The organism is Nissabacter archeti, from assembly GCF_018257325.1.
GTDB classification, from domain to species: Bacteria; Pseudomonadota; Gammaproteobacteria; order Enterobacterales; family Enterobacteriaceae; genus Chimaeribacter; species Chimaeribacter arupi.
In genome coordinates, this window is the sequence record NZ_JAERKB010000010.1 from 1 (window position 1) to 57,671 (window position 57,671).

Below are 57,671 nucleotides of genomic sequence, written 5' to 3' on the forward strand. Positions count from 1 at the left end.
GGGTCGAGGGCCTTATCGGTGCAGGTAAACGTGAGGGTGTAGCAGAAGGGCCGGCTCAGGGCCTCCTCCGCGGTCAGACCCAGCATATCCAGCTCCGCGGTGCAGCCGCGCACGCGCAGCAGATGGTGGCGGTGGTCGAAGAATATCGGGGGGTTCTTTTTCATTATTCATCTTCCTTATCGATAACTTCCCCATCAAACGCCAGCACAATGCCCTCTGTTTCCTCCCAGCCCAGGGTCAGGTGGGTGGTGGGCTGCTGCGCGGCGCGGCGTTGCAGCAACTGCTGGCTCAGTACCGGTAAAATCTGCTGGTTGAGCAGGCTGTCGATATTGCGCGCCCCGGTGTCCGGCAGCAGGCAGGCGGCAACCAGCGTGTCATACAGGCTCTCCTCAATATGGCAGTGCAGACCGTAGTGCCGGGTCAGGCGGCCGGCCACCTGCGCGAGCTTCATCGCCACGATAGTGCGCAGGGCAGCGGCGTTCAGTGGGCGGTAAATCAGCGTCTGGAAGCGCGCCAGCAGCGCAGGCTGGAAGTGGTCACGCAGCAGCGGGCGCAGCAATTCATGCAGCTCGCCGTCGCCGGCGTCCGGCTGTTCGTCAAGCAACTGCATCAGCAGGTCGCTGCCGAGGTTGGCGGTCATCAGGATCACTGTGTGGCGAAAATCGATTTCCCGACCTTCGCCGTCGCGCATAAAGCCGCGGTCAAACACCTGGTAGAACAGGTTCAGCACGTCGCGGTGCGCCTTCTCTACCTCATCCAGCAGCACCACGCTGTAGGGGCGTTTGCGGACCGCCTCGGTCAGCACGCCGCCCTGGCCGTAGCCGACATACCCCGGCGGGGAGCCCTTGAGCTGGGAGACGGTGTGGGCTTCCTGATATTCGCTGAGGTTAATGGTAATCAGGGATTTCTCGCCGCCGAACAGGCTGTCCGCCAGTGCCAGCGCGGTCTCGGTTTTCCCGGTGCCGCTCGGGCCGACCAGCAGGAACACCCCCAGCGGGCCATTCTCCGGCGTCAGGCCGGTCTTCGCCGCCCGCAGGCGCTGGGCCAGGCCGCTGAGTGCGGTATCCTGCCCCACTACCCGGTTACCCAGGTGCTGTTCGAGGTAAAGCAGGTCGGTCTGTTCATCTTTCAGCAGGCTTGAGAGCGGCACGCCGGTCCAGTCGGCAATCACGCCGGCCACGGTGCGCACATCCACATCCAGCGACAGCAGCGGCGCACTGCCCTGCACCTGCAGCAGCTCTGCCTGCAGCGCCGCCAGGTGGGCCGCGTCGGCTATCTCCTGCCGCGCCGCCATAATGCGCCGGGCCAGGCTTTTCTCTTCATCATACTGCTGTTGCAACCGCTGTTGCTCCGTCGTCAGCAGCGTGCGGCGCTGCTCAATCTCCTGCAGGCGGGTTGAGCCGCTGTCCGGCATCAGCCGCAGGTCCTGTTCAATCGCCTGCTGCTCCAGCAGCAGAGCCGCCAGCTCCGCATGAAGGGCCGTCAACGCGTCCGGCAGGGTGTCAAGGCTCATGCGCACCCGCGCGCCTGCGGTGTCGAGCAGATCTACGGCTTTGTCAGGCAACTGGCGCCCGGTCAGGAAACGGCGGGAGAGCGTCACGGCGGCGGTGATGGCCGCATCCCGGATATGCACGCCGTGGTGCTGCGCATAACGCGATTTCAGCCCGCGCAACATTAAACAGGCCGCGGCATCATCCGGCTCCTCAACACTGACCCGCTGGAAACGTCGCTCAAGCGCCGCGTCGCGCTCAAAATACTGCTTGTACTCGCTCCAGGTGGTGGCCGCGATGGTGCGCAGCTCGCCCCGCGCCAGCGCCGGTTTCAGCAGGTTGGCCGCATCCGCGCCGCCCGCCTGATTGCCTGCACCGATAAGGGTGTGCGCCTCATCAATAAACAGCAGCACCGGCACCGGCGACTGCTGCACTGCATCAATCACGTTTTTCAGCCGCTGCTCAAATTCGCCTTTCACCCCTGCGCCCGCCTGTAACAGGCCGAGATCCAGCGTGCGCAGGCTTACGGGTTTCAGGCTCTCCGGCACCTCACCTTCGGCAATGCGCAGCGCCAGCCCTTCAACCAACGCGGTTTTGCCCACGCCCGGCTCGCCCACCAGAATTGGGTTGTTTTTGCGCCGCCTTGAGAGGATGTCAATCATCTGGCGGATTTCGCTGTCGCGGCCGAACACCGGGTCGATCTCCCCGGCTTTCGCTTTTGCCGTGATATCCAGGGTGAATTTATCCAGCGCCGCCTGCAGCGCCTCGCTCAGACCGTGGCCGGTGCTGCCCGCCGCGTTTTGCCTCTCATCCTCCAGCACAGGGGCGGTCTGGTTCAGGGCCGCCTGCTGTTGCCGTTCGGGCCGCTCGTCAGACTGCGCATCCAGCAGCGGTTTCAGGCGGGTAATCTGGGCCGCACTCAGGCTGAACAGCGGCCACGCCCCCTCACAGCGCAGCAGCATGGGTTGCGCCAGCAGCGCCTCCAGCAGGTGCACGCTGCGGATAGTGTCTGCAGCGTCCTGCAGCGAAGCATTCAGCCAGGCGGCCTGCATCAGCGTCTGTACTTCGTCCGAAAGCTGCGGACGGGACTGCACCGCGCGCGGCAGCGCATCCAGGTGCGCCAGCAGGCTTTGCCACAGCGCGTCCATGTCCCACTCATAACGGCGCGCCAGCACCGTGATATCGCCCTCGCCCAGCTCCAGCAGTTTGAGCAACCAGTGCTCGACAGTCACGGCAGCGTGCGCACGGGTGCGGCACAGCATGGCCGCCGCCTCCAGCGCACGGGCGCAATAGGGGTTTAAACGACGAAGTAATACGGCTTGCTGATGTTCCATTATTTTCTCTCCTTTTCAGACACGCTACCGCCCTTCGCTGTGAACCAAAGCGCATAAGGCTGATGCCCGGGACTGTTGTGCTGTTTTGGTTTTGCGGTGTCGTGTTTCGATTTCGCAAACAAAAACAGCAAAAAAACAGCAGACGGCGAACCGTCTGCTGTGCGGGGTGTTACGCGGTGGTGCGTTCATTCCAGGAGTCGGAATGAATGATGTTGCCGTCTTTGTAGGTCCAGGTGATTTTTTCGTAGCGCAGCTCAACCCTTTCCAGGTGGTTGTGCTTCTCATAGGCCGGGTCTTTGATGTCATGCATTACCGGCGCGACTTTCACCAGCTTGACGTTCTCCAGCTTGGTGTTGAAGTACTCCACTTCCTGACCGGCATCATTGATGCGGTACCATTTGAACTCAGCCGATTTCAGGGTCTGGCCGGTGGTCACCGCTTTATAGAGGTACGGCGTGGAGGCGTCGATTTCCTTGGTAAACAGGAACGGGGTGTGGATACGGGTGCCGGTCAGCTTGCCGGTGTTGTTGTCAGTCGGGATATACAGGTCATGCTCCTGCGCCACGATCTCAATGCTGCCTTCACGGTCTTTGACATCCACACAGCCTTTGATGTCTGCACCGCCGTCGTCTTTGAGCCACAAATAGACTGGAATTGCCATGAGTTACTTCTCCATTTTTTGAGTTAACGCATCACCCAGAGCCGGTGATACGGTGGTTGCGCCGGTGACCTGACAGGCATCCGCCTGCGGTACCAGGCTGATTTCGACCCGGCGGTTGGCCGCCCGGCCCGCCTCCGTGTCATTGGTGTCATGCGGGCGGCTTTCGCCGTAGCCCTGCACTGCAAAGCAGCTCTCCGGTATCGCGCCGGTGTCGCGCATCCAGTTGCGCACCGACTCCGCGCGTTTCAGGGAGAGCAGTTGGTTGGACGCCGCGTCCCCGGTGTCATCGGTGTGGCCGGCGACCACAATCAGCCAGCCCGGTTTGGCCTTAATCCCCACCAGGGCATTCACCAGCACCTTTGTAGAGGCGGGTTTCAGCTGAGCGCTGCCCACGTCGAACAGAGAGAGGCTGTTGAGGCGGATGATGTTGGGTGCAGGCTTGGGAGCGGGTGTAGAGGAGGGAAGCGGCGGAACATAGCTTCTTATTGCATTCAGCAGAGGCAGGCGCAGGCGGCCGCCCTGGTACAGGCCCAGCCCAAGACGCAGCGGCTCACCATTACGTGCCCAGTTATCCAGTTGCGACGCATGCGCCCGCAATACTGCGACAGCCCGTGCTTTAGGCTCGTCATCCTGCATGGCTATGGCGTAGTAATGCCGGATATCAAATGCGGTCCGCTGTAATAGTTGCCGGTTATGCCAGCCGCTGCTGCATAGGGCGGCTATAGCCGCCAGCGTCAACAATATGAACGCGTGGCTGCCCGCCCGCTGAGGCGCAGTGAGTGCATAGCCTTTCGGCAGCAACGGCAATACAAAATCCGGCAATGGGAGGGCCGAATGTTCATCTGCTGGCATCCAACCTGCTACCTGAACAAGGCCGGTCTGTTGCTGCAGCCAGTGCGCCCAGCAGGTATGTTTTGCAGTATCGGCCATCGACCGGCCCTGATGGAACAACACCGCACAAGGCAGTATTGTTGGAATATCAGGAGATTCCGCGGTGAAAACAGAAGAAACATGCTGGCTGAACCAGCTTGCCAGGCTGTTCAGCATCACCTGTTGCTGCAAGCGCGCGCCGCTTTCATCCTGAGCAGTCCAGACAGGAACGCTGTAGGGGGCATAATCTTCTTGCCAGACACGTATCAGCCCTCCGGGAAGGACAGCCTGCCATACAGGCTCAGTAACGGTTTGACCGGCGATACGACTGCTCAGCAACAAAGGAACCGTCTGCCGGGTTTCGCGCCGCAGCCGGTTTATCTGCCAGCGCAGTTCATATAACCGGGGTGCCAGCGCCGTAGTATGCTCATATTGTTGAGGATTAACGCAGACCATAACTGCCAGCTGGCCGGCCCAGGACGGGCGCAGACACAGTAACTCGTGCACAATATGGCGCAGCTCAACGCCCTCATCCACCCGCAGCCAGCAACCCTGCGAGGTCTGATATGTCGTACTGTTCCCCGGCCAATCTGCCTTTTCTCCACATACCAAAACGATCGGTAAGCGGTAAGACGCCCCCGGCAACCCGGAAAAGCGCAGTGAGCCAGCATCCACAGGTTGTCGGCCGACACGGATAAGACCGATGATGACTATCACGATAACGATACCCACACCGGCCCCACGGGCAGCAGGCGGGAGCGGTAAAAACAGCAGGCATAGCATGACGGCCAGCAACCCTGCCCATAACCATAATCCCCGTTGCAGCGCGGGCTTCATCGCATCCCTCCCGGCAACAGCGTGATGATCAGGTTGTCGAGCCAGTGATTAAGCCCCCACCACAGCGCTGCCAGGCTAATTACCGACAGGCCAATACGTACCGGCCAGTGACGCAGCCACGCTCCCATTCCCATCCCTGCCGAAGCCGGGGTCAGTACCGGATGATTCAGGGAGAAGCTGTAAGCCGGCACCCTTTCGGCCAGCTCCCGAACCAATCGCTCTCTTTCCGGTACATGCGTTCCGGTAAAACCGCCCAGAAAACCGAGCATCAGTACCCGGTGAAAACAGGTCAGCACAGCGATATCGGGTGCGGTTTCACGCAACACCTGACGTATACGTTCATACAAATGGTCACCGGCATTCAGGTTGCCGAAAAACTGCCCCTGAAGCGGCCTGTTGTACCACTGGATACACGCATCATCGTGTACACCGCGGCTTTTTGCCGCTTCATCAAGGAGTGCGCATTGCGCGTACAAAATATGCTGACGGCTCTCTGCGCTGTAATTCGCCGCCGTCAGTTGCTGCTGAATTTGTTCAATATTATCTACACAATGCTGCCAAAGCCGTTGTCCATCCCCCTCCTTAAATTCCGGCCCGTGACGCAAGCTGATCACCACAAGCCACGTTTCCTGCAACAGGGCATCAATGTCACACGTTTGGTTGTCACTCATGTTCTCAGCACCGCAAAGAGTTCAAGCTCAGGCTCACCCAGTGTTCCGGGGACATAAAACACGCAGCTTCCTGCCGCTTGCATGCCCTGCGCTGCGGGATGGGTCATATCCAGTGCGAAATACTGGTTTTCCAGCCGCAACGGAATAGCCGCCGGTACATGGCTCAACGCACGCAGCGGGATGCCCTGCCGGGAAGCATTAATGACCTCTCCTACTTCATCGGGACTGCCTACCTTGCATTGTTGCGGGAACTGTTCCAGCAGTTGCGCCACCGGCAGCGACGACCGAACTGAAAGATAAAAGTCCACCTGCTCACGCAGTCTCGGGTCGTGCAGGCGTGCCTGCCATTGACGCAGCCGTTTTTCATGAGTCAGTTCCACTGCCACCACGCGTGAAGGCAGGCTGGCTTCGAGCAGCTCACCGAGCAGCTCAAACAAAGGTGGAAAAACGTCCGTCAGCTGTTCATGCCGGTAGAAAGGGATGGCTGTCACGGTATGCGCCAGCGAAAACGTCAGCAGGCTGCCCGCCAGGCGGGCCAGCTCCTGATACAAGCACTCAGGATGCACCTGCCCATGACGCTGAAAATTACCCAGCACCGGCTCCGCACCGTTAAGTGCATTCAGCAGCCAGAACAGCGACACATCAGCCACAGCAAAATCGGCCATGCGTTCATTGCTTTCACGGCGCATGGCCATCAAACGTGCCAGCCGGGTCCGCAACTGGGTCATCAGCAGTTCGAGCTGATTGATAAGCCACGGACTGGCTTTCAGGCTTAACAATGGAGGAATAAAGGTGGTGTCCTGCGCCCACCCTCCTTGCTCATCCCGGTGCAACCGCGCCACCGGGCAGACCAGATAATTGCTGTTATCCTGTGAATCCAGGCGCAGTGTCAGTTCGTGCTGCAGTGTGGCAATCTGGCGCGTATCGTCACCAAAACAATTACGTACCTCATGCCACCGCTGGCGATAACGCACCGGACGCTCAGCCACTTCCTCTGGTTTCAGGCAGTTGCCACCATTTGGGTACAGTTGCGGCAGCGCCAGCATCACCGTAATGTCGCGGTGATTTATCTCAGGGAGTGTCAGGGTCGGCGGTAACGCATCAGCATTTTCACTGTCCGTCAGGGTGCCGTCAGGAAAACGCACCACCAGACGGCCGGCTTTAAGCCGGCCTTGTTTCAACGCATTACGGTCAAACTCAGCCTCCAGCACGCCCCAGGGATGCATCACGCCCATCAGCGCGATGCACTCGGTATGCCAGGCCGTAAAGGCGGCCTGCTGCTGGAAATGCTGTGGCGATACCATGACGCCCTGCATCCATAACGGTCGCTCTATCTTCATTGATCCTCCGGGCTTCAGGCTTTCGCCTTCGGCATCTGCGAGACCAGCGACAGGTTCACATCCAGCCCTTCAACCTGGAAGTGCGGCACGGCGTAGAGTTTCACGCGGAAGAAGCCGGGGTTGTCCTCGATATCCTCGACCGTGACTTTCGCGTCGCGCAGTGGGTGAGAAGCCTGCAGTTCATCGCCCGGATCGGTCATTTCGGTGACCAGCGTGCGCACCCAGGTGTTCAGCTCCAGCTCCAGCAGGCGGCGGTCTTTGGTGGTGCCGATGTTTTCACGCTGGATAAGCTTCAGATAGTGCGCAATGCGTGACAGCAGGAAGATGTACGGCAGGCGCGCATTGATGCGGCTGTTGGCCGTGGCATCCGCTGTGTCATACAGCGTGGGCTTCTGGGCGGAGTTCGCCGAGAAGAAGCAGGAGTAGTCGCGGTTTTTGTAGTAGGAGAGCGGGATAAAGCCCAGGTTGGCGAATTCAAATTCGCGGGTTTCCGGGATCATCACCTCTGACGGGATTTTCACCTGGTTGCCGGTGCCCAGATCGTAGAGGTGGATCGGCAGGTCAGTGACCGCCCCACCCGCCTGCGGGCCGCGGATCTGCACGCACCAGCCGTTTTTGATAAAGCTTTTCACCATATTGGCGGCGAAGGCAAAGGAGGCGTTGGTCCAGAGGTATTTCTCATGGTCCGGGCCTTTGACCTCTTCCACATAGTTGAAGCTGCGCACCGGCACGGTGTCCGGGCCATAGGGCAGGCGGCCCAACACGCGCGGCATAGTCAGGCCGATATAGCGCGCATCATCGGAGTCGCGGAATGCTTTCCATTTGATGTACTCGGCGCGGTCAAAGTAGTTGCCGATGTCTTTGATGGCCGCCACGTCTTCCATCGATGACTTCAGGAAGAAGGCCGGGCCGACGGAGCCGATAAACGGCATATGTGCCGACGCCGAGACTTTGGAGATATTGCGCAGCAGCGCCACATCCTGCGAGGAGGCATCAAACTCGTAGTTGGAAATAATCGCCCCAATCGGCTCACCGCCGGGGGTGTCATACTCCTGGATATAGGTGTGGTAGTAGAGGCCGGTCTGAACGATTTCCGGGCTGTCTTCAAAATCCTGACGCAGGTCATCTTTAGCGACATCCAGCACGTCGATTTTCACGTTCTGGCGGAAATCGGTGCGATCCACCAGCGACTTCAGGCCGCGCCAGGCAGACTCTACCTGCTGGAACGCGTTATGGTGCATCACGGCGTCCAGCTGGCGGCTGATTTGGTGGTCAAGCTCAGCGATATGGTGGTCGAGCAGGGTTTTATCCAGGCGCTCCACGGTCTGGCCGGACTGCTTCAGGCGCGCCAGGAAGACCTGGACGGCGGCAGTCACGCGCTGGTCAGCGGTCACATCTGCCAGGGCAGCGCCGTCCTGAAAATCGTTCAGGTCACTGAGCGCTGACACCGGCGTCAGGTTGATTTTTTCAAACAGGGAAGCGTAGACACCTGCGGCCTCTGGGCGTTCCAGCACCGTGGTCTGACCGGCAGCGGCGGCTTTTTCAGTGTTGACAGACATAAGCATTATCTCGCATTAATCCATTAATCGGGGAGTTACGCCTTCGGCGCCAGGGCATTGAGTTCGTCACGCAGCGCATCGCTGAGGGACGGGTCTTTCAGAATGTTTTCGAACTCTTTGCGGAAGGTGACGTTGTCGAGCAGGTTGGATTTCAGGTCACGCAGCAGGTTGCGCATCGCCAGCATGGCGCGCAGCTGCGGGATTTGGCGGGCCACCTGCTCGGGTTCAAAGTCTTTCATCTCGCGAAACGCGAGGCGGACACGCTCCTCGGCACCGTCACCGGCCAGGGTGTTTTTCACCGTGAGGTTGACCGTGGGGGCGAACTCCGCCAGGACGCTGTTGAAGTTGTTTTTATTGATGCTGACTTTTTCACGTTCAGAAACCGGGCGATGCTCCTGCCCGTTGCTGTAATCGCCCATCACCACCAGTTTCAGGGGTAATTCCATTTTTTTCTGGGCGCCGCCGGTGTGCAGATCAAGCTTTATATTAACGCGGGCCTTAGGGATCTCATTTTGAAACGAACTGGACACGATAACTCCTTTTATATAAGGAAAGAGAAGGCGCAATTAAGAAATAATTCGCCTTGGGAAAAGCATAAAAGGCCGACCGCCTACCCGCTTAAAATACCACTTAAATTTATATGCACAAATAATATCAACTTAAAAGAACCACTTTACACACTTTTGCTATAATTATTTTTTATACAATAGTAAACCCTGGTTACTATAAATTTAACCACCCTCTTACTGCTTCATTTGATTCCATAAAAACCCTTTAAAATCAAAGATATTTACAGAAATCGATTTAATAATATCATGACTTTAACAATATTTAAGATTAACAATTAAACATTAGCCAGCCTACAATCATAGAATTAAAGTATAAAAATTATGATTTAATCACTCAAATAAATAGTTGCTTTTTCGATCAGGCCAAAATTCAACTTGTTTCACTATTCCATAATAGGAAATACCTAAGATTCTTATTTAAACAAGATAAGACCCTACGCCTGAGTTTATCTCTATTTCTTCGGGAGCAATGTATAAGAAGGTATTAAACTATGCCGAGGCTATGATTCAGCATTTATAGGGTAATATGCAGAGCGCAGGCTACCGGTATACTTTTTCAGCTTCACATAATGTATCCGTTGAAAAACGATTCACCGGGCATGTGCTGTTACAGGCCTGATGACAGTCCGCGATTTCACTGCACTTTGCCTACAAGCTTGCTGATCTGGCTGCCATAAAAAATTTTTTTGCCTCACCCGGCAAACCCATAGCGAAATGACAGCAACCACTGTATATTCGTCCACCTTGAATTTGCCACCTTATAAGGACGCGCCATGCGTGTAGAGCTGATTTACGATAAACGCAATGTGGCCGGGCTGCCGAACGCCCATGCCATGATTACCGCTGAGCTGACCAAACGTGTACACCGTGTGTTCCCGGATGCCGAAATCAAAGTGAAAGCGATGCAGGCGAATGGCCTGAACAGTGACGCCAACAAACAAGACAAATCGGTGTTGAACCGATTAGTGGAAGAGATGTTTGATGATGCGGATGAATGGCTGACACACAGCGACTATTAAACGCGGAAAATGGCTTAAAATGGAAAAAAGTGTGTTTTTTCAGTCGCAACTGTTAAGAATCCGTATGACTGCGTAAATGGGATAAAATCCTATAGGCGCTGGTTTTTTTCAGGATTACTTTAGCGGCACCTGACTATCAGGCGCTGGAGTTTATTATGATGAAAAAAGCCGTCACACTGTTTGCCCTGTTATTGTCCTGCCCGCTGGTTTCCCATGCGGGCGTTGAACTGGGCGTGAATGTCCCTGGGCTGTCACTGCATATTGGTGACCAGGATCGGCGTGGTTATTACTGGGACGGTGATGACTGGCGTGATCCGCAGTGGTGGCACCACCATCACCGCCATCACGAAGATGGCCGCTGGGTCTGGGTGGAAGAGCCGCACGATGACGGCCCGCCGCCCCCGCCGCCGCACTGGCATGATGACTGGCACGACGGCCCCCCGCCGCACTGGCATCATCATGGTCATGATGACTGGTAATACTCACCGGCTGCCCTGAGGGCTGCCGGTTAATTTTCGACATCATTAACCCGGTTTTCGCCGTTCCCCCTTCCCTTTCCCCCTGATTCCCGTACGGTTTTCACTGTCCTCTTTGCGGCAAAGGCATATCAATAAGAAATTCAGTTTGTTTTTTAATGGGTTTCTGAAAAAATATTGCCCGGTAAATTTCCCAACCTCATTAAGGGAGTCGTGACTGATGATTCGGTTATTGATCGTTTTTGTCTGTTTTATTGCCGTGTGCGCCGGCATTATTTCGCTGATGCAAGGGACTAATCCGTGGGGCTGAACGCGGTAGCGGTACCCCGGTCAAGGGCACGCATTTTTACTGGCTGATGGCCGGTATTCCGGCGGCAATGGCGGTGCTGAATGATGCCATTGCCTGGTTTATCCGTGGGCGACGGTTTAAGTAAATGTTTACCGCCTAAATTAACAGCAAAACCCCTCTCTGCTCCTCCTATTGCCGCCAGGCGGGTGATCAATAATGGCACCTCTCTTCCCTGATGCCTGAGGCTGCTATGACCCTGATCCCAACACTGTCTTCTGTCTGGACCTTGCTGCTGAGCGGCTGCGCCCTGTTCTGGTTTTCGATGGTCATGCTGGCCGTACAACTTTTTTAACCGGGCAGCCCATCGTCCCGATGACCAAAACAGAGGTAATCTGCTGAAAAGTAGTAACTTACCTTTTTCATCCTCTCACTTTTTGTGACAACTCGCAGATTTGAGACGTTATGCTTCACAGCCACCGGCAGCAGGCTGATACTAGAGTGCCGGCTTGAGGTATTCCTGAATACCGCAGCCAGGTAGCAATAATGCCGCCGGTTGTATTCAGGCCATCAATGTTCAAGGATGAGAAATGATTAAAACGGTCTATCTGGATAACGTCGTCTATCAGCTTGAGGCTGATGAGCTGCTGACGGCCTGTGAACAGGGAAGTTACGCCATCTTTGGCGAGGCAGAGGGTTGGTGGGCAGTCAGGATTGATGCGCAGGGTGCCTATGCATTATCGCCCGATCCTGCTGACGACCGCGCCGCTGCGCTGGGCATCATTACCCGTCATCTCCATCACTGATTCTTTGTGGCGGTCCGGAAGCCGGGCCGCTGCATCCACCCTGCCTCTCCCGCTCCGCTATTTCATCGTTTTTGTGTATACTGCCCTATATCAAATTCAGAAACAGACAAACCCATGGCACACGATATTCATATCACAGTTGTCTGCGCCCTGAGCAAGTGGATTGAAAACCACCTTGGCCGCGTCATCCATCTGGAAGAGCTGGCCGACTACTCCGGTTACTCCCTGTGGCACATGCAGAAACTGTTCAAAGAATCCACAGGCATTTCGCTGGGTAAGTACATCCGCGAACGCCGTCTGGCGGGCGCGGTATACCAGCTCAGTGCCAGCGATACGCCGATTTTCGATATTGCGATGGATTTTGGCTTCGGCTCCCAGTCGCACTTTACCTACATGTTCCGCAAGCGCTTTAACATTACCCCGCACGAGTTCCGGCAAAACCCGGACATCACGCTGGACATTGCCCCGCCGCTGCACCTTATCCACCAGAAAACAGCCTGACACCGGCCTGCCCGGCGCTATGTAATGGCGATAAAAAACGCCCCGGCCATGGAAGCCGGGGCGTTTGAACAACGTATTACTGAATAGTGCCGGAATTATTTCAGCATATCTTCAGTGATCATCATTTCCATCAGCACGCCTGGATTCGGTGCGCGACGCTCAACGATGATTTTATGGTTAGCTTTAAAGCCACCACCGGTAGTGTAAACGGTGGAGATGTTATTGCCTTTATCTTCGATTTTGCCATATTGGCATTTGCCGTTATCGCAATGGAAAGTATAACGGCCTTTTCTGTCCGGGCCGTCAAGTTTCACAATATAACCGTTCTGGCCTTTTAATTTATCGGTTTTGAAATCGATAGCAACATTTGGCTTACCGTTACGTTTTTCAATCCGGATTGCGGTGACATCGTCATTCGCAATGACCGGGTTGGTGTTATTCAACATATTTTCAGTGACGGTCAACGTTTTCAGTACTTTATGGTCAGGATAGGTGCGCTCAACGGTAATGACCTTACCCGGTGTTACCTGGTTAGAAACATTAGCAGTGTAGACGTTGGTAATATCACCGTAAGTCTTTTGAGCACTGTAGTAAACACTGCCCTTCGAGCCGGAAAATACATAGGCACCATCCAGTTCCACCCGGTAGTTATTAGTGGACTTCAGCTGGTCTTTATCAAAGTTAACGTTAATGCGGCGCTTATTATCAAGAACATCAACAAAAATAGATTCGACATCATTTTCGCCGGCGACATACTCTTTGACATCTTTCACGATTTTGCCCAGTTCATGATCCGGCGTATCGCCACTCAGATCCCAGACAATCGCACCGCCGTAGCCTTCTTTGTTAATGAAGTTGACTTTTTTACGGACAGATTCCGCATCGTCATAGGTCAGGAACTCTTTGGTGGCGGCGTTATACATATACGGCACCTGAGATTCGCTGTCCCAGTAACGGGTAAAGCCACCGTTGGCCAGTTTTTCTTTCAGCACATACCACGGGTTAGTGCCGGTGAACTGACCAGCGTCATCCCAGGCCCCCTGAGAGGTCGCAGAACCTGCCGCAAGCAAGCCAGGCAGACCTTTGACGATTTCGGTCGGCTCGACATTGCCCCAGCCGCGGCCATAGTAAGGAATGCCGACCATCAGCTTGTTTTTCGGTACGTGATAGGTTTCCGCGTACTCTTTCAGCGTGGACGCGACGTTGAGTTTCTGGTCAGCATCATGGCTGTTGGCATACAGCGGGGCGTTGTGGCCGGTAATAGAATCAAACGCGCCGTGAATGTCATACGCCATCACGTTCACGCTGTCCATTAACGGGGTGGTCACAGCCGGGTTGATAAATTCAATGTTTTTGTGGTTGGTGGTCACTGCCGCAGAGAGCTGATAGTACTTGTCATCTTTCTTGCCCTGCGCATCCAGCTTGCTGCGCAGGCTCTGCATCAGTTTGGTGAATTGCGCTTTTTCTGCTGCGGTATCCGGGTATTCCCAGTCCACGTCAACCCCGTCGAAGCCCCACTCCAGCATAAAGGCCAGCATACTGTCTGCCAGCTTATCCACGCCCGCATCGGTGGCCGTCGCCGCTTCGAAGACGCCTTCGAAGGAGTTATTCCAGCCGCCCACCGAAATCATATTGGTGACGCCTGCGTCTTCGGTCATCTTATCGAGTTGACGGAGTAATTCAGGCCCTTTATAGGTGTCATGAATGCCGACTTCACCATTTTTAACCACGGCAAAGCCATAATTCAGATGGGTAATTTGAGAGAAATCGATTTTTTCCGGGGTAAAGTTTTTATGCGCGTCATACACACCCCACTCAGGGAAGTAACCGATCACTTTACGTTGTTCAGCGACTTTCGCTTTTTGTTGCTTTTGGAAATCAGTGGCTTGTTTGCCGGTAAAAGGCGTGAATTTGAACGTAGCGAGCTTATTCACCGCAATTTTCGTGCCTTTTGCCCAGACTTCATTGCTGCCCGGCAGTTCGCCTGGGTTAGACCACCACTTGTTGCTCCAGTAGTAGCCGTTGTAACGCACCAGTGTATTCGCCTGGGAATAGGTAGCCGTGGGATCATAATCAACCGCTTTAATCGCCTGATCATCTTTCTTCGCGACAACAACGCTCAGAGTGCCGGTAAAATTATTCTGTTTTTCAGAGACATAAGCTGACCAGGTTTTCCCATTATCACGGGAAATCATCTGGCTCTTATCAAGACCGGAAATTTTATTGGTGTTGTCATTGGCTGACAGTGCAGCCGCTGACACAGCCAAAGGTGCAGACACAGCCGCCAAAAGAATGGCAGTCGTGATCTTGCTTAGTTTCATAATTATATCCTTTAAAATAATTTATGTGTTGATCATAACGGTATTTAATTAAAACGAGCGTGGATGATAGATAAATCGGCCAAGACTAAAAGTAATTATTGCTACACTCTAAATTAAGCATTATTTAAATTAATAATATGTTGTGGGCGCGTAAATGCGGGGTTTTTAATAGTGATTGCAGATGGGAAAAGGCAGGAATGTTGTTAGCAGGCGGTAAGTCAAGATGAGTACAATAAAAAACGCCCCGACATGTATTGTCGGGGCGTTGACATGGCACTACCGATATCATTTAAATATTATTTCAACATATCTTCAGTAATGGTCATTTTCATCAACACACCTGGATTTGGTGCACGACGCTCAATGATCACTTCATTCCCCGCTTTAAGTAACTTACCACCACCACCATGAATGATGGAAGTATTATCATTTTTATTCTCACGAGAAGCGTAATAGCATTTACCTACATAGCAGGAGAGAACGTAGTTACCCTCAAAGTCTTCACCGCTTATTTTTGCGTAGTAGCTATTGTTGCCATCCAGCTTATCGCGTTTGAAATCAACAGCAATACCATTCACCCCATTACGTTTTTCAATCCGCAGGCCAGTAATATCCTCATTTACGATCGGGTCACGATTATTTTCCAGCATAGCTTCTGTCACAGTCAGTGTCTTCAGCACTTTCTCATTCGGGGAGGTTCGTTTAACGGTAACGACTTTCCCAGGTGCCAGATACTTTGACACATCATAGGAATAGACTGTCGTGACCTCACCGGCATTGTCTTGTTGAGCATTATAGATTTTACCGTTTGATGTTGAGAAAATAGACTCGCCATCTACCTCTATCTGATAACTGCTCTCTTTTAATTTTTCATTGTCGAAGTTAACGTTAATACGGCGTTTACTGTCAAAGACATCGATATATACGGCTTCAACATCGCTGTCTTCCACCACATACTCTTTCACATCTTTCACGATTTTACCAAGTTCATGATCCGGCGTGTCGCCGCTCAGGTCCCAGATAATCGCGCCGCCATAGCCTTCGTTATTGATGAAATCGACTTTTTCACGCACAGATTGCGGGTCGTCATAGGTCAGGAACTCTTTGGTGGCGGCGTTATAGAGATACGGCACGCGTGATTCCCTGTCCCAGTAACGGGTATAGTCGCCGCTGGCCACTTTCTGTTTCAGCAGATACCACGGGTTGGTGCCGGTGAACTGGCCATCGTCGTCCCAGGCACCGTGGATGGTCGCACTGCCCGGCGCAAACAGCCCCGGCAGCCCCTGAACGATTTCGGTCGGCTCAACATCACCCCAGCCGCGGCCATAGAACGGGATCCCCATCAGCAGTTTATTTTTTGGCACCTTATAGGTGTCGGCGTACTCTTTCATGGCTGATGATGAATTGAGTTTCAGGTCGGCGTCCTGGCTGTTGGCATACAGCGGGGCGTTGTGGCCGGTGATCGGGTCAAACGCGCCGTGAATGTCATACGCCATCACGTTCACGCTGTCCAGCAGGGGCGTCGTCACCTCCGGGTTGATAAACTTAATGTTGTTGTGGTTGGTGGTCACCGCCGCAGAGAGCTGGTAGTACTTGTCATCTTTCTTGCCCTGCGCGTCCAGCTTGCTGCGCAGGCTTTGAATCAGCTTGGTGAACTGGGTTTTTTCTGTGTCGCTGTCCGGGTATTCCCAGTCCACGTCAATCCCGTCGAAGCCCCATTCCAGCATAAAGGCCATCATGCTGTTGGCCAGTTTTTCCACGCCCGCATCGGTCGCGGTGGCCTCTTCAAATACGCCCTCTTCCGAGTTATTCCAGCCGCCGATAGACGCCATATACGAGACGCCCGCTTCTTCGGTCATCTCATCCAGCTCTGCCAGTAATAACGGGCCTTGCTCAGTATCATGAATTTCTACCTCGCCGCTTTTCACTATCCCAAAGCCGTAATTCAGGTGGGTCAGCAGAGAGAAATCAATTTTGTCCGGGGTGAAGTTTTCATGCGCGTCATACACGCCCCATTCCGGGAAATAGCCGGTAACTTTGCGTTGTGCAGCGACGTTGGCTTTTTGCTGATTCTGGAAATCTATCGCTTCCTGGCCGGTATACGGGGTGAATTTAAAGGTGGCGAGGGTGTTAATCCCGATTTTATCACCTCGTGTCCAGACCGCATTGCTGCCCGGCAATTCGCCTGGGTTCGCCCACCATTGGTTGGTCCAGTAATAGCCGTTATAACGCACCACGGTACCGGCTTCGGAATAGGCGACGGACGGATCATACTCCACGGAGTTAATCGCCTGATCGTCCTTCACCGCTACCGTGACCGTCAGCGTACCGGGGAAATTATTCTGGCTCTCATTGGTGTAGGCTTTCCACTTATGGCCGTTATCCGTGGAGATCATCTGGCTGCTGTCGAGGCCGGAAATGGTATTAGTACTGTCGTTGGCGCTGAGGGTTGCTGCTGATGTATATAAAGGAAGGGCAACCGCTGACAGGATCAGGGCAGCGGTTATTTTATTTAGTTTCATCATTACTTTCCTTGTGAAAGATTAAACTCGCGATCATATCAAGCTCAATTAACTTCCGGGGAATAATAAACAAACTAACTCACAGCGAAATTAATAATTATTACATCCTTGGTTAATTTGGAGTGAAGCTAAACACCCTGCTATTTTCACTCTTTACTGAACAGTGAAAAAAAGCGTGTGATATTTAAATGATAGGAATAAAAAGAAAAGCAAAAAGAAAAAACAAAAAGGAATAAGAAATAAGGAATAAAAAGCGCGTAAGCGAAATAAAAACGCCCCAATAGGGGGCGAATACAGGCAGCGGTGTGAAACGTCAGAACTGGTAAACCAGGCCCACACCCACCACGTCATCGGTGTTGATGCCGGCTGCGTTGGTGAATTCATTGTCATCCAGCAGGTTGATTTTGTAATCAACATAGGTCGACATGTTTTTGTTGAAGTAGTACGTCGCACCGACATCCACATATTTCAGCAGATCCTGGTTACCGAAGCCTTCAATGTCTTTACCGCGGGATTGCAGGTACGCCACAGACGGGCGCAGGCCGAAGTCGAACTGGTACTGTGCCACGGCTTCCCAGTTGTCTGCTTCGTTGGCAAAACCTTCGATAGTGCTGCCGCCGCCGCCGAAGCGGGTGGCGTTGTAGGTTTTGGTGTACATCGCCGCCAGGTAGATGTTGTTGGCGTCATATTTCAGGCCGCCGGTGTAGGCGTCTGCGCGGTCACCGCGGCCATACAGCGCGTCGCTGTTCTGGTCAGAGGTACGGTCAGAGCTGGCATAGGCTGCCGCTGCGCTGATGCCGTTGCCCAGGTCGTAGGAGAGTGACATGCCGTAGCCGTCACCGTTGCTGTCCAGCACATCACGGCCTTCTGCTTCAGTGCCGCTGTTGTTTTTGCCCTGGTATTGCAAGCCGACGCTCAGGCCGTCAACCAGGCCAAAGAAGTTGTTGTTGCGGTAGGTCAGCATCCCGTTACCGCGCTGCATCATGAAGTTATCGGCACCGTAGGTGTCGCCGCCGAATTCCGGCAGCACGTCAGTCCAGGCACTGGCGTCATAAATGATGCCGTAGTTACGGCCGTAATCCAGTGAGCCGTAGTCACCGAATTTCAAACCGGCGAACCCGACGCGGGTGTAAGTGTCAGCGGTGCCTTCGTCTTCAGATGTATTCAGTGCGACCTGGTATTCCCATTCGCCGTACCCGGTTAACTGATTGCTGATCTGCGTCTCACCACGCAGGCCAAAACGCATGTATGACTGGTCACCATCGCTGCCGTCGTTGTCAGAGAAGTAGTGCAGGCCGTCAATTTTGCCGAACAGATCCAGCTTGTTGCCATCTTTGTTATAAATTTCTGCAGCACCTGCGGTGCCGGCAACCAATAAAGCGGGAACCATCAGAGAAAGAATGCGGAGTTTCATAGTAGTGTCCTTGATCGTGATGTCGGGTGTGCGCCACAGTTACCGATGAATAATTAAGCCCGACAAGGCGAATTCATTCTCAGGATAAGTGCATAACTAATCCAGAAAGAAAATGCTACTAATTTATCGATAATGTTTCTTTGTTATGAGTAAGCGTATCAATATGTAATTAAATGGTGACTGATTATGCTGTCAATGCAGTCAAATAATGTACTATTTTGCCTATATTTTAAAAAATAACATTAAATTCAATAAGTTAATTTACACCACCTGTATCGCACCGAATGATAAAGGAAATCCTAATCCCCCCGCTATAATAGCGCCTGCTATCATCATTATTTGTATTTATTACCTTCATTATCTCAGATAATTTGATTGTTTTTGCACCGGCCTTATGGCCGGTTTTTTATTGCCTTTTTGTGCGGTAATTCCGTCTCGTGATGAGTGATAACCGTTATTATTGATTATTTTCCACCTTGTATTACCTGAGGGAAATAATATATTCCCCTCCCTTTATTGGTCAGATAATAACCCTTATCGTTGAGTTCCGGTAATAACCTACCCCGCCTTGTTTATCACTTCCGGGCATTATTTCCCCGGTTCCGGCAAGCCCCCTTTCCCCCCGGCCTGCTTTCTGCCGGTTGGCGGCGCTTCTCAGAACATTCTGCTGCTGAGATTCATGGCCATTACTTAGACTTATGGGCAGAAACTTCGCATAATTACCCCACTTTTGCCGTCCGCCGCACGGCAGCCCGTTCAGCCAGCTTGAAGGAATCGCATGCCACTTTCTGACACCCAGCCCGATGACATCCTCCGGGCGCGCACCCTGCTCCTGACCCGCCGTTTTGCCAAACTGGATGAGTGGCTGCTGATGCAAATGCGCGGCTGGCAGTCGCACACCACGCCGGACAGCCAGTACGGGCTTATCATGAGCATGGAGAGCCTGTTTAGCGGCAGTGAGCTGGATGGGGCCGCCCGGCTCGAACTCTTGCGCGAATGGGTACAGCTTTCGCCGCAGAGTTACCATGCCCAGGTATTGCTGGGCATGTTCTGGCACGAGCAGGCGTGGGCCATCCGCAGCCAGGGGGACGAAGCCGCCCTGCCGGACAGCCAATGGCTCGGCGCGCAGCTCTGCTGTGACCACGCGGTGCAGGCGCTGTTGCGGGCGGTGGGCTGCCACCCGCGGCCGACCCACGCTTTCCGCCATTTAATGACCCTCAGCGGCGGCTTTGGTGAACCTTACTGGCTGCGCGCGCTGTTTGCCGGTGAGGTACCGGTGCCGTTGCACCAGAAATTCCGGCTGACCGGCAACCCGGTCTGGGCGGAGGGGCTGTCATGGCTGGAAGCGCTGGGTGCGGGTGCGCCTGACCCGTGGCCGTCGCAGTTGCCGGCGGCGCTGGCAGACACGCGCGGCGCAGAGGAAGAGGCCATTGACTACTGGTTGCGGCTGGCGCTGGCGGTGCGGCCGGGTGACACCGGCACGGTGGAATCCTGGCTGGTGTTTCAGTCACCGCACTGGGGCGGCTCCCCGGCGCACAGCGAGGCGGTGTTAGCGCGCGTACTCAAGGAAGGGTTTGACGACGCGACCTGCCGCCGTTTCCGCGCCGAAATACTGCTGTTTGCGCTCAGTGGCGAGGTGGCGGAGCGCGGCAGCGACCGGGCAGAAGCGCTCCAGCAACAGCTGGCTGACGCCCTGGCGCCGCCGCCTGCCCCGGCACTGCACCAGCAACTGCTGGAAGCGGCCGCGCCGTGCCTGGCCTACTGGCAGGATGATGACGCCGCCGGGCTGGCCTGTTATGCCAAATTGCTGGCGCTGGCCCCGGAGCTGATGCCTGCGCCGCCTGCCACACTGTTTATCTCGCGCGCGGTGCTGGCCTCCGGCGTGGAGGATGCCCACGCCGTGCTGCCGACGCTGTTGCAGCGCGCCTGTGCTTACCCGTCCGATGCGCTGCTGGCGGCCTTTGCCGCCTGTGCCTGCGCACATGGGCTGTATGGCGTGCCGGAGAACCTGCGGCTTTCGGCGTCGCTGCTGGATTACGCCGCCTCGCTGCTGGCCGCGCAGCCTGACCGGGCGGTGACTGAGCAGCAGCAGATCACGCTGGCGCATGACATGGCGCTGAACGGCGATCTGCACGCCGCCCACACGATGTTGCTCGGCATGGCACTGCGCGGCAGTGCGCTGCACAGTTACGAACTCTACCTGTTTTACCGCGATGCCTGGCACGAGGATGTGCCGGAGGATCTGCGCAGTGCGCAAGGCGCGTTGCAGGCGGCCGGGCGCGCCGCTGAAGCCGGGCTGGTACCGGCGATGTTTGCGTACGCCAATGCCCTGCGCGAAGGCGCAGACAGCGGGCCGGATTACGCCGGGGCGATGCACTGGTACCAGCAGGCGATTGAGCACGGCGACCTGAACGCCCGCTACTGGCGCGCCACCTGGGCGCTGGAAGCCGGATCAGAGGCGGACAAACAGCAGGCGGTGCAACAGTGGTTGCCGGAGATCATCCGGGATGAGGAGAGCAGCACCCGCGCGGAGGCCGCCTGGTCGCTGGGCATGGCATGGCGTGAGGGGCTGGGGTGCGAGAAAAACCGTTACCGGGCGCAACAGTTGTTTGAGCTGGCGCTCTCGATTAATCCGGGGCTGGAGGCGGCGCAGGTGGCGCTGGCCGGGTTGAGTGAGTCCCTGCGGGACAGGATGGGGTTGTGGCAGGATCGGCGGAAGGTGAGTGATGGGGGGATTGATTTTTTAAGGGGTGATGGTTAAGCCTTGGGGTAAGCGGTTTGGTTAGGTTTCGGTTGTTTCGGTTGTTCATGTGGCAGGTTTCGGTTGTTCATGTGGCATGTTTCGGTTGTTTCGGGGGCAGGTTTCGGTTGTTCATGTGTATTTGTCTGCCCGGCTTTCCCAGCCTCAACCGAGCAGGGCCTGCCGGCGCGCCGGCCCTGCACCCGCGCGCTTTCGGTGGTTTGGCTGAATCATTGCACGCTCTCGCGTGTCCCCTCATTTCGCCTCCGGGCTTTCCGGGCCGGTACAGACACGCTCCCGGCGTGGCTGTCCCTCTCGCACACATCCTTGTGTGCTCGCCCGGCCCTGCGGCTCCACTCGGCAATGATTTTTACGCCCCCACCAGATTGCAAATCCTTAGGTATGTAAGGAAAAAGTAGGGGTGCTTTCTAGGCTATCCTGTCCGCTCGCCCGGCCCTGCGGCTCCACTCGGCAATGATTTTTACGCCCCCACCAAACTGCATATCTTTTAGTATGTAAGGAAAAAGTAGGCGCGTTACTTTCGCTGAACGTGCATCGGTTTTCGCTTTCCGGCTCCACTCAGCAATGATTTTTACACCCCCACCAAATTGCAAATTCTTGGCTATGTAAGGAAAAAGTAGGCGAGCAATATTCATCCGGTTCCGCGGCTATGCAAATCTTTAGATAAGAAAAAGGCAGGCGCGGTGCCTGCCTTGGGGGGTTAACGTTCCCGCAGCGACTCTTTGACTTTGTTGAGCGGTTTCAACAGGTAGTCGAGCACGCTCTTCTGGCCGGTTTTGATGTCGACGGTGGCGACCATGCCGGGCACGATCGGGAATTCGCGGCCGGCTTTGTTGGTGAGGGTCGCTTTGCCGGTGCGCACGTATACCCGGTAATAGAACTGGTCGCGTTTGACTTCGTCCTGAATGGTGTCCGGGGAGACGGTCTCTACCTGGCCCTTGAGATCGCCGTAGATCGACGAGTCATACGCCGTGATCTTCACCGTCGCCGGTAATCCGGGGCGGATGTAAGCGATGTCGCGCGGGTTGATGCGGGTTTCAATCAGCAGTTGATCCTCAATCGGCACAATCTCCATCAACTTGCCGCCGGGCTGCAACACCCCGCCGACGGTCGTGACCTGAATGTCCTTCACTATCCCGCGTACCGGCGAGAACAGATCGGCGCGCGTCACCTGATCCTCCTTGCCCGCCATCACCTGCATCTCGGCTTCCAGATCGGCGTTATTCTTTACCTGCTCCTCACGCGCTTTCACCGCGTACTGGTTGCGCGCCTCGTCAATCTTCCCGCGGATCTCGCTGGCCTGCCGCCGCAAACGGATCACCTCCACCTGCCCGGCCGCGCCCTTGGCCACCAGCGGCTCGGTCATCCGCAACTCCTGCTCCACCAGCCGCAACGAATCCTGCAAATTCTTCACCGTCTCATTGCGGTTCTGCAACCGCGACAGATAGAGCTGCCGCTCACGCGCCACCAGCTCGGGGGATTTCATGGTCTGCGGGCTGAACTTCAGCGGCTCACCGGTCAGCTCGGCAGTCAGCCGCTCCGCCGATGCGCGCAACGTCTGCACCCGCGCGGCGGCTTCGCCGTAATTCGACTGGAACCGCGTCGGGTCGAGGCGCGCCAGAATCTGCCCCTTATTGACAATACTCCCCTCCTGCACCAGCAACTGCTTGATGACCCCGCCGTCAAAACTCTCGATCTGCTGGGCGCGGCTCGACGGCGTCACCTTCCCGGTCCCTACCGTCACCTCATCCAGCACCGCGAAATAAGCCCAGACGAAAAACACCACCAGCGCCACCAGCGAGAGCCAGATAATCCCTGACACCCGCTTCTGATCGCGCTCAAACTCATCCGTTACGATATGCGACATAATCCTGTCCTCAGGCTGCGCCCTGTTGCGCCTTGGCGGCCGCGGCCTGCGTGGCCGCCGCATTCGCCAGAATCTGCTCGCGCGGGCCATCCGCCACCACGCGCCCGTTGTCCATCACCACAATCCTGTCCACCAGCTTCAGCAGCGCCGGGCGGTGGGTCACCAGCACCAGCGTGCGGCCGGTCAGCCAGCTGTGCATCTGGCGCAACACATACTCCTCGAGTTGCTCATCCATCGAGGCAGTGGGTTCATCCATCAGCACCACCTGCGGGTTACGCAGCACCATCCGGCTGATCAGCACCATCTGCTGCTGCCCGCCGGACAGCCCGCGCCCGCCCTCATTGATAATCCGGTCGAGGCTGGCGGCGTCCTGCTGCACCATACTCAGCGCGCCGCTGATGCGCAGCGCCTGCAACATCTCCTGATCGGTGGCGTGCGGGTGGCCGAGCATCAGGTTCTGCCGCAAGGTGCCGAAAAACAGCCGTGAATCCTGCGACAGGTAACCGAGCTGGCGGCGCAGATCCACCGGGTCGATGCGGGTGATGTCCACCCCGTCAATAATGATCTTGCCGCCGGTGGGCGTCGCCTGCCCGGCCAGCAACTTCAGCAGCGTCGATTTCCCCGCCCCGACCTTGCCGAGGATCGCCACCCGTTCGCCGGGCTTGATCTCCAGCTTGCCGACGCCGAGCACATTCGGCCCCTGCTCCGCGTCATAGGCGTACTGCACATTGCTGAGCTGGTAGTGGCCGCTGAGCGCCGGGCAGTGCGCCATCTCGCCCTCTTCCGGCCGGTCGAGCGGTTTTTTCAGCAACTCGTCCAGCCCCTTCATCGCGCTCTTGGCGTGCTGCCAGCGCGAGAACACCAGCGTCAATTGCATCAGCGGCGCAATGGTGCGGGACGAGAGCAAACTGGCGGCCACCAGCGTCCCGGTGGTGATGTCGCCGTTCAGCACCAGATAGACCCCGAATACCAGCATCCCGGCGTAGGTGAGCTGTTGCACCGTCGAGGCCCAGCCGGTCAGGCGGGCGCCCCACAGCCGCTGCTTCATGCCGATGGTCGCGCCGACCTCGTGGTTCTGCTCCCACTGGCGCTGGAAATAGGGTTCCGCCTGCAGGGCCTTGATGTCCTCAATGCCCTCGATCGCCTCGACCAGCACCGCGTTGCGCAGCGCGCCCTCGCGCATCCCCTCTTTCGCCAGCTTCGCCATCGGGATCTGGATAAGCAGGCCGGGGATCACGATCAGCGGGATCGCCAGCAGCGGGATAATCACCAGCGGCCCGCCGATAAACGCCATGATCGCCAGAAACAGCAGCACAAACGGCATATCCGCCGCCGCGCCGACGGTGGTGGAGGTCAGCAGCTCGCGCACCTGGTCAATCTCACGCAACTGCGAAATAAACGACCCGGTGGATTTGGGCCGCGCCTCATTTTTCATGCTCATGGCGCGGGCGAAAAACAGTGAGGAGACTTTCAGGTCGATGCGTTTGCCCATCAGGTCAGAGACGCGGGTGCGCATCAGCCGGATGCCGTACTCAATCGCCGCGGCCAGCAGCACGCCGACGAACAGCACCCAGAGCGAGGAGAACGACTCCGCCGGGATAACCCGGTCATACACCTGCATCGAGAACAGGATCCCGGCCAGCGCCAACACGTTACCGATCACCGAGGCCAGGGAAATTTCGCCGATGCGCCGCCCGGCACCGCGGAAATTGTGCCAGAACCAGTGCTTGCGGTAGGGCTGCACAAACTCATCAATCCGCCTGTCGCGCCCGCGCGCCGCCACGCCGACCAGCACCACGTTGCTGTCCCCCTGGGAAAGCAGCGAGGAGAGGTCAGCCTGCCGCAGGATGTCGCCGCCGTCCTGCAACCAGTAACCGGCCTGCCCGTCGGCGTCCAGCGTCTCAATCACCGCCGTGGTGCCCTGCTCCAGCACCACAATTGCCGGCAGCACCTCCTGCCGCCAGCGCACCCGGTCACGCGGCACCACACTCACCTGCAACCCCATCAGCCCGCTCAGGCGCTCAAGCTGGCGCGCCGGGCTGAGCTGCTCGAACCAGCGCATCTGCTGGCGCAGGAACTGCGGATCGGCAGGCTTGCCGAAAATCTCCGCCGCCCTGACCATCGCGGCGATCCATGCTTCCGTTGTTGTTTTCATGTCACACTCTCTCTGGTGTCCCGGCCGGGCGTGGGCCGCCTCCGTCCGGGAGAAACAGTTTACGGGCCGCGGCCCGGTTACAGCGCAGGCAGCTTGTCGCCGCTCTGCTGCTGCCGGTCGATGCCCAGCATGTCGAGCAGGTTGTCCACTGCCGCTGCATAGCGCACCGTGCCGTCCCAGCCGTCATACAACGCGCCGATGCGCATGGTGTCCGCCTGGAACACATCCTGCTCCACCGTCAACAGGTCATTGAGGCTGCGCTTGCTGAGTTTGTACTCATCCTGATAGACGCTGCGGGTGTGGATGGCGCTCTCATACTGCTCATCCCCCGCCTGCTGGCGCTGCTGCGCGCCGATCATGTCCGCATAGGCGGTGGAGGCTTTCTGGTTGATGTCCAGCTTGGCCTTTTCCACCTCCGCCTGTGCCGCCTCGCGCTCACCCTCGGCGGATTCCACCTGCGCGCTGATCGCCCCGCCCTGATAGACCGGGGCCTCTACCGCCAGCTGCACCTGATCGTCCCAGTAGGAACGGGTGTCATTTTCATAGCGCGTGCGCCCGGCCTGCACCCGCAGGGTCGGCCAGTGCTGCGCCCGCTGCGAGCGCACCCGCTGGATCGCCGCTTCCTGTTTGGCCTGGGCGCTGCGCACCAGCGCGCTGTTCTGGTACGGGATGCGGTCCAGCGCCACCTGCTGCTCCAGCAGGCTTTGCGGCAGGTCCGGCAGGTTGTCAGAGACCACGCCGGTCAGCACCGTGAGCTGCGCGGAGGCAGAGCGTTGCTGGGCGCGGTACTGCTCCAGGGTGGCGCGCATCCCGGCGATGCGGGTCTGCGCCTGCAACACGTCCGACTGCGAGCTAAGCCCGGCGTCGGCGCGCATTTTGGCGGTGTCCCGCACCCGCTCAAGCGACGCGATGTTGTCGCGCGCCGCCAGCGTCAGCGCCTGGTAGCGTTTCACCTCCAGATAGGTCTGGAGGGTGCTGAGGCCGACATCGGTCATGGTGCTGAACAGCGTGTAACGGTAGGAGGCAGAGAGCTGCTCCTGCTCGTCGATGGCGCCGCCGGTTTTGCCGAAGTCATACAGCAACTGGCTCAGCTCAATGCCGCCGGACGCATTGTTATTAAGCTGCCCGGCGGAGTCCGTCTGGTTGGAGTGCCCGGCCGAGGCGTTCAGGGAGATCTGGGGGAACCAGGCGCTGCGCGCCTGTTTAAGGTCACCTTCGCCGACGTGGATTTGCGCCGCCGCCGAGGCGATTTGTGGGTTGCGCGCGAAAGCCCGCAAAATGGCTTCGCGCAGGGTAAGGCTGGCCCGCTGCTCCTCGGTGGGTGCGGCCTGCCAGTGAAACTCCGGTTGTGTCTCAGCATGGGCTGCGCCCGGTGCTGTTATCCCTGTTATCCAAAGGGTGCTGAGCAATACCCCAGCACACCGCCTGCGTTGTCTGGTCATTACCGACGCGACCCCCTATCTGGTTTTTATCCCATCCTGCGCGGCGGCCGTCGCCGCCGCGCGGTGTGTGTCTTCCTTACGTTCCTGTTGGGCCGGGAGTCACCCGCGGCCCTGCGTCAGTACGGGTTGGTTGCCGGTTGCCCCCTTATACCTGTTGGACCTGGATGCCGTGCTGCACCAGCACATCCCCCAGCGTGTTGCTGCTCTCCAGTGAACTGTTGTGGTAGACGTCAAACGTCAGGCCATCCACCACCCGCTGGCCGGTAGTGGCCCAGGTGGCACCGTCGCCCACCAGCGTCACCTGGCTGCCTTCTGCCCCGCGGATAAACAGCGTTTCATCCAGTTGATCCTTCACGGTTTCCGCCTCATGCAGATCCAGCGTCAGGCTGTTGGTGCCGCTCTGGCCGAGATCGAAGATCTCAATGTGCTCCACCTTCAGCCCGAGTGCCACCAGGTCGAGGTGCTGCCCGGTGCCGGCCAGTTGCAGGGTGTCGATGCCGTCCCCGCCGTCAATGTGCAGGAAGTCCAGCGTATGCAACTGGATGGTGTCGTTGCCGGTGCCGCCCAGTGCCTCGCCGCCGCTGGTGGAAAGATCCAGCGTCAGCCCGCCGATGGAATAAGCGGTTTCACCGCCCTCTTCCGTGACGGCCGCGGCCGTGGTGGTGTCTGCCGTGGCCGTGGCCGGCGTGCTGTCAGCGCTGTCGCTGGTGGCTGCCGCCTCACTGCCGACGCTCAGCGCCGACAGCGTGGTCACGGTGCCGTCACTGTTATTGTCATCCCCGGCCGCCTGCGCCGAGGCATCATCGGTGGCCACCGCCATCATCAGCGTCTGCGCCTCCGCCGTGGCAGCGACCGGCAGCAGTGAGCCGAGCAGCAGCGTGGTGGTGGTCGAGGCGGTGTTACCGGCCACGTCCACCGCCGACACGGTGACAATCGAGTTCAGGTTAATAAGCAAGCCGCCCAGCAGTGACGAGGAATAGTGCACGCTGTAGCGGCCGAACGCATCCACGGTGGCGTTCTGGCTCACCCCTTGCAGGGTGACTTTGACCCGCGAGCCTTGCGCCAGGTTGCGCGTGCCGCCGGAAATCGTCAGGCCGAACAGCAGGTAGTTGACCAGGTTGAGCACCGGGTCAACCCCCACCTGCGGCACGTTCCGGGTGATGGCGGTAAAGGTGGTGCTGGCATTGGCGGTGTTGCCGCCCGCATCACTCACCGAAACCGTCAGGGTCTGGCTGCCGTCGTTAATGTTACGCAGCGTCCCGCTCGGCACCGTCACGCTCCATGCGCCGTTGCTGCCCACGGTGGTGGTCAGCACGTTCCCGGCCACATTCACCGACACCGTGCTGCCCACCGCGTTGGTGGACGTCCCGCTGATGGTCTGGCCGCTGTTGGCTTCATTGAGGTTCAGGTAACCGTCCCCACCGAACACGCTGCCCAGGGTAATGGTCGGCTGGGTATGGGTGAGCACCGTTACCGGGGCGGTGTTGCTGCCGGTGTTATTGGCGGCGTTGGTGACGCTGGCGGTCAGGGTGTAGCTCCCGTCCGCCAGCGCCGCCAGCGCGGCCGCCGGCACCGACACGCTCCAGGCACCGCTGCTGCCCACGGTGGTGGTGTAGGTGGTGCCGCCCAGCGTCACCCGCAGCGTCGATCCTTCAGCGTTGGTGGTGGTGCCGCTGATGGTCTGCGCCTGGCGGGCGTCCGCGGCACTGATGGCGTTATCGCCAAATACCGACGACAGGGTCACGGTCGGCGGGGTCTGGGCGATCACGCTCACGGTGCGGCTGGCGGTGCCGGTGGCGCCGTACGGGTCCGTCACCGTGACGTTCACCGTCTGGGTGCCGTTGGCCAGCCCGGTCAGGCTGCTGGCCGGCACACTCAGTGACCAGGCCCCGTTGCTGCCCACGGTGGTGGTGTAGGTGGACCCGCCCAGCGCCACGCTGATGGCTGACCCGGTGGCGGCGTTGGTGGTGCTCCCGCTGATGGTCTGGGCGGTGGTGAGATCCGCCGCGCTCAGCACGCCGTCACCAAAGATGGTGTTCAGCGTCACGGTCGGGGTGACACGCGGGCCGACCACGGCCCCCACGCTGGCACGGGCGACGTTGCCGACCGGGTCAGTGACCGAGACCCCCACGGTGAGGTTGCCGGAGAGCAGCGTGCCGAGCACATCCGGCGTCAGTTGCGCACTGAAGTTGCCGTTCTGCCCGACGGTGGCGGTGGTCACAATGTTCCCGACGTTAATCCGCACCGTGCTGCCGGCCGCCACATTACCGACGTTACCGCTGATGGTCTGGGTGGTCAGCGCCTCCAGCACGTTCAGGATGTTATCGCCGCCAAACACCGGGTTGAGGTTGATGGTCGGCAGGTTGGTGATCCCGACCAGCGCTGTTCCGCTGGTGCTGCTGGTGTTGCCGGCGGCATCCGTGACGCTGACGCCCACCGACAGGTTGCCGTCCGTGAGGGTACGCAGGATGGCAGGTGCCAGCGACAGGCTGAAGGTGCCGTCCGCCGCGGTGGTGGTGACATACTGCTGGTTGCCGACAGACACCACCACGCGTGACCCCGCCTCCGCATTGGCGATGGTGCCGCCAATCAGCTGGCTGACGGTGGCATCTGCCGCATTCAGCAGCGCATCACCAAACAGCGGGTTCAGGGTAATGGTCGGCGCGGTGACATCCACCGTCAGCGCCCCGGTGGTGGTGGCGGTATTGCCTGACAGCCCGTTCAGCGTGGCCCCGACAGTGAGCGGGCCGCTGGTCAGGGTGCTGAGGATATCCGGCGTGACCACCGCGCTGAAGCTGCCGTTGGTGCCCACGGTGGCCTCTACGGTGCGGTTGCCGATAGCGAGCGTCACGGTACTGCCGGGCGCCGCGTTGGTCGCCACCCCGCTGATGGTCTGATCCACCAGGGCGCCGGCAATATTGAGCAGGCCGTTGCCGAAGATCGGGTTCAGCGTGATGGTCGGCTGGGTGTTGAAGACGCCGATGGTGGCCGAGCCGGTGGCGATGTTGCCCGCCGGGTCCACCACGCTGAGGTTCAGCGCCAGGTCGCCCACCGCCAGCGCAGACAGGTCAGCCGACGGCAGGGTGACACTCCAGCTGCCGTTTGCGCCGACCAGGCTTTGGTAGGCGCGCGTCCCCAGCGTCACGGTGACGGTGGAACCCTCTGCGGCATCAACCACACCGCTGAGGGTCTGCCCGGCCAGCGTTTCCGCCACGTTCAGCAGGTTATCCCCGCCGAACAGCCCGGTCAGTTCGCCGACCACCGGCACATTGTCAACAATGGCGGTCACGGTTTCGCCTACGGTGCGGGTGTTACCGGCGGCATCCGTCAGGGTGATGTCCAGCGCCAGGTTGCCGTCGCTGAGCAGCCCGAGCACATCCGGCGGCACCACGATAGCCCACTGGCCGTTCTGGCCGACCTCCGCCGTCAGGGTGGTGCCGCCCAGGGTCACGGCCACGGTGGCCCCGATCCCGGCGGACGTCGCCACCCCGCTGATGGTCTGCGCCACAGCGGTATCCAGCGCATTCAGGGTGTTGTCGCCAAACACCGAGTCCACCACCAGGTTCAGCGCACTGTTGACCACTTTATTCACGGTCACAGTGGCAGCGGTGGTGTTCCCGGCCTGATCGCCCACGCGCAAGCCGAACACCAGCGCGCCTTCGGCCAGGCTGCCGAGCACTTCCGGCGTCAGGTCGAGGCTGAAGGTGCCGGTTTCACTGACCACGGCGGTGGCAATCGGGCTGCCGTCGCCGAGGTAGAGGCCGATGGTCTGCCCTTCCGCGCCGGACGCCGTACCGGTCAGCACCTGTGTTGTCAGAATATCGGCGGCATTCAGGATATTGTCATCCGCCAGCGCCGCCACGGTAATCAGCGGCGCAGCGGTGTCCACGGTCAGGGTCTGCGTCTGGGTGGTGACGTTGCCCGCCGCGTCGGACACGGTGGCGGTGATGGGGTAATCGCCGTCGGTGAGCGCCTGCAGGGCGGACGACGGCACGGTGGTGGACCAGGTGCCGTCCGCCTGCACCACGGCGCGGAAGGTGTTGTCGTTCAGCGTCAGGGTCACCGTCTGCCCGGCATCCGCCGCCGAGACCGTACCGCTCAGGATCTGGCTGCTGGCCTGCTCACCGGCACTCAGGGTGTTGTCACCGGTGAACGGATCCAGCGTCAGGGTCGGCGCGGTGCGGTCAACCAGCACCGTGGCGGTGCTGGTCAGGGTGGTGGTGGCGGTCGCCAGCGTCACCGTCAGCGTCTGGGTGCCGTCCGGCAGGTTGGCGGCGGTGTTGGCGATGCCGACACTCCATTCGCCGTCCGTGCCGGAAATCGGCGTGGTGCCGAGCACCGTGCCGTCTGCACGGGTCACGGTGACCGTCCCGGCGCTGCCGGTCGCCAGCCGGAAGAAGCGGCCGGTCAGGAACAGGGTCTGCGCATCCGCGGCATTGACGATGTTATCCCCGCCCAGTGCCCCCACCGCCACATCCGGCGCGGCCGGCGGGGTGAGATCCACCGCGACCGGCAGGCTGGTGCTGCTGGTGTTGCCTGCCAGGTCAGTGATGCTGACGCCAATCGCGCCCGCCTCGTCCAGCCCCTCCAGCAGGGCCGGGGTCAGGTTCACTGACCAGCTGCCGTCAGCGTTCACGATCCCGCTCTGCGTGCCGTCACCGATGGTCACGGTGATGGTATCCCCCGCTTCGGCGTTGGTGGCGGTGCCGCTCAGGGTCTGGGTGGTGAAGCTCTCGACGTAGTCCAGGGTGTCGCCCGCCGAGAACACCAGCGTGTCAATCGCCGGCACCGTGGTGTCGACCCGCACGCTGTCATTCAGGGTGGCGGTGTTGCCGGCGCTGTCCGTGACAGTCAGGATCAGCGGCTGGTCACCCTGCGCCAGTGCGCCGAGCTGGGCGGAAGAGAGCGGCAGTGTCCAGCTGCCGTCCTCGGCCACGGTGGCGGTGTACGGGGTGCCGCCCAGTGTGACGATGGCGGTTTGCCCGGCGCCGGTGGCCCCGGTGGTGCCGCTCATCACAATGCCGCCGGCCACGGCGGCAGCGTTAATCACCCCCTCGCCGGAGGCCACCGCAAAGGTCGGCACCGGTGCAGTCAGCGCGGCGGTAAAGGCCAGCACCTCGGTGGTGGTGTTGCCCGCCTGATCCACCAGCGTGACATCCAGTTCATGCTGGCCGGTTTGCAGGCCGCTGAGCGCCCCGGCCGGCAGGGTCACCGACCAGTTGCCCTGCGCATCCACGGTGCCGGGGTAACTGATACCGGCGAGGTCGAGCGTCAGTTGCGCGCCCTGGCCCACGCCCACCTCACCGGTATTCCCGGTGATGGTCAACGGCCCGGCCGCTTCGGCGATGTTGAGCACGCCGTCGGTGAACGGCGTATCAATCACCGGATCGAGCGGGATCAGGCTGGCGACGAAGCCGAGCGAGGTGGTGCTGCTGTTCCCGGCAAAGTCTGTGGCCGTCACCAGCAGGGTGTGCGGGCCGTTTGCCAGCCCCTGCAACTGCGCAGGGGGGAGATCCAGCGTCCAGTCACCGTTGGGGGTGACTGTCGCGGTGAACGGCGTGCCGCCGTCAATGGCGACGGTCACGGTCTGGCCGTCCCCGGTGAGGCCGGTTTTCCCGCTCAGCGTCTGCCCGGCCGCCGCTTCGGCAATGTTCAGCTGCGCATCGCCGAACGGGGCGTTCAGGGTGGCTGTCGGCAGGTTATTGATGGCGATGATCAGATCGCCGCCCAGGGTCGAGGTGTTCCCGACCGCATCGGTCACGGTCACGGCACCCGGCCATGCGCCGTCCGGCAGCGAGGTCAGCAGTGCCGGGGAGAGCGTCAGCGACCAGTTGCCGGTCGCCGGGTCAACGTCTGCCGGGTAGAGCGTCCCGTTGACGTTCACCACCACCGTCTGGGTGCCGGTGATGCCGGTATTCCCGCTGAGCGCGCCGCCCTGCGCCGCCTCGGCGGCGTTGATGATGCCGTCGCCAAACGGCAGGTTGAAGGTGACGTCCGGCAGGGTGTTCACAATCGCGGTGAACGGGGTCGCGGTGGAGGAGGTGTTCCCTGCCCGGTCGGTCACGGTCACGTCCAGCGTGTGGGTGCCGTCACTCAGCCCGGTGAGCTGGGCGGAGGTCAGCGTGGCGCTCCAGAGGCCGTTTTCTTCCACGGTTACCGGCACCGGCTCGCCGTCCAGCGTCAGGGTCACGGTCTGGCCGCTGCCGGTCACGCCGGTGGAGCCGCTGATCACCTGATCGGTCGCCGCGGTCACGGCATTCAGTTGCCCGGTGACAAACGGCGTGGTGATCGCCGCCACCGGCACCGCCGCGATCACCAGCTCCGCACTGGCGCTGGCGCTGGCCGGGTTGCCCGCGACATCCGCCGCGGACACCAGGATTTGTTCTGCGCCGTCACCCAGCGGCGTCAGCGTATTGGCCGGGATCGTCACACTCCAGGTGTTGTCGGCATTCACCACAGCGGCAAAGGTCAGGCTGCCGAGGGTGACCGTCACCGGCGTACCGGCGGCCAGGTTGGTGGTGGTGCCGCTCAATACCTGATCGGCGGCCGCTTCGGCCGCGCTCACCAGCCCATCACCAAACGGGGTGTTCAGCGTCAGGGCCGGCAGGGTATTGATGGCGACCGTCACCGGCAATGACTGGGCCGACAGGTTGCCGCTGGCATCCGTGATGGTGATGTCCAGGGTGGTCGCGCCGTCCGGCAACTGTTGCAGGTCACCGGCCGGGATGGTCAGGCTGTAGCTGCCGTCGGTTGCGGCCACCACGGTATAGGTCACCCCGTTCAGGGTCGCGTTGACCGGCAGCCCCGCCTCCGCGGTGCCGCTTACCACCAGCCCGGCCAGGGCTTCAGCCTGGTTGAGGGTGGCATCCGTCCCGAGGCTGGTGGTGACGTCCAGCAGCGGGAGGTCGGTGTCGACGGTGAAGGTTTCACTGCCGGTCGCCGGGTTGCCCGCGACATCGCTGCCGGTGACCGTGATGCTGTTGGCCCCTTGCGGCAGGGTGCCGAGATCCGCTGACGGCACCAGCACGCTCCAGCTCCCGTCCGCATTCACGGTCGCGGTGTAAGTCAGCACGCCGCTGAGGGCGATGGTCAGCGTACTGCCTTCCGGCACGTTCTGGCTGCTGCCGGTGAGCGTCAGGTCGTTTTGCACCTCCTGCGCATTGATCACCCCGTCATTGCTGACCGGGTCAATGCTCACGGCAGGCAGGCTGGCGGCCTGCGCCACCAGCGTGAACTGGCCGATGTTATTGGCCGGGTTGCCCGCCACATCTGCCGCGCTCACGGTGAAGCTCTGGGTGCCGTCACCCAGTGCCGCCACCGCCGCTGACGGCACCACCACACTCCAGGTGCCGTCGGCAGCCACCGTGCCGGTAAAGGTCTGGTCTGCCAGCGTCAGCGTCACCACCTGCCCGGCCGGCAGGTTGGTGCTGCTGCCGGTGACCGTCACATCGGCGGCGGCTTCGGCCTGGTTGATGTAGTTGTCACCGCTGACGGTCAGCACCGTCAGGGTCGGCAGCGCAGTGGCCGACGCGGCCACCACCAGCGGGAAGGTCTGCACGGCGGTATTGCCCGCCGCATCCAGCAGGGTCACGGTGACCGGGTAGCTGCCGTCGGCCAGCGTCTGGCTCACCCCGTCCGGCAGGGTGATGCTCCAGCTGCCGTCCTCCTGCACCTGCGTCTGGTATACCTGGTTATTGAAGTCCAGCGTCACGGTCTGCCCGGTTTCCGCGGCATCGGTGGTGCCGGTAAACAGTACAGTGCCCGCCAGCTCGGCGGCATTCAGGGTGTTGTCACCCGCCACCGGCGACACCGTCAGGGCCGGGGCGGCGTAGTCCACAATCAGGGCGCTCTGGGCCACGCCCTGGTTGCCGAAGGCATCGGTCACCGTCACCACCACCGGCTGGGTGCCCGGTGTCAGCGCCTGCAACACGGCCGGTTGCAGCGTCAGCGACCAGTTGCCGTCTGCATCCACGGTGGCCGGGTAGTCGGCCCCGGCAATGTTCACCACCACACTCTGGCCGCTGCCCGCCACCCCGCTGTTACCGGTGAAGGTCTGCGGTGCGGCCGCTTCGGCGGCATTGAGGTAGCTGTTCTGCAACGGGGTATCGACCTGCGGCAGCGGCAGGGTGGCCGCCAGCGTCAGGGCGCTGGTGCTGGTGCTGGTGTTCCCGGCGGCGTCAGTCAGGGTGACGGTGAGCGGGTAGCTGCCGTCCGGCTGCCCGGCCAGCGCCCCGGCCGGGATCGAAAGCGACCAGGTGCCGTCCGCCAGCACGGCGGTGGTGTAGCTGACGCTGTTCAGGGTCGCGGTCACGGTCTGGCCCGCTTCCCCGGCCGGGGCGGTGCCGCTCAGGCTGAAGGGTTGCTGGACTTCAGCGGCGTTGAGCGCGTTGTCGGTGGCGACATCGGCCACCGTCAGGGCCGGGGCGGTGAAGTCCACCGTCAGGGCGCTGGTGGTGGTGACCGTGTTCCCGGCGATGTCGCTGGCGGCGACCACGATCGGGGTGCTGCCTTCCGGCAGCGTTTGCAGGTCAGCCGCCGGGAGGGTGGCTGTCCAGCTGCCGTCATTGTTCACCCGGGCGTTGTAGGTGAAGTTGCCGAGGGTGACCAGCACCGTCTGGCCGTCCCCGCTGATGCCGGTGGCACCGGAGAGGTATTGGTCCTGCCCGGCGGCGGCGGCACTCAGGAAGCCGTCGCCCAGCGGCGTATTCAGCACCGGTGCCGGCAGCGTGGTGATATGCACGCCGATATCGAGGGTCTGGGTGATTTCCGTGCCGCCCAGGTCGGTGACGGTGGCGGTCAGCGGCACATCGCCGTCCGGCAGGGTGGCCACATCGGCCGCCGGCAGGGTGATGCTCCAGCTGCCGCCCGCGCCGACGGTGGTGGTGTAGCTGAGGCCGTCAAAGGTCAGGGCCAGCGTCGCCCCTTCGGCCACATTGGCGGTGGTGCCGCTGAGCACCACGTCCGCCGTCGCCTCCTGCGCATTGATGTAGTTGTCGCCGGTGACCGGGTTAAAGGCGATACCGCCCTGGTCCAGGTTCACCGTGATGCTGCTGCTCTGCACCGCCGGGTTGCCGTACACATCACTGACGCGCGTTTCGATCACCACCTGCTCGCCGTTGGCCAGCCCGGCCAGCGCCGACTGCGGCAGAAGCAGGCTCCAGCCGCCGCCGGAGGTGACGGTGGTGGTGTAGTCGGTGCCGTTAAAGCGCACGGTCAGGGTCTGGCCCGCCTCGACACCCACGGTGCTGCCGCTGATCACCTGGTCGACCAGCACTTCGGCGGCATTCAGCACGTCGTCGCCGGTGAAGGTGTCACGGGTGATGGCGATGTCGAGGTTGCGCGCCACCTGAAGTTCATCTGTCAGGGTGGTGACGTTCCCGGCCGCATCCGTGACGCTCACGGTCACCGGGTAGGTGCCGTTCGGCGCCTGGTTCAGGCCGCTCAGGAACAGTGACCAGCTCCCGTCTTCCAGCACTTCGGCCTGGTAAGGCACGCCGAAGAGAGTGACCACCACTGTCTGGCCGGTGGCACTGCTGGTGCCGGTGATGGTGGTGTTCACGTCGCTGTTGATCAGGATGTTGTCACCCGCGATCGGGTCCAGCGTCAGGGCCGGCGGCGTGAAGTCGGCCTGGAAGGTGCTCTGGGTCTGGTTGGTGTTACCGGCGGCGTCCGTAGTGGTCACCGTCAGGCTGTTGCTGCCGTCAGCCAGGCCGGTCAGCAGCGCCGGGGGCAGCGTGGCGCTCCAGGCGCCGGTGCTGTCCACCACTGCATTGATCGTCTGGCCCGCCAGGGTCACTACCACCGTCTGCCCGTTGCCGGTGATGCCGGTGTTCCCGGCTATGCTCTGGCCGAGGCTCTGGGCGGCTTCGCTGCTGCTCAGCACGCCGTCGGCAAACAGATCGTTCACCGTCGGTGCCGGCACCGGGGTGACAAACACACCCAGGGTGACGTTGGCCGTCTGCTCAGTGCCGCCGTTATCGGTGACGCCGGCGGAGAGCAACAGGCTGCCGTCAGTGAGCAGCGCGGCATCGTCCGCCGGGACGGTGGTGCTCCAGCTGCCGTCCGCGCCCACGGCGGCGGTATAGGTGATGCCGTTCAGCGTCAGGGTGACGGTGGCCCCTTCCGCCACGTTGGCGCTGTTGCCGCTCAGGGTAATGGCGGCCCCGGCCTCGGCGGCGTTGATCAGGTTGTCACCGGTGACCGGGTCAATGCTCAGCCCGCCCTGCGCGGTGTTCAGGGTAATCGGCCGGCTGGCGGTGGTCAGGTTACCGGCCGCGTCCGCGACCCCGGCGCTGAGGGTCTGCGCGCCGTCGGCCAGCAGCGCCAGATCGGCTGCCGGAATGCTCACTGACCAGACGCCGCCCGCCTGCACCTGCGCAATGTAGGTGTTGTCGCCCAGCGTTACCTGCACGTTCTGGCCGCTTTCCACATTCTGCGCCACGCCGCTTATCAGCTGCGCGCTCTGGATTTCCGCACCGTTGAGGATGTCATCCCCGGCGATCGGGTTGATGGTCAGCACCGGCAGGTTTTCTGCCGCGCCGTCCAGCACCAGGGTCTGGATCAGATCAGAGGTATTACCGGCCGCATCCGTCAGGCTGATCAGCAGGTCATAGTTGCCGTCCGGCAGGTTGGCCAGCGCACTTGGCGGCAGGGTCAGGCTCCAGCCGCCGCCCGGCTGCACAATGGCCTCATAGGCGATGTCGTTAAACAGGATGGTGACGGTGACGATGTCCCCGACTTCCGAGCCGCTGCCGCTGACCACCACCCCGGCCGCAATTTCTGCAGCGTTGGCGATGTTGTCATTGGCAATCGGGTTGACCACCACGGTAGGCGCGGTGAAATCAATCTGCGCACTGCCGTTCAGGGTGGCGGTGTTGCCCGCCAGATCGCTCACGGTGATCGGCAGGGTGGCGGTGCCGTCCGGCAGGTCGCTCAGCGCCTGCGCCGGCAGCGTCAGGCTCCAGTTGCCGTTGGCGTCCACCGTGCCGGTGTAGAGCGTGCCGCCCAGCGTCAGGCTCACACTCTGCCCGGCCCCGGCGATGCCGGTGGAGCCGGTCAGGGTCTGGGGAAGTTGTGCCTCCGCCGTGTTCAGCACCCCATCGAGGAACGGCAGGTCCAGCGTCGGCACCGGCAGGTTGTTCACAAACACCGACAGGCTGGTGCTGGTGGTGACCGGGTTACCGCCACCGTCGGTGCTGGTCACGGTCACGGTTTGCGTGCCGTCGGTCAGCAACGCGAGCGCCGCTGACGGCACGGTCACGCTCCAGACGCCCTGCTCACTGGCCTGGGTGGTGTAGGTTTCACCGTTAAACGCCACGGTGATGGTGGTGCCGGCCGGCACATTCAGCGTGGTGCCGCTGATCACCAGATCGTTGGCCGCCTCCTGTGCGTTCAGCAGGTTATCCCCGGCCAGCGGGTTCAGGCTGATGCCGCCCTGGTCCAGGTTAACCGTCACGGTGTTCTCGGCGGTGCCGCTGTTGCCCGCCACGTTCTCCACGCTGGCGCTGATGGTCACCGTGCCGTTGCTGAGCAGGCGCAGATCATTGGCCGGTACGGTGGTGCTCCAGCTGTTGTCCGGCTGCACGGTGGCGGTATAGGTGCGGCCGTTCAGGGTCAGGGTCACGACCTGCCCGGCTTCCACATTGGCCACGGTGCCGCTCAGCAGTTGGGTGGTGTTCTGCTCCGCGCCGTTGAGGGTGTTGTCACCGGCAAACGCGTTAAAGGTGATTTGCGGCGCGTTCGCCGGGTCGGTCGCCAGGGTCACGCTGCCGGTGACGCTGGTGCTGTTGCCCGCGTCATCGGTAATGGAGGCGGTGACCGGGTAACTGCCGTCCGGCAGCCCGGCCAGCGCCCCGACCGGCAGCGGCACGCTCCAGGTGCCCTCTTCCGTCACGGTGGTGGTGTAGGTTTCGCCGTTCAGCGTCACGGTCACCGTGGCCCCGGCCGCGCCGTTCAGCGGGATGTCGGCCGAGGTGCCGCGCAGCGTCACTTCCCCGGCGGCCTCGGTGATATTGACGATGTTGTCCGCAGTCAGCGGGCTGATGCTCAGCCCCGGCGCGGTGAAGTCCACGGTAAAGGCACCGGTGGTGTCGGCGCTGTTGCCTGCGGCGTCACTGGCGTTCACGTTGAAATTCACCAGCCCGTTGCTGAGCGATTGCAGCAGGTCCGCCGGGACAGCCGCGCTCCAGAAGCCGTTTTCATCCACGGTGGCGGTGATGTTCTGCCCGGCGAGCGTCACCGTCACGGTTTGCCCGGTGCCGGAGACCCCGGTCTGCCCACTCAGCACCTGCCCGGCCGCAGCCTCGCTGATGCTCAGGTAGCCGTCGCCGAACGGGGCGTTGGCCTGCGGTTGCGGCAGGTTATTGATCAGCACCACCAGATCAAGCGCGGCGTTCACCGTCGCGCCGTTGCTGTCGACCGCCTCTGCCGTCACGCTGTAGGTGCCGTCCGCCAGCCCGGCCAGATCGTCCGCCGGGATCTCCAGGCGCCAGGTGGCATCCGCGTTCACGGTGGCGGTATAGGTTTCACCGTTCAGGGTCACGGTGACGGTGTTGCCTTCCGGCACGCCCACCACCACCCCGTTTACCGCCAGCGGTTCGCCCGCCTCGGCGGCATTGAGGAAGTTGTCGCCGGAGAGGGTGTCAATCGCCACCCCTTCCTGGCCGGTGACCACCGTCACGGTTTCATCCGCCGTGATGCTGTTCCCGGCGATGTCCGCCACGGTGGCGGTCAGGGTTGCCGGGCCGGTGGTCAGCAGGGCCAGATCGGCCGCCGGCACCAGCAGGCTCCAGGTGCCGTCCGCCAGTACCGTGGTGGTGTAGGTAGTGTTGTTCAGGGTGACAGTGACCGTCTGCCCGGCTTCCACGTTGGTGGTGGTGCCGCTCAGGGTCTGCGCCACGCCGCGCTCGGCGCTGTCCAGCTCGTTGTCACCGGCGAACGGATCCAGGGTCAGTTGCGGCAGGTCGGTGGCGTCTACCGTCACTGTCTGGGTGAAGGTGGCGGGGTTGCCCGCCGCATCGGTCAGGGTGGCAGTCAGCGGGAAGCTGCCGTCCAGCCCTTCCAGCGCCGCGGCCGGGAGGGTCACGCTCCAGCTGCCGTCACTGCCCACGGTGGCCGTAAAGGTCTGGTCGTTAAAGGTCACGGTGACGGTGCCGTCGAGGTCGTCAGACTGCCCGGTCACGGCGATCCCGGCCTGCACATCGGCCTGGTTAAGGACGTTATCGCCGGTGACCGGGTCAATCGCCAGCGTCGGCGCGGTGACATCCACCGGCAGGCTGCCGGTGGCCGTGCTGGTGTTGCCTGCGGCATCGGTGACCGTCACGGTCAGCGGGTAAGTGCCGTCAGTGAGCGCCTGCAACGCTGCGGCAGGCAACGTCACCTGCCAGCCGCCGTCGCCGTCCACCAGGCCGGTGAAGGTCTGGCCGTTCAGCGTCAGGGTGACGCTCTGGCCGTCGCCGCTGACACCGGTGCTGCCGGTGATCGCCAGTTCAGCCTGCACATCGCTGCCGTTCAGGGTGGCCGGGGTATCCAGCGTGGCCTGCGGCAGGTTGGTGATGTGCACATCCAGGGTGGCGGTGGCGGTTTCGCCGGTGCCGCCCGCATCGGTGACGGTGGCAGTGACGCTGTTCAGGCCATCCGGCAACGCGCCCACGGCCGCCGCCGGGACGGTGACCGTCCAGCTGCCGTCGCTATTGACCGTGCCGGTGTAGGCGGTGCCTGCCAGTTCGACACTGACCACGCTGCCCGGCGTGACATTGGCAGTGGTGCCGCTGACCACCAGCGGCTGGCCCGCCTCGGCGGCGCTGAGGGCGTTATCCCCGGCGAGGGTATCGATCGCGATGCCGCCCAGGGCGGTATTGACGATCAGCACCCGGTCAGCCGTGCCGGGGTTACCGGCCAGATCATTCACGGTGGCGCTGACGGTCAGCCCGCCGTTGCCGAGGGCCGCCAGATCGGCAGCCGGTACTGTCAGCTGCCAGTTGCCGCTGGCCTGCACGGTGGTGGTATAGGTCACGCCGTTCAGCGTCACGGTAACACTCTGCCCTTCCACCCCGCCGGTGGCGGTGCCGCTTATCACCAGCGGTACCCCCTGCTCGGCGGCGTTCAGGATGTCGTTGCCCGCCAGGGCATCAATGGTCACGGCCGGGGCGGTGAGGTCCACCACTGCATTGCCGGTGGTGCTGCTGGTGTTGCCGCCCGCATCCGCGACCTGCACCTGGACGGCGATCGGCGCATTGCCTTCTGCCAGCTGTTGCAGCACGTCCACCGGTACGGTGACGCGCCAGACGCCGTCATTGTCCACCGTGCCGGTCAGCGGGATATCCGCCAGCGTCAGGGTGATGGTCTGCCCGGCCCCGGTCACGCCGGTGCGGCCGGTCAGGGTCTGCGGGATGGTGATGTCCTGCGCATTCAGGAAGCCGTCACCAAACGGGGTGTCGAGGGTGGCAACCGGCACCGGGCTGACATACAGCGAAATCGGCAGTTCATTGGTGGCAGTGGTGCCGTCCGCCTGGGTGGTGGTGGCTGTCGCCACGACAGTCCCGCTCCCCACAGCCTGTACCACTTCCGCCGGAATGGTGACGCGCCAGCTTCCGCTTGCCACACGGGCGAAGAAGCTGCGCCCGGCGAAGGAGAAGGTGACCGGCGTATTGTCCGCCACATTGAAGGCGGTGCCCTGCACCACCAGATCGCTGGCGGCTTCGGCGGCGTTGATGCGGTTATCGGTGGCGACGGTGTCAATCGCGATGCCGCCCAGGGCATCTTCCACCGTGATGCCCTGCTCAGCGGCCGGGGCGGTGTTACCGGCGCTGTCACTCACCGTGGCGACCACGGTGCTGGCCCCGCCCGGCAGCGCCGCCACATCGGCAGCCGGGACAATCACGCTGAAGGTGCCGTCCCCCTGTACGGTGGCGGTGTAGGTCTGGTCGTTGAGCGTCAGGGTCACCGTCTGGCCGGCTTCCACGTTGGTGGTGGTGCCGCTCAGGGTCTGTGACACCTGGTGTTCAGCCTCGGAGAGCTGGTTGTCGCCGCTGACGGCATCCAGCGTCACGGTCGGCAGGGAGTCTTCATCGGCATTGATCACCACGTCCTGCGACGTGGTGGTGGTGTTGCCGTTGGCGTCAGTGACGGACACCGTCAGCGGGTAGGTGCCGTCCGGGAATGCGCCGCCTGCGCTGAGGGCGCCCGCCGGCAGTGACAGCGTCCAGTCGCCGTCGCCGTTGGTCTGTGCAGTAAAGGTCTGGCCGCCCAGCGTCACGGTGACGGTGCTGTCCGGCAGGGAGGCGGTGCCGCTGACGGCCACGCCTGCCTGTGCTTCGGCATAGTTGATGACGTTATCATCCGCCACGGTGCCCACCGTCAGCGTCGGCGCGGTCAGGGCCACGGTCGGCGTCTGGGTGGCGGTGGCGCTGTTACCGGCGACATCGGTCACCGTGACCTGCAACGGCGTGCTGCCGTCTTCCAGTGCCTGCAACACGGCGGACGGCAAAATCACTGTCCAGTTGCCGTCTGCATCCACGCTGCCGGGGTAGGCGGTGTCGCCCAGGGTCACGGAAACGGTCTGCCCGGCACCGGTAATGCCGGTGGTGCCGGTCAGCACCTGGTCAACGGCCGCTTCCTCAATGTTCAGGACGTTATTGCCGAACGGCGTGTCAAAGGTCGGTGCCGCCGGGTTGGTGACGTAGTTGCCAATCTCCACGCTGCTGCTGGTGCCGTCGGGGGCGGTGACCACCAGCGTCAGCGGGTTGCCGGTCCAGGCCAGCACATCCGCTTCCGGCACCTCCACGCTCCAGCTGCCGTCAGTGCCGGTGGTGGTGGTGTAGGTCTGCCCGGCGAGGGTCAACGTCAGGGTGGAACCGGCCGCCAGGCTGTCGGCGGTGCCGCTCAGGGTGATGCCGCCCGCGGCTTCGTCCGCATTCACCAGGTTGTCGCCGGTGACCGGGTCGATGGTGATCAGGTTGCTGCTGCCCAGCACGGTGAGCGGCGTGGTGCTGCTGTCGGTGTTACCGGCCGGGTCGGTGGCGGTCACGGTCAACGTGGTGGCCCCCGCCGGGATCGCCTGCAAATCAGCGGCGGGCACCGTGGCGCTCCAGCTGCCGTCCGCCTGCACGGTGGCCGGGTAATCCACGCCGTTCAGGTTAACCACCACCGCCTGCCCGGCACCGGTGACGCCGGTGTTGCCGGTCAGCGTCTGGTCAACGGCCGCTTCCGGGCCGCTCAGGGTGCCGTCACCGAACGGGGTATCCGCCACCGGCTCCGGCAGCGTGGTGATGCGCGTGTCGAGTGCCACACTGCTGCTGAGCGGCGTGCCGCCGGCATCCGTGGCGCTGAGGGTCAGGGTGTTGGTGCCGTCCGGCAAGGCCGCGACGTCCGCCACCGGCACAGTGACCGTCCAGCTGCCGTCGGCGCCCACGGTGCCGGTATAGGTCACGTTATTGAGGGTGACGGTGACCGGGCTGCCCTCCGCCACATTGGCGGCGCTGCCGGTCAGCACCAGCGGGGCGGTGGCTTCCGCGGCGTTGATGCGGTTATCCCCGGCGATCGGATCGACCGCCAGCCCGCCCACGGTGTTATTGACGATCAGCGTCTGGCTTTGCGAAACGCTGTTGCCTGCGGCATCCGCCACGGTGGCGGTGAGGGTCAGGCCGCCATTGGCCAGCAGCGCCAGATCGGCCGCCGGAATGGTCACTTCCCAGTTACCGCCGGAGAGCACCGGCGCGCTGTAAGTAATGCCGTTCAGGGTCACGGTGACCGTCTGCCCGGCCTCCACGCCGAACGCGGTACCGCTCAGGATTTGCGACACCTGCTGTTCTGCGGCATTGAGGGTGCCGTCCCCGGCGATCGGGTTCAAGGTCAGGGTCGGGGCGCCGAAATCAACCGGCAGGCTGCCGGTCAGGGTGGTGCTGTTGCCGGCGGCATCGGTGGCCAGCACGCTGTAAGGCACACTGCCGCTGGGCAGCGCCTGCAAATCTGCGGCCGGCACCACCAGGCTCCAGCTCCCGTCGGCGGCCACCACGGCGTTATAGGCGGTGTCGCCCAGGGTCAGGGTCACGGTCTGCCCTGCCCCGGCCACGCCGGTGCTGCCGGTCAGGGTCTGGTCTGCGGCGGCTTCCGCCAGGTTCAGCACACCATCGCCCAGCGGCGGGTTCACCGTCACCACCGGCAAGGTGGTGATCACGGTGGTTACCGTGGTGGTGGAGGTGACCACCGTGCCGCCACTGTCGGTGGTGGTGGCGGTAACCGGGTAGCTGCCGTCGGCCAGCGCCTGCAGATCCGCGGCCGGCACCTCCAGGCTCCAGCTGCCGTCCGCCTGGGTGGTGGTGGTGTAGGTGATGCCGTTCAGCGTCACCTGCATGGTGGCGCCTTCATCCACATTCTGGGTGCTGCCCTGCAGCGTCACCCCGGCGGCGGCCTCAGCGGCGTTGATCAGGTTATCCCCGGTGACGGCGGCAATCGCCACCCCGCCCTGCGTCGGGATAATGCCGATGCTGCTGGTGGCGGTGACCGGGTTACCGGCGGCGTCTGTCGCCTGTACGGTGAGCGTAGTGGTACCGGCCGGAAGCTCACCCAGCTCGGCGGCGGTGAGCGTCAGCTGCCAGCTGCCGTCCGCCTGCACCTGCGCGGTGCGCTGCAGGCCCGGGCCGATTTGCAGCGTCAGGATCTGCCCGGCTTCCATGTTGGTGGTGGTGCCGCTCAGCACCTGCGCCACATTAAGCTCGGCACCGTCTACGGTGTTGTCCCCGGCAAACGGGTTCACGCTGACGGTCGGCGCGGCGGCCGGGTCGGCGTGCAGGTAAAGGTTCTGGGTGACGCTGGCCGGGTTACCGGCGGCATCGGTGGTGGTGACCACCAGCGGGTAGCTGCCGGCCGGGTAGGTCAGGGTGTTGGCCGGAATGGTCGCCGTCCAGCTGCCGTCGGCCGCGACCACCGGTGTATAGCTGACGCCGTTCAGCGTCACGCTGAGCGGGGCAGCCGGGTCAGAGGTGGTGCCGCTGACGATGATGTCACTTTGTGCATCGGTGATGTTGATGGTCTGGTCACCGGCGACCGGGTCCACCACCAGCGCCGGGGCGACGGTGTCATTGGTGACGGTGGCGGTCAGCGGCGTGACGTTGCCGGAGGCGCTGGTCACCGCAATATTCAGGGTGGTGGTGCCCTGCGGCAATGCCTGGAGGGTGGCAGCCGGGACGGTGACGCTCCAGTTCCCGGCGGCGTCCACGCTGCCGGTGTAGACGGTGCCGCCCACGGTCACGGTGACGCCCTGCCCGGCACCGGGCGCGCCGGTGGTGCCGCTCAGCACCAGATCGGCGGCCGCATCGGCGGCATTAATGATGTTATCCGTTGCCACCGGGTTGATCGTCGGCGCACCGGCGACCACCAGCGTGGCGTTGGCCCCGGCAGTGACCCCGGCCACGGTACTGACCGTGGCGGTCAGCGGCAGGCTGCCGGCGGCGAGCAGCGCGAGATCGGCGGCCGGCACCGTGGTGCTCCAGCTGCCGTCCGCATTCACGGCGGCGGTATACGTGATGCCGTTCAGCACCAGCGTCACGGTCTGCCCCGCTTCCACGCCGGTGGTGGTGCCGCTCAGCGTCTGGGCCGTCTGCGCTTCCGTACTGTCGAGCACGTTATCCCCGGCGAACGCGGCCAGGGTCAGCGTCGGTTGCGCGGCACCGAGGTTCACAGTCAGGGTTTCGCTGTCTGCCGCCTGCACCCCGGCCTGGTTGGACACGGTGGCCGTCAGCGTGGTATTGCCGCTGGCGAGCAGCGCGAGATCGGCAGCCGGCACGGTGGTGCTCCAGCTGCCGTCCGCGTTCACGGCAGCGGTATAAGTGATGCCGTTCAGCACCAGCGTCACGGTCTGCCCCGCTTCCACGCCGGTGGTGGTGCCGCTCAGCGTCTGGGCGCTCTGCACCTCGGTGCTGTCAATCACGTTGTCACCGGTAACGGGGGCCAGCGTCAGCGTCGGCAGGGCCGCGCCGGTGGTGTTCAGCACCACGCTCTGGGTCACGCTGGTGGTGTTGCCGGCGGCGTCAGTCAGGGAGGTGGTCAGCAGGTAGGTGCCGTTGGCCAGGCCGCTCAGCGCCCCGGCCGGCAGGGTCACGCTCCAGCTGCCGTCCGCATTGACGACGCCGGTATAGGTGGTGCCGTTCAGGGTCACGGTGACGGTCTGCCCGGCGTCTGCCGCCGTGGCGCTGCCGCTGATCACCAGCGGCTGGGTTGCCTCAGCGGCATCAATCAGGTTGTCACCGGCCACCGCATTGACGGTGACGGCAGGCGCAGTGGTATCCACGCCGACCGTCAGGGTCGCCTGGCCGCTCAGCCCGGCAGCATTGGTGACGGTAACATTCAGCGGGTAGCTGCCGTCTGCCAGCCCTTGCAGGGCAGAGGCAGGCACACTGATGCTGAAGCTGCCGTCCGCCGCCACCACGCCGGTATAGGTCACGCCGTTCAGGGTCAGCAGCACGCTGCTGCCGGCCTCGGCATTCTGTACCGTCCCGGTCAGGGTCTGGGCAGCCTGCGCCTCGCCGGCGTTGAGCAGGTTATCCGCGGCAAACGGCGTTAATGTCACGACCGGTGCGGCACCGGGCGTCACACCCCCGCCGCCTGCGTCCCCGGCACTGCCGCCACCGCCACCGCCGCCACCGGCCGCCAGGGCGATCCCGCCGCCCAGCGCCACGGCACCAATCCCGGCCAGCGCCAGCGGTGACAAGGCAAAGGCGGAGCCGGTGGCAATCAGCGGCCCAATCGTATCCAGCGCCGCGAACGTCGGCACCACGGCAGTGGGTGCCGCTGTCGCCACGCCCTCGGCAAAGACCGCATGGTCAAGCACGCCGATACCGTCATCAAACACCAGTTCGCTGTGCAGCCCTTCCGCATTGGTCAGGAAGAAGCTGCGGTAGGTGACCGTTGAGCCATCCTGCATATGCAGGATCAGGTCGTTGCCGACGCGCTCATAACGGGCCACCAGCGTACGTGAGCCGTTCACGCGCACTACGCTGGGTTCAGTCAGGGAATGGGTTTGGGTGCCGTCTGCGACCTGGGTAATCACGTCGCCGGAAGTGCGGGAAAGGATATCTGCGGTTGCCATATGCTGCCTCTTCTCCAAATCGTCGTAAAAAATCCCATGACGGCAAACTTTTACCTTTCATAACAGACGCCTGGCACAGACAGGCCCGTCCTGAGCAGCAGAGATGCAGTAGGGGAAATTAACTAAAAGCCCTGGAATTCCGTGGCTTCATTTTTTTCAATCTGGTGTGGCAACAGCACAAGGAAAAAAGAAAACAGCAATAGAAACAAAAATAGCTATCGTTACCCTGATTATTGATAAGCAGCACTTTTTTAAATCAGTGGCTCTCTAGGTATATGTGGCAAAAGCCGTGTCTGCTTGAAAAAAAATCTATCAAAGGGATAAAAAATATTTATTACAGAACGGTATTTTTACAAAATCAAGACAGATAAACCGGTTTATAACAATAAATAATCCAAATAATCTGCTGATTTAAAACAAATTTAACTCAATGAATCACAATTTAACTTAAGTCACACATAATAAACACAACTTTTATCATTTTTGAAGCCACGCACACGACACATCAGGAAAATTTATCTTTTGTGCGGACTGAATCGTATTTGCAGCGCGCGCTGCATTGGCCGGGCGGGGTGCCCAGGGCATTGATTTATCGGTTTTGGTTATCTTTTTTTATGGCCTTTCCGGCCTTGGCTGGGCCGCTTTTGCCGCCCGCCCGCCGGGCATAAAAAAGCCGGGTTTCCCCGGCTTGGCGTCGTTGCGGTGTCACTCAGGCCTGTTGCACCTGAATACCGTGCTGCACCAGCACATCCCCCAGGGTATTACCGCTCTCCAGCGCCCCGTTGTGGTAGACGTCAAACGTCAGGCCGTCCACCACCCGCTGGCCGTCAGCCGCCCAGACATCGCCGCCGCCTGCCAGCGTGAGCTGGCTGCCCGCCGCCCCGCGCACCAACAGGTTGTCGTCCGGCTGGTCCGTCAGGGTTTGCGCGCTCCGCTCATCAAGCCGCAGGCTGTTGGTGCCGCTTTCGCCCAGGTCAATGATCTCGATATGCGCCACACTCAGCCCGAGTGCTGACAGGTCCAGATGCTGATCGGTGCCCGCCAGCAGCAGCGTGTCGAGGCCGCTGCCGCCGTCCAGGTGCTGGATCTCCGTGGTGTGCAGCGTAAAGAGGTCATTGCCGCTGCCGCCCTGCACATCACTGCCGGGCGTGGTGACATCAATAACCTGCCCGCCGATGGAATAGGCCGTCTCCGCCGGGGACGCCTCAGCAGCGGCAGGCGCGGCACTCAGCGTGCTGCCTGCGTGATCGGCCACCGCGGCCTCATGGCCGGCCGCCGCCACGGTTGCCGCTTCCGGGGCCGCCGTGCTCTCTGTTGCCGCCGGCGCAGGCGCGGTGCCGAGGGTGATGTGGCTGGTGAGCGTGGTGACGTTGCCCGCCGCGTCGGTGAGGCTGGCCGTCAGCGGGTACTCCCCGTTCGGCTGCCCGGCCAGCGCCCGCGCCGGGATTGCCGCCGACCAGTTGCCGTTCTCCTGTACCGTGGCATGGTAGCTGACGCTGTTGAGCACCACCGCCACCAGCAGCCCGGCCGCGGCGGCAGTGGTGCTGCCGGTGACGGCAAAGCCGTTCTGCACGTCGCGCGCGGTGATCAGGTTGTCGCCGGTGACCGGGTTAAGCTGAAGTTCCGGCGCGGTGAAGTCCACGGTAAAGGTGCCGGACACCGCACGGCTGTTGCCTGCCGCATCCTGCGCCGTCACCGTGACGGTGGCGCGCCCTTCCGGCAAGGCCTGGAGATCGGCCGCCGGGATCGTCACCGTCCAGTTGCCGCTGCTGTTCACGATGGCGTTGTAGCGGTTTTCGCCCACCGCCACGCTGACCTGCTGGCCGTCACCGCTGATGCCGGTGGTGCCGGAGAGCGCCTGCCCCACTGCGGCTTCCGCCGCGCCCAGTGCGCCGTCAGCAAACGGGGTATTGAGGGTCGGCGCGGGCAGCGTGGTGATGTGCACGCCGAGGTCGATGGTCTGGGTGATCGGCGTGCCGTCCACGTCGGTGACCGAGGCGGTCAGCGGCACCTGGCCATCCGGCAGCAGCGCCACATCCGCGGCGGGCACGGTGAAACGCCAGCTGCCGTCCGCCGCCACGGTGGTGCTGTAGGCGTGGCCGTCCAGCGCCAGCGACAGCGTTTCCCCCTCAGCGACCCTGGCGGTGACGCCGCTGAGCACCACGGCCCCAGCGGCTTCTTCAGCATTCAGGGTGTTGTCCCCGGCTACCGGGTTAAAGGCCAGCCCCCCCTGTTCAAGGTTGACCGTGGCGGCCTGGCTCTGCACCGCCGGGTTGCCGTGGATATCGGTAACCCGCGCCTCAATGACGATCCGCTCGCCGTTTTCCAGCCCGGCCAGCGCGGACTGCGGGATCGCCACGCGCCACTCCCCGCCGGAGGCCACGGTGGTGGTGTAATTGACGCCGTTAAAGCGCAGCGTCAGGGTCTGCCCCGCTTCCACGCCCACGGTGCTGCCGGTGATGACCTGGTCCACCTGCACTTCTGCGGCATCCAGCACATTATCCCCGGTCAGCGCATTCCGGGTGATGGCGATGTCGAGGTTGCGCGCCACCTCGATCTCCTGTTCCAGCGTGCTGACGTTACCGGCGGCATCAGCGACGCTGACGGTGATCGGGTAGATGCCGTTCGGCATCTGGTTCAGGCCGCTGAGGTAGAGCGCCCAGCTGCCGTCCCACAGCACTTCCGCCTGGTACGGCACGCCAAACAACGTGACCACCGCTTTCTGGCCCACGGCGTCCAGGTCGGCGGTGCCGGAAATGGTGGTGTTGGTGTCGCTGTTAAGCAGCACGTTATCGCCTGAGAGCGGGTCCAGCGTCAGCGCCGGTGGCGTGAAGTCCACCTGGAAGCTGCCTTCGGCCTGCGCCTGGTTACCGGCGGCATCGGTGGCCGTGACGGTCACGCTGTGCTGCCCGTCCGGCAAGGCGGTGAGCCAGGCGGCAGGCAGCGTGGCGCTCCAGGCCCCGGTGGCCTCCACCACCGCGGCGATCTGCTGGCCGTTCAAACTGACCACCACCGTCTGCCCGTTACCCGTTATGCCGGTGTTCCCGGCGATACTCTGCCCCAGCGGCTGCGCCGCGTCCGCCTGGCCCAGCAGGCCATCGGCAAACAGCGTGTTTACCGTGGGTGCCGGCAGCGTGTTCACTGCCACACCCAGCGCGGCGCTGGCGTAGAGCTGCCCGCTGCTGAGGCTGGACGAACGGGCCACCAGCGACAGAATGCCGTCAGGGAACTGCGCCGCATCGGCCGCCGGGATTTCCGTCGCCCAGTGGCCCTCTGCGTCCACCCTGGCGGTGTAGCGGTGGCCGTTCAGCGTCAGGTTGACCACGGTACCGGTGGCGACCCCGAGGGCGTGGCCGCTCAGGGTAATCGCTGCGCCCGCCTCGGCCGCATTGATCAGGTTGTCGCCGGTGACCGGATCGATGCTCAGCCCGGCGCGGTCAGTGTTGACGTTCACAAAGCGGGTGGCGGTGGCCGTGTTACCGGCGGCATCGGTCACGCGCCCGAGCAGGGTGACACGCCCGCTGTTCAGGTCCGCCAGATCCTCCGCCGGCAGGGTCACCGACCAGATCCCACCCGCCTGAATCACCGTGGTGTAGGTATTCGCGCCGATTTTCAGCTGCACGCGCTGGCCGGTTTCCACGTTGTCCGCTGAGCCGGTGATGATCTGGTCACTGAACAGGTCAGCCCCGTGCAGCCGGTTATCCCCGGAGACGGTGTCGATCCGCAGGCGCGGCAGGGTGGCGGCGTTGCCGTCCAGCACCAGGGCCCGGGTCTCCGTGGCGGTATTGCCCGCCGCATCCGTCAGGCTCACCTGGAGGTCGTAGCGGCCGTCCGGCAGGTTAACCAGCGCGCCCGGCGGCAGGCGCAGGCTCCAGCCGCCGCCCGGCCGCACCGTGGCCTCATAGGTAATGTTGTTGAACAGCACCGTCACGTTCACTACGCCGCCCACTTCCGAGCCGCTGCCGCTTAAGGAGACGCCCGCCGCCATTTCGCGCGCGTTGGCGATGTTGTCACCGGCAATGGTGTTGACCACCAGCGTCGGCGCGGTGAAATCCACCTGCACATTCCCGCTGACAAGCGCGGTGTTGCCCGCCAGATCGCTCACCACCACATCCAGCGCGGTGGTGCCTTCCGCCAGCCCGCGGAACGCAGAGGGCGGCAGGGTCAGTTGCCAGACGCCGCTCTCATCCACCGTGCCGGTGTAGATAAGCCCGCCCAGCGCCAGGCTCACGCTCTGCCCTGGGCCGGTCAGGCCGGTGTGGCCGGTGAGGGTCTGCGGGGCCTGCACCTCGGCGGCATTGAGCCGCCCATCCACAAACGGCGTATCCAGCGTCGGGTGCGGCAGGCTGTGCAGGTAGACGTTAAGCGGCGCGGTGGTAAAGACCGGGTCGCCGTCGGCGTCAAGGGTGCTGATGTTGACCGTCTGGCGGCCGTCCGGCAGCCCGGCCAGCGCCTCCGGGGGAAGGGTCAGCGTCCAGAGGCCCAGCCCGTCGGTCTGCGTGGTGTAGTTCTGGCCGTTAAGGATAACCGTCACGGTGCTGCCCTCCGGCACCCCGGCGGTGGTGCCGCTGAGGGTCAGCCCGGCGGCCTGTTCAGCGACGTTCAGCATCCCGTCCCCGGCCAGCGGGTTCACGCTGATGCCGCCCCGGTTGAGGTCAACCGTCAGGGTGTCGCTGGCGGTGGCGCTGTTGCCCGCGCTGTTGGTGACGGCGGCGTTGACGGTCAGGCTGCCGTCACTGAGCAGGCGCAGGTCATTGGCCGGGATGGCGGTGCTCCAGCTGCCGTCCGGCTGCACCGCCGCAGTATAGGTGCGGCCGTTCAACGACAGGGTGACGAGCAGCCCGGCCTCCACATGGTCGGCGTGGCCGCTCAGCGTCTGGGCGGTGTTCTGCTCGGCACTGTTGAGCACATTGTCCCCGGCGAAGGCATCGAAGGTGATCACCGGGGTGCTGAGCGGCCCGGCGGCCAGCGTGACCGCGCCGGTGACGGAGGTGCTGTTACCGGCGTCATCAATGATGGTGGCGGTGATCGGGTAACTGCCGTCCGGCAGGCCGGCCAGCGCGCCGCGCGGCAGCGGGATCGTCCAGATGCCGTCCTCGGTCACGGTGGTGGTGTAGGTTTCGCCGTTCAGCGTCACCACCACGGCCGCCCCCAGGGTGGTGTTGATCGGCACATCGGCGGAGGTGCCTTGCAGGGTCAGCGCCCTGGCGGCTTCTTCCGTATTGACGATGTTGTCCGCGGTCAGCGGGCTGATGTGCACGCCCGGCGGGGTGAAGTCCACGGTGAAGGCACCGGGGCCGGACACCGTATTCCCGGCGATGTCACTGGCGGTGACGGTGTAGGTAACCAGCCCGCTGGGCAGCGCCTGCAACACCTCCGCCGGGATGGCGGCGCGCCAGAGGCCGCTCTCCTCCACCGTGGCGGTAAAGTTCCGGCCGGAGAGCGAGACCGTGACGCTCTGCCCTGCCCCGGTGACGCCGGTATAGCCGGAGAGCGTCTGCCCGGCGGCCGCTTCGGCCACGTTCAGGTAGCCGTCGCCGAACGGCGTATTATTCAGCAACTCCGGCTGGGTGTTGATCACCACCAGCAGATCCTGCGTGGAGGTGATCAGGCCACCGCTGCTGTTACGCACCTCGGCGGTCACGCTGTAGCTGCCGTCCTCCAGCGCGGCCAGGTCGGCCGCCGGGACGGTGGCGCGCCAGGTGGTGCCGCCGTTGATGGTGGCGTTGCTGGTCAGGGTGGTGGTGTAAGTGACGCCATTGAGCGTGACCGTCACGGTATTACCGGCCGCCAGCCCCTGCGCCACGCCGCTGAGGGTGAGGTCGGTGGTGGCCTCGGCCGCATTGAGGATATTGTCCCCCGCCAGGGTGTCGATCGCCACCGTCTGCCCGCCGCTCACCACCGTCAGGGTTTCCCGCGTGCTGGCGGTGTTCCCCGCCGCATCCGCCACGCCGGCACTGAGCGTGAGGGCGCCGGTGGGCAACAGGGACATATCCGCCTGCGGCACGATCAGGTGCCAGCTGCCGTCCGCCTGCACCGGTGCCAGGTAGGTGTGGTTATTCAGCGTCACGGTCACCACCTGCCCGGCTTCCACGTTGGTGGTGGTGCCGTTCAGCTCCTGCGCCACGCCGCGCTCTGCGCTGTCGAGCTGGTTGTCGCCGGTGAACGGGGTAATCGCCAGTTGCGGCAGGTTGCTGTTGTCCACCGTTACGGTCTGGCGGGCGGTGGCCGGGTTGCCTGCGCTGTCGGTGGTGGTGGCGGTCAGGGCATAATCACCGGTCAGGCCGGCCAGGTCAGCCGCGGGCACCGCCACCCGCCAGGTGCCGTCTGCGGCCACCGTGGCGGTATAAGCCTGGTTGTTAAAGTCCACCGTGACCGTGCTGCCCGCCTCACCGGACTGGCCGGTGACGGTAATGCCGTTCTGCACATCGCGCTGGTTCAGCAGGTTATCCCCGGTGACCGGGTCGATGGCCAGTTGCGGCGCGGTGATGTCCAGCGCCAGGCTGCCGCCGGTGGTGCTGAGGTTACCGGCGGCATCGGTCACCGTCACGTTCACCGGGTAGCTGCCCTCCGCCAGCGCCTGCAACGCGCCGGACGGCAGCGTCACGCTCCAGCTGCCGTCGGCCGCCACCTCCCCGCGGTAAGTCTGGCCGTTCAGCGCAACCACCACGCTCTGGCCGTCACCGCTGACGCCGGTGCTGCCGGTCAGCGTCTGGTCGCTTTGCGTCTGCGCCAGGTTAAGGGTGGCGGGCGGGTTCAGCACCGCCTGCGGCAGGTTGGTGACGTGCACGGCCAGCGTGGCCTCCGTGCGCTGGGTGCTGCCGTCCGCCAGGGTGATGGTCGCCACCACCGGCTGGGGGCCGTCCGGCAAGGCGCTGACCGCCTCCACCGGCACCGTGGCGCGCCAGGTGCCGTCCGCGTTCACCGCGGCGCTGTAAGGGACGTCATTCAGCAGCACCGTGACGCTGCTGTCGGGCGCGGTCTGGGTGGTGGTGCCGCTGATGACCAGCGGTTGTGCTGCTTCGGCGGCATTGAGGGCATTATCACCGGAGAGGGGGTCGATGATCAGGTCACTGGCGGCCAGCGGGGCGATAAGGCTGCCGGCGTTACGGGAGTTGTAGGTTGCGGTTGCCATAAACGGCCTCTTGTAGGAATCGTCATCACGCGCTGATGCCGGGTGCCCCTGGAGCAGAGCCACAGCTCAACGTGCATTAATCCAAAAGCCCCCGTCTGCGGCGGCTCTCTGTGTTTTCCAGTCTGGTGAAATACCGTCATAAAACGCCGGGCAAAAAAAGCAAAAAAGGGCCTGAGGTTATCGTAATAACCGATAAACACTGTTTTTTAGAAAAATAAAAGGGCCGGATATTCCGGCCTGACAGGAAGTCTATGGGAAAAACCCACCGGGATTGATCTAAGAAAAGTCCTGAAACGTGTTACGTAAACACGGCATAACCAAAAGAAATAACCGGATGGAAATAAACGTTATCAGTGACTTTTTGATATTTCTCCTTTTTCCGGGAACGCCCGCATATTCGTCCATATAAGGCCGAATAAAATAAAAAGCCGCATCATTAAAATAACAAAGAAATCATTAGAATATTTTATCCTTTTTAGGGCGCTATTATGGCCGTTATTCCGATTGCCGGTTAATCAACCCGATAAATAAGGCCGGGTTGCCCCGGCCTCGTTCACTTATTTCAGGGGTTCAGGCCACCTGTTTTTGTTAAATCAATCGCCTGTTATACCTGCTGCACCTGAATACCGTGCTGTACCAGCAAATCCCCCAGCGCCTCGGCGCTTTCCAGCCCGGTGGCGTGGTAGACGTCAAAGGTCAGGCCGCCTGCCTCGCGCTGGCCGTGGGTTTCCCAGGTGTTATCGCCGGTAAGCATCAGGCGGCTGCCGTCTGCGCCACGGATAAACAGGCTCTCTTCCGGCTGGTCGCGCACGCTTTCCATCTCGTGCAGCCCCAGCGTCAGGCTGTTGCTGCCGTTGCCGAGGTCGAAGATGTCGATGTTTTCGATCTTCAGCCCGAGCGCGGTGAGATCCAGATGCTGATCCGTCCCGGCCAGCAACAGGGTATCCGTGCCGCTGCCGCCGTCGATATGCAGGAAGTCCAGCGTGTTCAGCAGGATGGTGTCATTGCCGCTGCCGCCCACCGCTTCGCCGCCGCTCTCCGCCAGGGTCAGCGTCTGGCCGCCGATGGCGTACGTCCCGTCTGCCGTGTCCGTTGCCGCTGCCTCCGGCGTCACCAGCGCAGTGGTCAGGGTGCTGTCGGCGCTGTCTGCGGTGGCCTGCCCGGCGACGGCCCGTGCGGCTTCGCTGTCAGCGGCATCCGGGGCCGCCTCCAGCGTCACGGTATGGGTCATCGAGGCCAGGTTTCCGGCGACATCCGTCAGGCTCACTGTCAGCGCGTAGTCCCCGGCCGGTTGCTCCGCCAGCGCCTCCGCCGGGATCGCGACCGCCCAGTTCCCCGCCTCCTGCACCGTGGCGTGATACTCCACGCCGTTGAGCACCACCAGCACCAGCAGCCCGGCCGCCGCAATCCCGGCGCTGCCGGTCAGCGCAAAGCCCGCCTGCGCCTCCTGGTGGCTTATCCGGTTATCGCCGGAGACCGGGTTAAACGCCAGCTCCGGCGCGGTGGTGTCCACCGTCAGCACCGCTTTGGCGTGCAGGCGTTGCCAGCCCGCGCCTCTGACGCTCGCTTTCAGCGTGTTGCATCCCTCCTCCAGCGCCGCCACATCCGCCGCCGGGAGGGTCGCTGACCAGCTGCCGTCCCGGCCGACTTTGGCGGTGTAGTGTTCACCATTGAGGGTTAAATGCACCGTCGCCCCGCGCGGCACGCCGTCGGTATGGCCGGTGAGGGTGATGGCACCGCCGGCCTCCGTGGCGTTGATCAGGTTGTCACCGGTAACCGGGTCGATGCTCAGGCCGTCGCGGTGGCTGTGGAGGCTGATGGTGCGGCTGGCGGTGGCGCGGTTACCGGAGGTATCCGTGACGCTGGCGCGCAATGTTTCACCGCCGTTGCCCAGCGCCGCCAGGTCTTCCGCCGGGACAATCAGCGACCAGACGCCGCCCGCCTGCACCTGGGTGGTGTAGGTGACGCCGCCCACTTTCAGGCTCAGCGTCTGCCCGCTTTCCACATTCTCCGAGCTGCCGGAGATAATCTGGTCGCTCTGGATCTCTGCGCCGTTCAGCACGTTATCCCCGGAGATTTTATGGATGCGCAGCACCGGCCGGTTGGCCGGGTCGGCGTCCAGCAGCAGGGACTCGGTGAGGGTGGTGGTCTGGCCGTTGGGGCCGGTCTGGCTGAGGGTCAGCGTATAGCGGCCGTCATCAAGCCCGGCCAGCGTGCTGCGCGGCAGCGTGACCTGCCACTGGCCCTCGTCATTGACCGCAGCGTGGTACGTTACGCCGTTAAGCAACAGGTTGACCGTGCCGCCCGCTTCGGAGCTTTGGCCGCTGATCGCCACCCCGGCGGCCGCCTCGGCGGCGTTGATGATGTTATCCCCGGCGATCGGGTCGAGGGTGATGACCGGCGCGGAGAGATCCACCGTCAGCAGGTTCAGGCCGTTTATCTGATTGCCGCTGAGATCGGTGGAGGTCGCCGAGACCCAGTAGTCGGTGTTGCCCAGCAGCGCCAGATCCGCCACCGGCACCGTCACGCTCCAGCTGCCGTCAGAGGCCGTGACCGTGGTCTGGTAGAGGTGGCCGTTCAGGTCAACGGTCACTGCCGCCCCCACCTGCCCGTTGGTAATGGTGCCGCTAATCACCAGCGGGGCGTTGGCCTCGTCAGCGGTCAGGGTACCGTCACCGGCCAGGGTATCGATGTTAAGCTGCCCCGGCGTGCGGTAGAGCAGGAAGCTGTGGCTGCCCACCGCCAGCAGGTTGCCGCCCGCGTCGGTGATGCTGCCGAGGATGTCGGTGGTCGGGTCATTCGGCAGGGTTTTCAGATCCGCAGATGGGATCAGCACGCTCCAGCTGTGGTCCGCCTGCACCTCTGCCTGATAGGTAAAGCCGCCCAGCGTCAGGGTCACGATGCTGCCCGCCGGGCTGTTTTCCGCCCGGCCGCTGAGCAGCTGATCGCTCTCCAGCTCATCTTCATCCAGATAGTTGTCGCTGCCGCCGAACGGGTCGAAGGTCAGCGGTTGCAGGTCGCCCAGTTCGACAGCGAGCGGCGCGGTGGCGGTGATCAGGTTACCGGCCAGATCGTAGGCGGTGACGGTGACGGTGAGCGGGCCATCGGGCAGCCCGGCCAGCTCCTGCGGGGTGAAGGTCACGGCCCAGTCTTCACTGTAATCAGAGAAGCTGTGGGTCACGCCGTTGATCGTCACCTGCACATCCAGCGGCATCGCCATAAAGTGGCTGCTGCCGCTGATGACCAGCCCGGCGGCGGCTTCCTCCGGCGTCAGCACGTTATCCCCGGCGATCGGGTCAATGGTGAGGGTGCCGGGGTCGGCCAGCACCACAAAGACATTTTCATTGCTGATAGTGTTGCCCGCGCCGTCCGTGACGCTGCCGGCGAGGTCAACCCGGCCGTCAGGCAACTGGGCCAGATCGGCCGCCGGAACCGTGACCTGCCAGTAGCCGCCGATGCCGGTGGTGGTGGTGTAGATAAAGCTCTGGCCGTCAAACGAGGTCATCCGGATCGTCACCGCCAGCCCGGCCACGCCCTCACCCGTGGGGC

General features: G+C 62.2%; 22 protein-coding genes (1 of these 22 running past the window's edge). 5 read left to right on the forward strand and 17 right to left on the reverse strand.

All coding sequences use genetic code 11. The features are described from left to right. Positions 1 to 163: 163 nt before the first annotated feature. From tssH to tssB, 7 genes are all read right to left on the reverse strand, one after another. Positions 164 to 2,824 carry a type VI secretion system ATPase TssH gene (tssH, locus tag JK232_RS15010; protein ID WP_212589353.1) on the reverse strand — a complete coding sequence of 887 codons (2,661 nt, stop codon included), beginning with the start codon at positions 2,822 to 2,824 and terminating at the stop codon, positions 164 to 166. A gap of 169 nt (positions 2,825 to 2,993) precedes the next feature. Continuing rightward, the gene (locus JK232_RS15015; protein ID WP_072933516.1) at positions 2,994 to 3,485 is read right to left on the reverse strand and encodes an Hcp family type VI secretion system effector; all 492 of its coding nucleotides are present in this window, start codon (positions 3,483 to 3,485) and stop codon (positions 2,994 to 2,996) included. 3 nt (positions 3,486 to 3,488) lie between these two features. Then, the gene (locus JK232_RS15020) at positions 3,489 to 5,192 is read right to left on the reverse strand and encodes an OmpA family protein (RefSeq protein ID WP_212589354.1); all 1,704 of its coding nucleotides are present in this window, start codon (positions 5,190 to 5,192) and stop codon (positions 3,489 to 3,491) included. Continuing rightward, positions 5,189 to 5,863, reverse strand: a complete 675-nt coding sequence (tssL, locus tag JK232_RS15025; RefSeq protein WP_101829442.1) for a type VI secretion system protein TssL, short form — start codon at positions 5,861 to 5,863, stop codon at positions 5,189 to 5,191. The genes JK232_RS15020 and tssL overlap by 4 nt, the downstream gene beginning before the upstream one ends. Then, a complete protein-coding gene (gene tssK / locus JK232_RS15030; RefSeq protein WP_072933852.1) occupies positions 5,860 to 7,203 on the reverse strand; it encodes a type VI secretion system baseplate subunit TssK in 1,344 nt (447 codons plus the stop codon). The genes tssL and tssK overlap by 4 nt, the downstream gene beginning before the upstream one ends. Before the next feature lie 14 nt (positions 7,204 to 7,217). Then, the gene (tssC, locus tag JK232_RS15035; protein WP_101857536.1) at positions 7,218 to 8,768 is read right to left on the reverse strand and encodes a type VI secretion system contractile sheath large subunit; all 1,551 of its coding nucleotides are present in this window, start codon (positions 8,766 to 8,768) and stop codon (positions 7,218 to 7,220) included. Between the two features lie 29 nt (positions 8,769 to 8,797). Further along, the gene (tssB, locus tag JK232_RS15040) at positions 8,798 to 9,295 is read right to left on the reverse strand and encodes a type VI secretion system contractile sheath small subunit (protein ID WP_212589389.1); all 498 of its coding nucleotides are present in this window, start codon (positions 9,293 to 9,295) and stop codon (positions 8,798 to 8,800) included. Between the two features lie 809 nt (positions 9,296 to 10,104). Here tssB and JK232_RS15045 point away from each other — a divergent pair. From JK232_RS15045 to JK232_RS15060, 4 genes are all read left to right on the forward strand, one after another. Beyond that, positions 10,105 to 10,350 (forward strand): DinI-like family protein, encoded by a 246-nt coding sequence (locus JK232_RS15045; protein ID WP_072930436.1) that lies wholly within the window; start codon positions 10,105 to 10,107, stop codon positions 10,348 to 10,350. A 155-nt stretch (positions 10,351 to 10,505) separates the two neighbouring features. Further along, entirely contained in the window at positions 10,506 to 10,829 is a 324-nt protein-coding gene (locus JK232_RS15050; protein ID WP_394853992.1) for a DUF2502 domain-containing protein, read from the forward strand. 873 nt (positions 10,830 to 11,702) lie between these two features. Then, the gene (locus JK232_RS15055; protein WP_072930438.1) at positions 11,703 to 11,918 is read left to right on the forward strand and encodes a hypothetical protein; all 216 of its coding nucleotides are present in this window, start codon (positions 11,703 to 11,705) and stop codon (positions 11,916 to 11,918) included. A gap of 114 nt (positions 11,919 to 12,032) precedes the next feature. Beyond that, the gene (locus JK232_RS15060) at positions 12,033 to 12,419 is read left to right on the forward strand and encodes a helix-turn-helix domain-containing protein (RefSeq protein WP_072930440.1); all 387 of its coding nucleotides are present in this window, start codon (positions 12,033 to 12,035) and stop codon (positions 12,417 to 12,419) included. 95 nt (positions 12,420 to 12,514) lie between these two features. On the opposite strand, the gene JK232_RS15065 is transcribed toward JK232_RS15060, so the two are convergent. The 3 genes from JK232_RS15065 to ompC form a co-directional block, all read right to left on the reverse strand. Then, positions 12,515 to 14,740: a glycosyl hydrolase family 18 protein gene (locus tag JK232_RS15065; protein WP_072930442.1), complete on the reverse strand. Its 2,226-nt coding sequence runs from the start codon at positions 14,738 to 14,740 to the stop codon at positions 12,515 to 12,517. A gap of 296 nt (positions 14,741 to 15,036) precedes the next feature. After that, on the reverse strand, positions 15,037 to 17,262 hold the full coding sequence (locus JK232_RS15070) for a glycosyl hydrolase family 18 protein (protein WP_212589390.1): 2,226 nt from the start codon (positions 17,260 to 17,262) through the stop codon (positions 15,037 to 15,039). 313 nt (positions 17,263 to 17,575) lie between these two features. Beyond that, entirely contained in the window at positions 17,576 to 18,676 is a 1,101-nt protein-coding gene (gene ompC, locus JK232_RS15075) for a porin OmpC (protein ID WP_072930446.1), read from the reverse strand. Positions 18,677 to 19,454: 778 nt separating this feature from the next. On the opposite strand from ompC, the gene JK232_RS15080 reads away from it, so the two are divergent. Next, positions 19,455 to 21,437 carry a DUF4034 domain-containing protein gene (locus JK232_RS15080; RefSeq protein ID WP_212589355.1) on the forward strand — a complete coding sequence of 661 codons (1,983 nt, stop codon included), beginning with the start codon at positions 19,455 to 19,457 and terminating at the stop codon, positions 21,435 to 21,437. A 407-nt stretch (positions 21,438 to 21,844) separates the two neighbouring features. Here the strand turns inward: JK232_RS15080 and JK232_RS15085 are convergent, their stop codons facing one another. The 7 genes from JK232_RS15085 to JK232_RS15115 all read right to left on the reverse strand — a co-directional run. Continuing rightward, on the reverse strand, positions 21,845 to 22,072 hold the full coding sequence (locus tag JK232_RS15085) for a hypothetical protein (protein ID WP_072930450.1): 228 nt from the start codon (positions 22,070 to 22,072) through the stop codon (positions 21,845 to 21,847). 65 nt (positions 22,073 to 22,137) lie between these two features. Next, positions 22,138 to 23,304: a beta-barrel domain-containing protein gene (locus JK232_RS15090; RefSeq protein WP_072930453.1), complete on the reverse strand. Its 1,167-nt coding sequence runs from the start codon at positions 23,302 to 23,304 to the stop codon at positions 22,138 to 22,140. Between the two features lie 10 nt (positions 23,305 to 23,314). Further along, positions 23,315 to 25,459: a type I secretion system permease/ATPase gene (locus tag JK232_RS15095; protein ID WP_072930455.1), complete on the reverse strand. Its 2,145-nt coding sequence runs from the start codon at positions 25,457 to 25,459 to the stop codon at positions 23,315 to 23,317. Positions 25,460 to 25,536: 77 nt separating this feature from the next. Further along, complete coding sequence (locus tag JK232_RS15100; RefSeq protein ID WP_072930457.1) at positions 25,537 to 26,901, reverse strand: TolC family outer membrane protein; 1,365 nt, start codon at positions 26,899 to 26,901, stop codon at positions 25,537 to 25,539. Between the two features lie 145 nt (positions 26,902 to 27,046). After that, positions 27,047 to 46,987, reverse strand: a complete 19,941-nt coding sequence (locus tag JK232_RS15105) for an Ig-like domain-containing protein (RefSeq protein ID WP_212589356.1) — start codon at positions 46,985 to 46,987, stop codon at positions 27,047 to 27,049. Positions 46,988 to 47,696: 709 nt separating this feature from the next. After that, positions 47,697 to 54,122 (reverse strand): Ig-like domain-containing protein, encoded by a 6,426-nt coding sequence (locus tag JK232_RS15110; RefSeq protein WP_212589357.1) that lies wholly within the window; start codon positions 54,120 to 54,122, stop codon positions 47,697 to 47,699. Positions 54,123 to 54,726: 604 nt separating this feature from the next. Beyond that, positions 54,727 to 57,671: the 3' portion of an Ig-like domain-containing protein gene (locus tag JK232_RS15115; RefSeq protein ID WP_212589358.1), read on the reverse strand. Its footprint extends 2,611 nt past the window's final position; 2,945 of the gene's 5,556 nt are visible here — the last part of the coding sequence; the start codon falls outside the window, past its right edge; the stop codon is at positions 54,727 to 54,729.

Excerpts from the sequence above, each read along its gene's own strand:
- tssH (WP_212589353.1), bottom strand. The coding sequence starts at position 2,824 with ATGGAACATCAGCAAGCCGTATTACTTCGTCGTTTAAACCCCTATTGC.
- JK232_RS15015 (WP_072933516.1), bottom strand. The coding sequence starts at position 3,485 with ATGGCAATTCCAGTCTATTTGTGGCTCAAAGACGACGGCGGTGCAGAC.
- JK232_RS15020 (WP_212589354.1), bottom strand. The coding sequence starts at position 5,192 with ATGAAGCCCGCGCTGCAACGGGGATTATGGTTATGGGCAGGGTTGCTG.
- tssL (WP_101829442.1), bottom strand. The coding sequence starts at position 5,863 with ATGAGTGACAACCAAACGTGTGACATTGATGCCCTGTTGCAGGAAACG.
- tssK (WP_072933852.1), bottom strand. The coding sequence starts at position 7,203 with ATGAAGATAGAGCGACCGTTATGGATGCAGGGCGTCATGGTATCGCCA.
- tssC (WP_101857536.1), bottom strand. The coding sequence starts at position 8,768 with ATGCTTATGTCTGTCAACACTGAAAAAGCCGCCGCTGCCGGTCAGACC.
- JK232_RS15045 (WP_072930436.1), top strand. The coding sequence starts at position 10,105 with ATGCGTGTAGAGCTGATTTACGATAAACGCAATGTGGCCGGGCTGCCG.
- JK232_RS15050 (WP_394853992.1), top strand. The coding sequence starts at position 10,506 with ATGATGAAAAAAGCCGTCACACTGTTTGCCCTGTTATTGTCCTGCCCG.
- JK232_RS15055 (WP_072930438.1), top strand. The coding sequence starts at position 11,703 with ATGATTAAAACGGTCTATCTGGATAACGTCGTCTATCAGCTTGAGGCT.
- JK232_RS15060 (WP_072930440.1), top strand. The coding sequence starts at position 12,033 with ATGGCACACGATATTCATATCACAGTTGTCTGCGCCCTGAGCAAGTGG.
- JK232_RS15065 (WP_072930442.1), bottom strand. The coding sequence starts at position 14,740 with ATGAAACTAAGCAAGATCACGACTGCCATTCTTTTGGCGGCTGTGTCT.
- JK232_RS15070 (WP_212589390.1), bottom strand. The coding sequence starts at position 17,262 with ATGAAACTAAATAAAATAACCGCTGCCCTGATCCTGTCAGCGGTTGCC.
- ompC (WP_072930446.1), bottom strand. The coding sequence starts at position 18,676 with ATGAAACTCCGCATTCTTTCTCTGATGGTTCCCGCTTTATTGGTTGCC.
- JK232_RS15080 (WP_212589355.1), top strand. The coding sequence starts at position 19,455 with ATGCCACTTTCTGACACCCAGCCCGATGACATCCTCCGGGCGCGCACC.
- JK232_RS15085 (WP_072930450.1), bottom strand. The coding sequence starts at position 22,072 with ATGAATATTGCTCGCCTACTTTTTCCTTACATAGCCAAGAATTTGCAA.
- JK232_RS15090 (WP_072930453.1), bottom strand. The coding sequence starts at position 23,304 with ATGTCGCATATCGTAACGGATGAGTTTGAGCGCGATCAGAAGCGGGTG.
- JK232_RS15095 (WP_072930455.1), bottom strand. The coding sequence starts at position 25,459 with ATGAAAACAACAACGGAAGCATGGATCGCCGCGATGGTCAGGGCGGCG.
- JK232_RS15100 (WP_072930457.1), bottom strand. The coding sequence starts at position 26,901 with ATGACCAGACAACGCAGGCGGTGTGCTGGGGTATTGCTCAGCACCCTT.
- JK232_RS15105 (WP_212589356.1), bottom strand. The coding sequence starts at position 46,987 with ATGGCAACCGCAGATATCCTTTCCCGCACTTCCGGCGACGTGATTACC.
- JK232_RS15110 (WP_212589357.1), bottom strand. The coding sequence starts at position 54,122 with ATGGCAACCGCAACCTACAACTCCCGTAACGCCGGCAGCCTTATCGCC.